Here is a 57671-nt window from a genome sequence, read left to right as displayed (position 1 = left end):
GGTAATGGTTTTCATTTTGATGCGTATACACTTTAGGGTCATCCCATCTGGCCAGGTTCGGATCTTTGGTTCTGAAATCAACCGGCCAGAAGCGGATCGGATCTCCTTTCTGCATGTTTTGCGGAAGCTGGATGGCAGTGATGTTTTCCTTTTTCCCGATGGTATGGTTTACCGTTACGAGGCAACCCGGCTGAAGTTTCCTGATGTGTGCATATACCTCCGGTAATTTCCAGTCGGCATCCTTTTTTGCCCATGCCCCATCAAACCAAAGTTCACAGATGTTGCCATAATTGCTGAGCAATTCTGTGAGTTGATTTTTCATAAAGCTGAGGTAGGCATCCGGATCAGGATCATTGTGCGAAGGCTCATGCCTGTCCCACAAGGAATAATACAAGCCCAGTTCCAGGCCATATTTCTTACAAGCCTTTGCAACTTCCCCCACCACATCGGTTTTTACCGGCGAAGAGGCCACATCATAGTCTGTATACTTGCTATTCCACAAGGCGAAGCCATCATGGTGTTTGGTGACCAGGATCACATAGCGGAATCCGGCTTCTTTTGCTGTTTTCACCCATTGATCGCAATCCAGCTGATCCGGCGTATAAGAGGAAACCGGTAGTTTTCCATCCGACCATTCGGTCTCATTAAAGGTATTCAATCCGAAATGGATGAACATTCCATAGCCTCTTTTAATCTGTGAAAGCTGAAGTGCTGAAGGTTTCTGGGCTTTGGTTTCTGAAATTAAAAGAAATTGTAAAGCAAGGAATAACAGGGAAAACGCCCTTATTATTCCAGATCTGTTGTGTGGTACAAACATAAATTCTGGTTTCTTTGGTTAAAGGTTTCAAATGTGTTGAATGTGTGGTCAAACGAAAATAAAGAATTCTTTTCTATTTCTACTATTCCCCTCTTAATACTATAGAATCCCTATTTTTTGATTAAATTTGCACCCTTATTTAACTCCCGGCCCATCATGAAAAATAATAGACTGCTCAATATCCCACCATTACCCGCAGTTTTATTGGCCATCATCAGTGTACAGGCCGGGGCAGCCATTGCCAAAGGACTCTTTCCGGCGATAGGTCCGGCAAGTACGGCCTCCCTCCGGATTGGTTTATCTGCAATCATTCTCTTTGTTGCCAACAGGCCGAATCTCAAAACACTGACCAAAGTACAGTGGAAAGCCGTGATGTTATATGGCTTCGTATTGGGCGCAATGAACCTGATCTTTTACATGGCCATTAAAAGGATCCCTCTTGCTTTAGGGGTAACCCTTGAATTTATAGGGCCTTTGTTACTGGCCGTCCTGAACTCCAAAAAAGCCATGGATTACCTTTGGGTATTGCTTGCGGCAGTGGGAATTGCCCTGATCGCACCCTGGTCGGAAAAAGGACTGGACCTGATCGGGGTACTGCTGGCCTTGCTGGCAGGTGGATTATGGGCCACCTATATTGTCCTTGGTGGTAAAATCTCTAAAGTGATGAAAGGAGGTGACGCCGTTTCTGTAGGCATGATTTTCGCCACGCTACTGGTAGTTCCTTTTGGGATTGGAAGTGGTGGATTTGGCAATTTAACCCCTTCTTTGCTCTTGATGGGTGCAGCACTTGCTTTACTTTCGAGTGCCATCCCTTTTACACTGGAAATGAGTGCCCTGAGTCAGATGCCTGCGAGGACATTCAGTATCCTGATGAGCCTTGAACCGGCAGTTGCGGCCTTGTGTGGAATAGTGTTCTTACATGAGCACCTTTCTTTGGTCGAATACAGCTCAGTGGCCCTTGTGATAATCGCCAGTGCAGGTGCAACAATTACTTCAAAAAAAGAGACATTATAATTCAATTTTGAACGTTATCTTGTAGAACTATTTTCATATGCAAGAGACAAACAACGTAGAATATCAAAGAGCAGCTCCTGATCATTTACTGTCCGACTTCATAAAATGCTATTGGTCGGTACACAACCCCGATCAGGAGGAAAAAACATTCAGCATCCTTCCTGATGGCCATTTCGACCTTCTTTTTCGTTCGGTTAACGGCCATATCGGCATCTCATTGAGTGGCTTATGGAACCAGGAAACCACCTCAGTTGTTCCCGGCAAGTCCACCACGTTTGGCATCAGCTTTAAACTACCCGCTTCTGAATATATCTTAAAAGAAAGTATTGCCGGACTATTGAATGCAGAAAAAGAGGTGCCTCAGGATTTCTGGGGTCTGGAGCCTGCAGACCTATCGGATTTCAATGGCCTGACAGAGATGCTCAACCGAAAAATACAGCAGCGTTTGTGCAAAAACATTGACAACAGAAAGCTGCATTTGTTTAGCACCTTATATGCTACTGATGGCGCCATTACTGCAGAGGAAGTTTCCAATACCATTCTCTGGAGCAACAGACAGATCAGCCAGTATTTCAAAGACCAGTTCGGAATTTCCCTGAAGTCTTATTGTACCATCCTGCGCTACCGGGCTTCATTTGATCATTTAAATGACAAAGAGCTGTACCCTCAACAAAATTACAGTGATCAGGCACATTTCATCAGAGAAGTAAAGAAATATTCAGGAGTTACACCTGGTGTACTTGCTGAAAATGAAAACAACCGATTTATACAATTATCGACACTTAAGAAGGAATAATTTTGTGGTTTAAATAACAACGAAATTATTATGGAAAGATTAAGTGAGAAAACCAATGTCATCAACTGGTTCGAAATCGCAGTAACAGATACTGCAAGGGCAAAAAAATTCTATGAAACCATTCTCGATATAGAGATGACTACTCAAGAGATCGGAGACGAAGAACTGACCTTTTTCCCTGCTGTTCCGGGCGTAATTCAGGCTACCTCAGGCAGGGTAACCGGAATCCTGTTAAAAAATGAATTTTCAAAACCATCTACCGATGGAACTGTTGTTTACCTGAATGCAAGTCCGGATATCCAGCAGGTGCTCGATAAAATTGAGCGTTGCGGAGGCAAGGTGGTCGTGCCAAGAACGCAGATCATCGCCGGTTTTATTGCCCAGTTTATAGATACTGAAGGCAATAGAGTAGCCTTGCACTCGGAACATTAAAAAAAAACCTATGAAAGCGATCAGACTACACGATTATGGCAACCCGGAATCCCTGGTAATGGAAGAGGTTCCTGTCCCCGAAATAAAGGAAAATGAAGTCCTGATAAAGGTCCATGCGGCTTCTGTAAATCCCATCGACTGGAAGAAAGGTTCGGGAGCAATGAAGGAAATATTTCCCGTTCATTTCCCCTGGATTCCCGGTGAAGATTTTGCAGGAACGATCGCTGCAGTAGGAAAAGAAGTTATTGATTTTAAGATTGGCGATGAAGTGTATGGTGATACCGGACATGGTGGTGCCTATGCAGAATATGTAGCCGTAAAGCCCGGGATCATCGCCAGGAAACCTGCCCATTTGTCTTTTGTAGAAGCAGCTTCAGTACCCGTTGTAGCGGAAACGGCATGGCAGGGCTTATTCAAATATGCGCAACTGGAAAAGGGACAAACAGTGCTCATTCATGGCGGTGCAGGTGCAGTAGGTGCTTATGCGGTTCAGTTTGCTCATCATATCGGGGCAAAGGTAATCGTTACCGCTTCCACAACAGATGCAGAATTTCTGAAATCTATCGGTGCAGATCAGGTACTGGATTACAAAACCACCCGTTTTGAAGAAGAACTGAGCAATGTAGATGTAGTCTTTGATCTGGTTGGCGGAGACAATCAGCTGAGGTCATTCCAGGTCATGAAACCTGGTGGGATATTGGTAGCGAGCACTCAGCCGATCGATGAAGCAGCAGCATCCGGATATGGGGTAAAAGGAGTCTTCATGGACATGAAACCCTCCACAGCAGGTTTAAACAAGATTACTGAGCTACTGGACACTTCCGAAGTGCGGACTTCCATTGCCAACATCTATCCATTGGAACAAGCTACATCGGGCTGGAACGACATCGCCAGCCGGCACCCAAAAAGCAGCAGCACTGATTCCCCTGCGAGGGAAAAAAGTAAAAATGGCAAAACAGTACTTCAGGTGATTTAAATCTGTCAAAAAGCGCATCCTGTTTTTGGATGCGCTTTTGTTTCATTCCAGCCAGTTCACCCTTAATGGTGTGACAGATGCTCCTTTCTGTATTGTGATGGGGATCGCCTGGTAACATCTTTAAATTGTTTACTAAAATTCGGCCAGCTATTGTAACCACTATCGTAACAGATATCCAAAATCGGACGATTGGTTTCGCGCAGTAATTTACAGGCCCTGCCAATTCTGATTTCTCTGATAAAATCAAAATAACTCTTCTTAATGTTCCTTTTAAAGAACCGGCAGAAAGAAGGAATAGACATCCGTGCAATTTCAGCAACCTCTTTCAAAGAAAGAGGTCCGAGGTAGTGTTTAAATGAATAATCAATGATCGTTTCTATCAGGGCATCTTCTTCTCCCCCTGTCAGGGTATCAAACGCTTTAGTAATCGTGCGCTGCGCCGTTGAGCTGCCCATTCTTTGCAAACAATTTAACAGCAGCTGAATGCGCGTCAACCCTTCTGCCTGCTCAATTTCTTTAATCAGCACTGCGACATCGCAGGACAATCTTTCCTGCAACAGGATTCCGGTGTCTTTACTTTCCAGTTGACGGGCAACGCTTTTCAGCTCTGGTAAGGACAGAAAAACCTCACCTACAAAATCCCTCAGAAAATGAATCACAATCGCACTCCCTACCATCGTATGCTCTGATTTCCGAAACCAGTGCGGGAGGTCCGGGCTCAGAAAAAAGACATCGCCCTCTTTATATTCTCCAATATAATCTCCGATTAATGCCGTTCCGTTTCCTTCGGTGATCAGAATTAATTCACATTCAGGATGCTTATGCCATGCCGTTTCAAAATTGGGCGTTTTATACGTACGGCAGGCAAAAGAACGGTGTTCTTCCACATGAATTTTCTGAATGAGTGTCTTCATATCAAAAGCTATTTAACTGCTATATTAACCATAAATACCATATTTAAAGATAATAATTGATCAGATAACGTATTTTTTTCAATAAATACCAGTTGAAGCGGCCTTAGATTAAGCTGTACATTTAAAATAACCAAATAAATCTCAGGGAAATGGAAGACAATGTATACGACGCAATTGTAGTGGGTTCCGGCATCAGTGGCGGCTGGGCAGCAAAAGAACTTTGCGAAAAAGGCTTAAAAGTTTTAATGCTGGAACGTGGTGGACCACATGAACATATTAAAGACTATAAAACTGCTCATAAGAACCCATGGGAATTCGAACACCGGGGAGGAACAACAGCAGAGCAAAGAAAGAAATACCCGGTTATTCATCGCGGTTGGGCAGCTTCAGAAGCGGTAATGGATGCCTGGGCGAATGAAGAAGATTGCCCTTATACAGAAATCAAACCTTTTACCTGGTGGCGGAGCTACCGGATGGGAGGACGCTCTTTGTTATGGGGAAGGCAATCTTACCGCTGGAGTCCAATGGATTTTGAAGCCAATGAAAAAGAAGGCATTGCGATCCCCTGGCCTATCGGCTATGATGACCTTGCGCCCTGGTATGACCACGTAGAAAAATTTGCAGGAATCAGCGGATCAAAAGAAAATCTTGAACAATTGCCCGACGGGCATTTCCTGCCACCTATGGAATTGAATTGTGTAGAAAAAGACATGGCGGAGCGACTGAAAAAACATTACCATGAAAAACGGCATCTGATTATTGGCAGGACCGCAAACCTGACCGCTGCCATTCCCGGAAGAACAAAATGCGAGTTTAGAAACCGTTGCTGGGAAGGTTGTCCTTTTGGCGGCTATTTCAGTACTCAATCTTCCACTCTGCCGGCAGCCATGAAAACCGGCAATCTAACGGTAAGACCCTATTCTTTAGTTACACAAGTATTGTACGACCAGGACAAAAAGAAAGCAAAGGGTGTGGAGGTATTGGATACTGAAACCAATAAAACCTATGAGTATCACAGTAAGATCGTCTTTTTATGCGCTTCTACCTTAAATACCGCCTGGATTCTGTTCAATTCTGCCACGAACATCTGGCCGGGAGGATTGGGCAGCAGCAGTGGCGAACTCGGACATAATGTAATGGACCATCACTATAATATCGGTGCCCAGGGAACTGTGGAAGGATATGAGGACCAATATGTTTTTGGCAGACGAGCCAACGGCTTTTACATCCCCCGCTTTGCCAATTTATCCGGCGACAAAAGAGATTACCTCCGGGGATTTGGGTATCAGGGAGGTGCCAGCAGACAAGGATGGAGCAGAGAGATTGCAGAACTGAATATGGGTGGGAATTTTAAAGATGCATTGACAGAACCCGGTCAGTGGACGATTGGAGCTACTGCCTTTGGCGAGATCCTTCCCTATCATGAGAATAAGATCTCATTAGATAAAAATAAGAAAGACAAATGGGGCCTGCCTGTTCTTGCAATGGACGCAGAATTAAAAGAAAATGAGCTTAAAATGCGGAAAGACATGCAGGAAGAGATGAAACGGATGTTTGATGCACTGGGGGTGAAAAACATCAGCTCCTGGGATGGCGGTCATGCGATGGGCCATGGTATCCATGAAATGGGCACTGCCAGAATGGGAAGGGATCCGAAAACATCAGTATTGAACAAATGGAATCAGGTATGGGACTGTCTCAATGTTTTTGTGACAGATGGGGCCTGTATGACCTCTTCTGCCTGCCAGAATCCATCATTGACCTATATGGCCTTAACCGCCAGAGCTGCAGATTATGCCGTAACTGAATTAAAGAAAAATAACCTGTAAGGATATGGAACGAAGAGAACTTTTAAAAATGATCGCTGTACTTACCGGTGGGGCGATGATTGGTGGCCATGCCATCCTTACAGGTTGTAATGTAAAGTCCGGAAAAAATCAGGACCATCTTTTCACTGACCAGGAAATTGAGTTTCTGAATGAAGTTTCGGAAACCATATTGCCGGAAACCAATACGCCTGGGGCAAAAGCAGCGAACGTAGGTGGATTTATGGCCGTAATGGTGAATGATTGCTATGAGTTCAGAGATCAAAAAGCTTTTAAGGAGGGGATCAAAGCGCTGGATACCGCATGTGAAAAGATGCACAAGACCAGTTTTATGAAAGCAAGCACAGCACAAAGGCTTGCCTTATTGATGAGTCTGGATAAAGAAGCAAAACTGTATCAGTCGAAAAAAGGGGACATGGAAGAAGCTGAACGAAAAAAGGATAAAGATTTTCCGGGACTCCCCAATCATTATTTCCTGATGATGAAACAATTGACCATGCTGGGTTACTTTACTTCCGAAGTGGGTTGTACTCAGGCTTTACGTTACCTGGCGGTGCCTGGCAAATATGAGGGCAGTGTTCCATATAAAAAAGGAGATAAAGCCTGGGCCTAAAAAAAGGGTGCTTTCATAGTGCACCCTTTTCTTAAATATATCAATGCGTTTTATACCGCTAAGAAATTCATCAGTTCTTCTCTTTCCTCGGTTTCCATTTCCACAATTCCTTCCATTACCTGGAACAGTTGCCCCCTGTCGGCAGAATTGAGGAGCACATGGATCAATCTGACAAAAGCTTTCTTTTGATCAATACTCAAACCACTGAACAGTTTAGGCTGGATCTCATAGATCACCTTCAGGGTTTCTACCAGATCTTGTCTTTTGGCTTGTTCTGTTGCCTCGAACTTTGGCAATACCCCTTCCAGTTCATACTTTTCTATCAGTTTGTTAGAAAACTCTTTTAGAAAAGGTTTTCTTTTTGTTCTCAGCAGTTCATTGATCTTTTTGATCAGGTATTTGTATTCGGAAGAAGATTTGGTCCGGCTATATAATTTTACCTGCGCATCATGATCGGAGCTGTTGAAATCAAATTCATTAAAGAATTCACTTTCAATGAACACACTATGGTAATACTCATCGGCTTTTTTATTCAGGGTGGTATAGTCTTTATAGACCTCCTGTCCCTTGTGATTGATGAAATAGTTTTTAGACAATTCTTTATGTAAAGACTCTTTCCATTGAATAAACTTGACTTTAAATACCGTATTACTGTCCGGATACCTGATCAGCAGACCTTCTTCAACATCAATGATGTTGTCCTGGTAAGTTAAAGGTTGTCCGTTGATGATGATCGAAAATCCCTTGTTTTTATTCAGCTCCAGAAACCAGCAGAATTCTGCCTGCAGATAAGGAATGATGCTCAATTCCAGTGCTTCTTTGGAAAGCTGAATATTGGAGAAAGAAACAGTCGTCCCGGTAGTTGTGGTATTTACATTTTCATCCAGTAAGGTGGATTCATAATTATTCAGTCCGCCAACGGCAACCTGGATACTCCCGTTTTTATAGACGCCCTGTTCTTCATAAGTGGTATTCCATTCTGCCAGATGTGCGAAGGTAAAAAAGGTCAGTCGCCCTACCCCATTCTTTCCATGCATCGTAGACTTATGCAGGTGAATCCGTTGTTCCATCGCTTTCTCTGATTCATAGAAGGGATTGAACTTATCCTTTAGATAAGCGAAATTGATTCCATAACCATTATCAGCAACTTTCAGGCTTTCCAATGTTCCCAGCTCATTATAGGTATAATCTATCCGGATGGTATCTGCTTTCGCGTCAAAGCCATTCCAGATGTATTCTGCAAGGGCCTGTTTCTCATTATAAAGACGCAAGACCTTTTTTATACCTGTAGAAGTGATGTTTACATGATTTGCCATATTCGGAATATTAAGATGAGGACCACAAAGTTAAGTTTATTTGGTTATCCTTTATCCACAATCGGTCTGGCCGGCACTGCTTCATAATGTTCTACCCTGGGAAAAGGATCATAATATTTATGCAACAGGCTCTTCCATTCCTGATATTCAGGAGATTGCCGGAATCCTATGGTATGGTCTTCTACTGTGTCCCAATGGACCAGCAAAAGATACCTGCTGGAAACTTCCAGGCAGCGTTTTAACTCATGTCCCTGATAGCCTTTCATCCTGGTGATGATCAGGGATGCGGTAGCAAAGTCACGTTCAAAAGAGTTTGTTTCGGAAGGAATCACGTCCAGTACAGCCACTTCTAAAATCATTTCTTTTGTCTTACATAAGTAATATACATCAGGTCTGGTGCAGCAGAAAGGTAAGGTTTGATCAGACTGACGATTTGCCCCTGGTGGTATCCGGAATGGATAAAAACATGAGTTAACATATCAGTAATGCTGGTCTCATAACTGACTCCTTTGGTGGTGTAATAATGGACTATTCTGCTCAGGTCTTCTTCCTCAGTGTCATGAAGAAAATCAGTGAGCAGTTTCCGGTTATAATCCAGTTCCTGTTGCCAGTTTTCCCTGTCAAAATGAGCCCAGACTTCTACGTCCTGCATTGCTCCAACCATCCGGTTTCCCCAGATCCGGCTGGCGGCGATCAAATGGTTAAAAAGATCCTGCGCCCGCTGAGGAACCTCAGTTGCGCTTTGCATGGCCGAGAGCAGTCTGGTATTGGTCCAGTAATCAAACTCCAGCAGATTCAAAAAATAATCCTTCATAAAATCGAATTTATGAAGGACAAGTTATTAAAAATCGTGAAAAGTTAACAGTCTTATTTACAAGATTAAAAGACTATGAACCTCATAGGCTAAATCCTGCTGATCTCCCGTTTTGTAGAGCCTGCCAGACATCACCACTTCTTTTGAAGTCAGGTCTGCAGAGGTACCTAAGCCTGGTTTGTAGTGTACATTTAAGGCTTTACCATCACTCAGGCTCATTTCCATCTGACCATTGCCCAGTACTTTAGAGATCTGTCCTTTTATTTTCAATTCTGCTTCCTGTTTGTTTTTCATAAAAGGACCAACATTACTCAGGTCCAGTACGTCTACATTCTTTAAAGGATCGCCAAAAACCTGGGTTCCTTTAAATGAAGCTACAGGCTGAAGCTTTATCGCGCCCTCAGTTCTTTGCAGAAACTGATTTCCAATGATAAAAGCGACTAAAAGCAAGGCAAGCACCTTCATGATGCGGATGCCTTTATCTGTATATACAAAATATGTTTTTTCGTTGTTAACTCCTTTTAAAATCTCATTAACTCCTAATGATTTTTTCTTAATCAGATGTCCCATGATGTTTGGTTATTTATTGATAATACAAATCTGAGGTTATTTTTCTTCTCTAATCTTGATCTATGGTAAAAAAATGAAAAGATTAAGAAACTATGACCGTTCTCTAACGATTATGCAAGCAGCTGACTTACAAAAGCTAAGAGATATCTGAAATTATACATATAGGTTTAAGAGAAAGTTAACCAAACATCATTAAATGTGGTTATTCTATTTTTCTAATCATTTTGTAGATGTATTGCCTTTCGTCATTAATGACAAATTGCTGTTTTCTTTTTTTGCCGGAGAACACCACATCGACCGGCTCGTTTTCCTTGATAAAAAACCGACCTTCCTGATAGGGTTTGATTTCCACCTGATGGTTCCTCATCGTTCCGATCAATACCCCCGAACCAGCCTCCACCTTAATGGTGTCATTCCTCAGGCTGTTTACATAATAGCCCTGGTAACGTTCCAGATCAGCCTTGGCTACCGTACTCTGGGTATATTTAAATCTTTTCTGACTGAGCATCCAGGTGTATAAACTATCTGTATTATAGGCAGCAGTCCAGCTGTCATGGCCGGCATCCGGATAAATGGTAAACTTTACAGATGGGTTGTGAATGCGAAGTGCATCTACCATCTCCTGACTGGCCTTTAAGGGAACCGCATCATCTTTAGCACCATGGAAAACCCAGGTGGGTGTATTCCGCATCAACCAGACCTTAGCAGAATCTCCACCTCCGCAAACAGGAACTACCGCAGCAAACAATCCCGGATATTTTATCGCCATGTCCCAGCTGCCATATCCTCCCATGCTTAAACCGGTCAGGTACAGACGGTCCTCATCTATGCGGTATTTCTTCTGTAAAGACTGCATCAGGCGCATCAGGTCCCTGCTTTCCCAGCCTTCATTCTCGTGCGCCTGAGGCGAAACCAAAATAAAGGGGAATTTCTTCCCTGCTTCCACCAATTTAGGAAGTCCGTTTACTTTGACCTTTTCCAGGTCATTCCCACGTTCGCCACTTCCATGTAAAAACAAGACCAGTGGAAATTTCTTCTGGGGGTCCTGCTGATAGCCTTCCGGAAGGGAGAGTAAATAGTCTTGTTCTACAATCAGCTTCTCATTGCGTTGCTGGGCAAGAACAAGGTCGCTGCAGCAACAGATCAAAAGAAAAAGGGATAAGTAAGTCTTCATCATGTGGGGGGTTAAGATTAAGTATCACTAAGATAAGGGAATCGACGAAAATATTTTCGTCGATTGGTCGAATACTATTGGCAGTTGGTCGACTGCTATTTCCGCATGGTCTAAAGCCTCAAAAACAGCTGAAACGTTTCTCACCGATTGATGTCTTATCTACAAAACAACAACAAAATAATTAAAAACTTAAAAACTAAAAGATATGAAAACCTCCATCAAAACCCTAATCGCTTCAGCTTTAACAGCCATCGTTTTAACTTCTTCGGCCTTCACAACTTTCGCTAAAGAGAAAGAACCGGTAGGTACATCAGCCAATGTAAAATTCAACAGAGTAGTGGTTACAGGAAATGCAAAAGTAGTCCTGATACAAGACCATACTGAAAGCATCATGAGTGATGAACAACTGAATGAAAACACTACCGTAATGCAAAAAGGATATACTTTGTACATCAACTCTACAGAGAAAAACCCTTCTACCATTTATGTACATGTGAAAGATTTGCAAAGAATTGATGCTTCCAATACTGCCAATGTAAATACCCGTGGAAATTTTGACCTCAATGTGTTGCAGATCTTCTTAAAAGATGACGCTAAAGCAAAAGTAAATGCAACAGTGGGCAGCCTTTACACTGACATGAAAGACCAGTCTGACCTTAAATTGAGCGGATCATCAGCAGAACATCACCTCGTTAGAAACGATGTATCGAAATTAAACCTGACTGATTTTGTAATCGCAAAACTTTAACATTCATCAGCCCTGGCCAAAGAAAATCATATATTTTCTACAAGAAACCGTTCAGAACCATGAGCGGTTTTTTTTGTTACAACAAGTCGTTCGCCAGATTTGCCAGTTCACTCCGCTCTCCCTTATCCAGTGTAATGTGTGCATATAGCGGGTGGTTCTTTGCACTTTCAATCAGGTAGGACAAACCATTACTTTCTGCATCCAGATAAGGGGTATCAATCTGGTAGATATCTCCGGTAAACACAATCTTGGTCTCCTCTCCTGCTCTGGAGATGATGGTCTTAATCTCGTGAGGTGTTAAATTTTGTGCTTCATCCACAATGAAGAATATTTTAGTCAGCGTACGGCCTCTGATATAGGCCAAAGGGGCAATCACAATCTTTTCCGTGCTGACAAACTCATCAATCCGGGCCTGGGCCTTCGGATCGTCAGTATATTGTTCCTTAATGAAACGCAGGTTGTCCCAGATCGGGGCCATATAAGGATCAATTTTGGACTTTGCATCACCCGGTAAAAAACCAATATCCTTATTGCTCAGGGCTACAATCGGCCTTGTCACATAAATCTGACGGAAGTCTTTGCGCTGTTCCAGGGCGCTGGCAATGGCCAGCAGGGTTTTCCCGGTGCCTGCTTTTCCCTGGATGGTCACGAGCTTTACCGCGGGGTTCAGCAAGGCATGAACCGCCATGCTTTGCTCTTCATTTCTTGGCGCAATATTAAACACTTTCTGCGCTTTCACCGTAACCAACAGCTCCCCTTTAACATCATGGTAAGCGGTAATGGGTTTACGTTTACTCTTCAGGATATAAAAGTGGTTCCCTGTTTCAGGGGCAAGTTCCAGATTTGCGGCGCTTGTGCTTCCTTTGGATTTCAACTCGTCCAGCAGCTCAGTACTCACATTTGCCAGTGTCGTTTTTCCGGTGTAAAGCTCATCCACATTTTTAACCTTTCCCGTCTCATAATCTTCAGCATGCAGTTCCAGTGATTTGGCCTTCAGCCGAAGGCAGATGTCTTTAGAGACCAATACGATCTTTTTCTCCGGAAATTCCTCTTTGAGGCTCAATGCGGCATTTAAGATCCGATGGTCGAATTTACCTCCTCCAAAAATAGCTTCCGCATCCAGGAGAGCAGGTTTATGGTCCATCACTACTTTGAAGTGGCCCCGCTTACTTCCTTTCAAAGGGATCCATTTGTTCATGATTTGCTCCCCGGAAGCCTTATCCATTAAACGGATAAAACTTCTTGCCTCCGCATTACGGGTTTCGTTTCCATTTTTCATGTTGTCCAGTTCTTCCAAAACCTGGATCGGAATGGCTACATCATGTTCCTGAAAATTATTAAAAGCATTGTGATCGTATAGGATAACCGAGGTATCAAGTACAAAGATCTTCTTTTTTAGGGTCTCGCGCTGTGGGATAGGTTTACTCATGACAACTAAAAATAATGAAAATCACAGATAAATTTTCATCAAATCGTTATTTATAGCAAGAGAAGAATCCGGAGACGGCTTGAAGTAATCGGGATTTCAGGAATTAAGCCCGGTTGTTTTTGAAGATCAAACAACCGGGCAGAACCACCTGAACAGGTTATTTTTTAGCTTTATTTTTCAATCCGATCACTTTAATGATCTTGTGAAAAAGCTCATTATTCTGATAAGTACCACGGAATTCTGCTGAACCGGGACCATAAGCAAAAACAGGCACCATAATGTTCGTATGGTCGTTCGTACTGAAACTACCACTGATCATCCCCTTTTCAGCGGATGCATCCAACAGGGTTAATCCTCCTGTTTCATGGTCTGCAGTGATGACCACCAATGTTTCACCGTTCTGATCAGCGAATTGCAAAGCCGCAGCTACGGTTTTATCGAAATCATGCAGTTCTGTGACCACATAAGGTAAATCGTTGGCATGACCACCATAATCGATCTGCGCCCCTTCGGCCATCACAAAGAAACCAGGTTTATTTGCAGAAAGGATGTTCAGGCTATGCATCAATGATTCCTTCAGCAAAGCTCCACGTCCATCTTTTACCGGACGGGTGGCGCTATCAGGCAACAAAACCAATTGACGTCCTGTTTTTTCTTTATAAAAATCTGCTGCATTGCTGCTTAACTTAAAGCCCTTAGCGGCCAGTTTGCTCATCAAAGCAGTATCCTTATTTTTCAGGAAACTCTTTTGATTAGAACCTACCAGGATTTCCACCTTACTATCTAAAAGATCTGCTGCAATCTCCCCACTCATAGACCTGTCAGTCTGATGGGCATAAAATACGGCAGGGGTTGCATCGGTAATATCTCCGACACTGATTACAGCACTTTTGATCCCATAACCTGCCAGCGTATCGACAAGATTGGTCCTTTTCTTTTGATCCGGGCCTACGCCTATGTATCGGTTATTTGTCTTCTCTCCAATGGCCATTGCCGAACCACCAGCTGCAGAATCTGTATTTCCTGCATCTGCCGCAGCGGTTTGGGAAAAGCCAATATTGCGGATATTGCTCAAATTCAGCTGACCATGATTGGCGATATAACCGGCATGGATCTGTGCCAGTCCCATTCCATCACCAATGAGCAGAATTACATTTTTTACTGGTTTTTGTAAGCCATCGGATTTGTAAGAAGGGGTGTACACCGGGTAAGCCACCGGATTGGTATAAGTCAGTTTATCTTTATGAAAGTAAAACTCCTTTAATTTTCCCGGCTGATCGGTATTGATCCAGTCGGCCCCAAGTCTTTCCAGTACAATCCAGGTATTGGGACTGTCCTGGGTAGCCCAAAAACGAAAAGGTTTATGTTGTTGATGGGCCTTTTCGATTACTGTGGTTAACTTTTTCAGGTCTCGCGTGGTAGGGTTTCCTTTTCCATTCCAAGGTGTATAGTTTTTGATGTCATCGCTGATCATCGCAACCCGTTTCAGTTGTTCGTCCGTATAATTGATATATGGCCTGCCATCAAAAGAAATGTAATCCGGATAATTTTTAAAATCCGCAGGTAAGGGAACATCTCCACTGATCACAATCTTGATTGCTTTAGCATTTTTACTGCTGTTAAAAACTCCCGGAAAAGCTTCCAGGTCTTTAATCAGTTGTGCAAGCACTTTTGCATAATCTTTTTTAATGTCCACCACCAGTTGAAGTGTCATGGCAGAATCCGCATAAGCACGGTTTCCATTCTGACGATAAAAACCAGCCAAGGGCTCCAGGTACAACTTTTTCAAGGTGATGCCAGGTTTGATCTCTGTGGTATCATGTGCCACATATAATGCTCCGTTTTTCAGGAAGACATCTGCTTCAATGGAGCCCATGCCCGACTGATAAGCGGTAAGCAAAGGGATATTCTGGTGATAGTCGTTATGACTATGACCAGAATTAAAGGACAAAGCACGTTGTGCTTTTGCGTCGGTTGCAAACAATGCAGCACCAAACAAAGCACAACGTAAGATATTTTTCATTTCGTTTCTCATTACCATCCTGGATTTTGGGTAATCACACCCGCACTGTTGTCAATTTCTCTTTGAGGAACGGCCCATACATCATGAATCTGAGGATCGAAAGCTCTGGAAGCCCAGATTTCTTTTCCCTCTGAGTCATGTAATGGCAAGGCATAGGTTGCTTTTGCATCACCCCATCTCACCAGGTCACGATGGCGATCAGCCCATTCCCCGGCAAGCTCATTCCTGCGTTCACGTTTCAAATCTGCCATCGTCATTCCACTTTTCACAGTTAATCCTGCACGAAGCCTGATTTTGTTTAACTCTGTGTCTCCCGCGCCCGAACCATTCAACTGGATCGCCGCCTCTGCTTTGATGAGCAGCACTTCTGCAAAACGCATCAGGGGAACATTCAGGTCGGTAGTCATATTGTCACCACTCGGATTTACATGTGTAGGAATAGGGTTGGAATAAGAGAACGGTTCCATATATTTCTTAAACTGATAATCTGAAGTAGCACCTCCGTCTTTGGTAAAACTACGCTCCTGACCAAAAAACATAAACTTATCTCCTGGTTTCAGAATCGTTGCTTCGCGACGTTTATCACCAGTTTCATAAGAATCATATAGTTCCTTGGTTGGCAGGTAATAGCCCCAGCCATTGTATAAGGTCCAGCCCTTATTGGTCAGCATTACTCCTGGCAACTTGCTTCCCCAGCCGGTACCGCCTCCGTTAGGGCTACATACGACCGACCAGATGTATTCCTTAGACCAGTTGTTTGAGGCTTTAAACACATCTTCAAAGCTCGTTAAAACCAGTTCATGTTTGCCGGAATTGATCACCATATCTGCATATTTAACGGCATTGGCATAATCTTTTTTATAAAGATAAACTTTTGACAGATAAGCCCATGCAGCAGTTTTATGTGCTTTTCCATAGTCTTCCGGTTTCATTTCTGAAAAGAAAGGCAATTGATCTGCCGCCTTCAAAAATAATTGAATGATGAAATCATAATTTTCGTTTACATTTTTTGCTCTGGGAACAGCGATGGCAGGATCAGAATCCGGCATCACGATAGGAATTCCTGCCTTATCATTTCCGTAATTTGCGGCCAGTTGAAAATACACCAGTCCGGCATTAAAATAGGCATCTCCGATCATTGATTTTTTCAGTTGCTCATCCATTGGGATCGCCGGAATGTTTTTGATCATATCGTTGGCACGCTTGATGATAGCGTAACGCATCGACCATTGTGTTTCTGTATATCCCCCACCCAGATAAGTTTTATTGAAGTTTTTGATGTTGTCTGCCTCAGGTTTATTTCTTCCGGTCACCATGTCATCACTGGCATTGATAAACCAGAACATTCCCCTGCCGTAGAAATTCTCATCATTGTACTTTTCATACAATCCGTTCTGTGCTTTTACTGCATCTTCCTTGGTTTTCCAGAAGTTTTTTGCCGATGGCGCTCCTTCAGGAATGATATCTAATTGTTTGGTACATGAACTTAAAAAAGCCAGGGCTGCTATTGCGATATACTTTATATTCTGTTTCATTTTTGTTGCTTTAAAAAAATTATAGATTCACACTAAGACCTAAGAGAAAACTTCTGGCTTGGGGGTAACGACCCACATCCAGCCCATTGTTGTCCATTCCGATCTCAGGATCAAAACCAGAATAATTGGTGATGGTGAACAGGTTATTTGAAGTGGCATAAACGCGGATCGCTCCAGTCTTCATTTTACTGGTCAGTGTTTTAGGCAGGGTATATCCTAAGGTCAGGTTTCTCAGGCGCAGGTAAGAACCATTTTCTATATAGAAATCAGAAGCATTAAAGTTTCCGTTGGCATCTGAGGTAGAAATGATCGGAACTTTTCCACCTGGGTTTTCTACAGACCAGGCATCCAGAATTCCTGTCAGCTTATTATAAGAAGGCCCGCTTGCACTATAAGTCGTTCTTTTTACCGCATTAAACAACTTGTTGCCATATACCCCCTGTGCAAAAATATTAAGGTCGAAGTTTTTATAATTTGCATTAAAGCTTAGTCCATAACTAAAATCAGGATAGGCACTGCCTGCAAAATAACGGTCTTTGGAATCGATGGTTCCATTGTTATCTAAATCGGCGAACCTGAAATCCCCTGGTTTAGCCTTAGGTTGTATTTTCTCTCCTTTGCTGTTCACATACTGATCTACCTCTGCCTGGTTTTGAAAAATCCCCTGTGTTTTCAGGACGTAATAACTGTATAAAGGCTGTCCGGTTTTGATCATTAAAGGAGCCAGCTCATTTCTAAAGTTTGTAGGTACCGTCATGAGGTCCATACCATCGGCCAACCTCATCACCTTGTTGTTTACTTTGGTCAGTGTGGCACAGATAGAATAGCTGAATTCGTGGTCTTTACTGCTGTTATAAGTTAAGCCAAGTTCAAATCCCTGATCCTTCACCAAACCGCCATTGATCATTTGCGTATTTAAACCAGAAGTGCCCGGCAATGACTTCTGAAACAACATTTTATCAATATTTTTAATAAAATAATCCGCATTAAGGGTCAGCGTGTTTTTCAGAATACCCAGGTCCAGACCAAAGTTGATCTGTTCTGATTCCGCCCATTTCAGGTTGTCGTTTTCCAGAATGCTGGAAACATAGCCCGTGCCTAAAGCCGGGGTTTGTCCGAAGTAAGAAGTAGTCCGGTCTAATAAAGGGCTAACCTCTGCCTGAGATATCGTGGCAAGGTTTCCGAGCAGGCCATAACTTGCCCTCAGTTTTAATTCATTTAACCAGGTACTTTCTGCCAGGAAATTCTCTTTTGTCAATACCCATCCTGCAGAAGCAGAATAGTAGTTGCGGAACCTGTTGTCCCGGTTCGGAATCAGCGAAGATCCGTCACGACGACCAATCACAGATAATAAATACTTATCTGCATAACTGTAATTTGCTCTTAAAAATAAAGAAGACAGCGCAGTTGCATAAAATGTGGTGCTTGCAGGTTCAAATACCGAAGCATTCACCAGGTATCTTTTTGAAGGCGCTTCATCATCAAAACCTTTACCTCTTACAAAGGAAGTGTTGTAGCTTGTTTTCTGGTAAGAAAATCCACCTGTAAAATCAAAGTGATGCTGATCCAAATCTGTTTTGTAAGTCAGCACTTGTTCGGCAAGGATATCACTTTTTCTATTCTGCCCTACTTCCAGAGAGTTGCTGAGTTCAGGTTTTCCTACTTCCGGGCGTTTAGGGGTAAAAACAGTGGTGTTAAAGAAGTCCTTTGTGAGGCTAAAGCTGGATTTAAAAGACAATCCTTTAGCAAGGTCAACAATCAGGTATGGATTAACCACAAATATATTTTGCGGCATATCAACATCCAGACGTTTCAATTCGGCAACCGGATTGATAATATCGCCATAATCGCCAGCAAATTTCCCACCAGGCAAACCGGCAAATGAGCCATCAGGATTATATGGAGTACCGTTTGTAGGGTAATAAATTGCCGACAACAAGGCTCCTGTATAATCGCTTCTTGTATTTGCACCCTGTCCGTTTGAGCTGCTAAAAGAGAGGTTCTCTCCTATTTTCAACCAGGAGTTCAGTTTGTAATCAGAATTGATCCTGAAATTATAGCGCTCGGCCTTTGTATTCAGGACAATTCCATCTACTTTCCTATAATTGAAACTCATATAGATGTTTGATTTTTCTGTTCCTCCTGAAAGGCCGATGTTGTAATCCTGAGTTTTTCCTGTCCTGAATACTTCGTCCATCCAATTGGTAAGGGTGGTTCTTCCTTCAGGATATTCTTTGGGATTAAAAGCAGGCAGTAAAGTACTGTTTCCATTTTTGGCAGCAGTTTCTGCGACAAGTGCCCTTTGTTCCGCATTTAAAGGCGTTAATTTTCTCCAGGCATCCTGGGTACCGATCTTAGCATCGAATGTAACCTGCATCGTTCCGTTTTTTCCTTTTTTGGTGGTGATCAGCACTACGCCTCCGGAAGCTCTCGCTCCGTAGATCGCGGCAGCACCATCTTTTAACACGGAGATGGATTCAATATCATTTGGGTTCAGAACGGGAGCTCCCAAATTAGTTCCATCAGAGGTCAATGATCCCGGGAAAATCGTTCCATCTACGACATACAGGACGCGCTCGCTGTTGATCCCTCCCGAACCGCGGATATTGATGCGCGGTGCTGAAGTTGGGTCCCCACCTTCATTGCTGACGATTACGCCAGGTGCTTTCCCGGCAAGCACCTCAGCAACACTGTTTAAAGATCTTGAGGAGACCTTGTCCAGGGCAACCACACTTACCGCACCCGAAAGGGTTGCTTTCTTTTGTGTTCCATAACCAACCACAACGATTTCAGATAAAAGCGCATGATCTTCCAGAAGCACTACATTCAGCTCTTGCTGATCCTGGATTTTAACCTGTTTTGTTTTAAAACCCACCATACTGAAAGACAATACGCCATTTTCAGGAACAGGAATGCTGTAGGTACCATCACCGGCAGTGGTGGTTGCTTTTCCTCCGGTTACATTTACAGACACACCTGGCATGGCCATACCTGTTGAGTCGGTTACCTTTCCTTTGATGATCCGGTCTGGTCTGGGGGCCGGAGCAGGGATTTTTCTAAGGATCACATGGCCTGCTTTTTCCTGAAAGTCGAAACCCAGAACTTTAAGCAACAAGGTTACCCTTTCGTTTTTAAAAGAAGCCGGGGCAAGATTTTGATTTCCGCCAAGGGATTCGGGATTGTATACAAAATGAAGACCGGTTCCGGCTTCAATTTCTTTGAGTATAGAACTCGTGCTGCGATTCGCCCCAATTTTAATGCTGACCCTGCTTTTCTCTAATGTTTGTGCCATCGAGAGCGAGGCAAAGAGTGTTCCGCAGAAGGTGCATAGAATGGAAAAAGTTAACAATGAATATTTCATGGCTTTATAAAGAGCTGGTAACCTCTTGTATGAGGATTTTTTCATATTTTTATTTGTTTTATACCCTGTAATGGTGTGTTAAAATGGGCCTGGCTGTGTAATTGTCGTTAGGCAGCTGGCTTTAAATTTTCCGGTGCTGATCTGATCAGTACCGGTTTTGTTTATCGTAGCTATATTTTCATCTTCTATATACATTAAAGGTTTTATGGTCATCGGATATCCTGAATCTGAGGTGATGAAGACTACAGATAATGTCCAGGACCTCTTCAGGGTTTTGTTTGGTGTTAAAGGTGGCGCTGCATTTCAGCGTTTTAAGGGTAGGATTATTTATGGAAATCCGGATGCCGTAAGCCTGTTCCAGCTGTCGGGCAACTTCTTGTAAGGATGTATTCTCAAAGCGGAGGTTCACAAAGGTTTTTACAGGAGTATAGCTGATCTCGGCCCGTTCATCAATTTTATCATAAGCGATTTGTTGTCCTTTGCCCAGGGTTCCGAATACCTGATGGGCATTCCCGACCGCCACCTTACCTGTACTCACGGCAACAGAAATCAGGCGGCTTTTCCCATAAGCTTTAATCCGGAAAGAAGTTCCAAGTACTTTGGTATAAAGATCATGGCTTGTTTTCACCATAAAAGGACGGTTCACATCCGGACTGATCTCAAAAAAGGCTTCTCCTTCTGTCAGGGATATGGTTCTATCTCTGGATTTGAATTTTTCAGGATAAAGCAAACGGGCTGAAGGGCCCAATACCACTACAGATCCGTCTGCAAAGACGATTTTTTTCTTTTCCCGCGAAGAGGTGGTCAGGCTCAGCAGCTTTTCCTGATCTACCGGTCTGTTGTTTAGCCACCAGCCAGCGATACCGGCACCAGAAACGAGGAGCAAAACAGCCGCAACTTTCCCCAACTGATAAAAACCCGGAAGTCTAAACCTTTTTACTTCAGGTTCGCTTTCCATCTTCTGACGGAGTTTCTGCAGCACAACTGCTCTGATCTCTTCTTTCCTCTCCTTTTCTATTGGAGGTATTTCTATCCCGGAGGAAGCATACCAGCGTTCTACCTGTGCGATTTCAGCTGGACTGGCTTTTTTATCGATATATTTTTTCAGCAGCTCTTGTGCCTGTTCTTCCTTTGTCATCAACCTAATGTCAAAGCAAAAGAAGAATGGTACTAACCAAAGGTGTTAAGCTTAGGTTAAGTTTATATGAATACGATGATAATCATTAAAAAGAATAAATAGGAAAGCCTTTTACGCATCACTTTTAAGGCTGCAGTCAATTGATTTTTAACCGTTTGTGCAGATAAGCCCAGCTCATCTGAAATTTCAACAATACTTTTTTCCTGTTTGCGGCTCATAGAAAAAATCAGTCTCATTTTTTCAGGCAGGTCCAGCATGGCTTCCTCTACCTCCTGATGCAGGTCCTTGAGCATGAGTTTATTTTCTGCGGAGTGCTCCAGGTTGTCGCGGATGAGGAAGGAAAGGTCTTCCTTATGTTTTTCTTTAATGACAGAAGACCGGAAATAATTGATGACGCGGTATTTTACCGCACCTTCAAAGTAAGCACGTAAACTGCCGGCAAGCTGGATTTTCTCCCGGTTCTCCCATAAAGAGATGAAAATTTCCTGCGTAATGTCTTGTGCAATCTCTTCGTCGCGCAGCCTTCTAAAGGCACTGTCGAGCACTTCTTCCCAATAAAGACGGTAAATTTTCTCCATCGCTTTGTGGTTTCCCTTTTTTAGGAAAGAAATCAATTGGCTGTCGGAAATCATATGATTTGTCTCGATGGTATTTTTTTGACAAATCTACTCCTGCTATATTCCCTTAATGTTAAGAAATCCTTTATTTAGCAATAATGTAGTCTTACAGAAACACGCATATGATATTTTACCTACTTTTATACAGCAAGGCATGTACTGCTTCGCTCTGTTTATATACCTGTTACCTGTGGAAGAAAATAATACCCCGTTGTTCTCTATAACAACTATGCCGCCAACCCGGCCGGCCGACTACTATTTATGCTACCTCGATGGTTGTGTCTTTATTGATTTTAATAAAAATCAGGCAAAGCAAATACAACTAATAAGGATTTCGTTTGATGGGTTTGGTTGCTGCAATGTAGAAAACGCTGCACCAATGGAGCCAGATGACGCAAAAGCTTTTAAAGCCATGATGAAAGCACAGATACTGGATCAATCATTACTGTTAACCATCGTAAAGAAAACCATAGCAGCTAATAAAGACTTGCTTTGGGAAGATGCTTTAACCAGGTACGGCCTCTTATAAACAGCCCCGGTTCTTAACAAAGAATGTTCTGACGAATGGCAAAAATAATTTCTATAAAGAATTGGGTACCAGCTCCCACAAAAGCACAAGGAAAAAAACTGCACAAAAAGAAAACGGAGTCCCTCTTCTAGCGATTTGGTTCTCCGTTTTCACCTTTTCATTGCCGTAGCACCGAAAAAGCATCAAATCTTCCGTATTTTAACCTTCATTGGTCCTCTTAGTATATTTCAACTTTGATCCCTCCGAACTTCTCCTTTTCTCATTCTTCCGTAGAATCATGGATAGGTTTTAATGTCTGTCCCGAATTTAGTGAGTATACCCTTACTTAACAGTTCTGGTATTTTAAGCATCTTCTTCTCTGTCTCCTTTGAATCCGATCTTTTACTAATCCTTTGAAATCTCCAGAACTTTTTGCCCTGAGGCCATTGTTCTTTTTGGAGTGTTTCTTTCAGACGGTCAAAGTACTTCCCTTTTGATAGATCTAATTTACGAACTATAACTATCTAATGCAAAGATAAATGTATTTTATTTTTAACATGTTACCAACAGGTTTTCAACAGCTTTTACACAGGGTTATCCACATTACCGGTTGTAATGGGAAGCACTGTCGATGTAATTGGCATCTTTATCAACGCCATCCGCTATTTTTTTAAGAAACTCCTCACCGAAGTATTTAAAGACATTTTCCAGATATTCCTTTTTATTCAATTTCTCTTTTTTGTAGTACAAATCGCTGGCTAAGGGTTCCCGGGCAATGATCTTATGTTTCAGCAATACCTGCTCAGACTTTTTTCCCCGAAGCCAAACTACCACATTCCCTTTATTTGCAATACCAACCACAAAAGCAAGTGTCCGTTCATCTTCTGCCAGCTCATCAACAGACGCTTCATTTTCCTGCTTCCTGCTGTTCTTAAAGATCGAATCAATAAGGGCTACAGGAAGATCCAGGGTATCTCTGTAAAAAGCCTGATCCCGGTAAGAAGCATAGTTTAGCAAAAGTTTCACTGGTAAGTGTTCATATTCATCCCTTGCATTAATATCTCCCCAACCCCAATCCTGCCGGCGTTCATTTACCGAATAAGTGGCCAGGGATACTGTACTTTTATCTGAAAGGATAAAATCAGCATCCATCACCTGTATCGGGTGCATTGCTGGTGCAGTCACGGAAGCAGTATAATGATACCGGTTCCAGCTTCCGTAATTCCAAAATTTTATTCCGGTCGCGATGATCAGCAAAGCAAGAACGGCCAGGTATATTTTATTTAAGGTATTCAGTTTCTTCATGTTAATTCTTAAAAGCACTTCCCAATGCGATCAAATACGCAAAACCAGCTAAAAGAATCAGGCTCAGGATAATTAAAATGATAAAAATTACCCGGACAGTTCCGTTAGTCCCTTTACCACTGTAGGCAAAAAGGTATCCGCCCAATAGGATGGTTATTATTGGTCCGACAAGCACCATATGCAGTATGCCCGTATCTTCATCGCTGGGTGTACAACGCATATATACAATAAACATGAAAACAATTGCAAAAATGAGGACCATACTCCACTCCTTCTGACCAGACTCATTTTTAGTCAACTCTTTCCTGTCTACCATTGTGCTTCTATTGCAGAGATCTTTGCCAATCTTTTCAGGTGTCGTTCTTCATTGGTAAATTCGGCTTTTAAAAAGGCAAACACAATGTCTTTAGCCAGTTCGATCCCAATTACACGCTCACCAATACATAAAATATTGACATCATCATGCTCCACAGATTGATGCGCCGAATAGGTATCATGGCAAACCCCTGCACGTATTCCTTTGAACTTATTTGCTGCAATACTTACCCCTACAGAACTTCCGCAAATCAGGATTCCACGGTCTCCCTGCTTATTTATAAGTGCTTTTGCAACATCAGCGGCATGGTCAGGATAATCGCTGGGCAATTCCGTCTGGGTGCCAAGATCAAGCACCTCATAGCCTTGTTCCTTTAAAGCGGAAACTAAAATGGTTTTATACCGGAACCCCGCATGATCTGAACCTACAATAACTTTCATGATATCCTCTGTTTTTTGAATTAAGTGATTTATTAGAATTTGTCCCTAATGTACAACATTAGCAACCGATATTCCGGGCTCGCAAATTTCATTCCTTTTTCGGCTTTCAGCTGTAGCGTTTCCCGGATAGCTTCCGTTTTAACATCGGTTACAATCAAAAAACAAAATATCAATATGGAATTTTTTACAAGACACAAGCGCAACAGTTTTTACCGGTTAATGGCGGTATCTTTATTCAGCATCGGTACAATATTGATCCAATCCTGTTCTACAAAAGAGACTCCTGTTCCGGAGGCCGCCTCATTAATGGGGGTGAACACTTCTCCCAGTCCGGCTTCTTACGATATGTATATCAACGGGCAAAAAGCAACAACTTCAGGAGCACTCGCCTTTGGCGGACCCACAGCCTATTTAAGGCTCAATACCGGGGAGAATACCATCAAATTTACGGTTGGCGGAAGCACTGAAAGTGTGGTCAGCAAAAAGATCAACACGGAGAACAACAAGGTCTATTCCTTATACCTGATCGATAAAGGTGCAAATATGGACATTCTGGTAGCCAATGACGGGGTAAGCAGCCTGCCTACCACTAAAGCCCTGATCCGTTTCATTAACCTTTCTCCTGATGCACCTGCATTGAACCTTTCCGTAAAAGACGCGGAAACCATCCTGACTGGTAAAACCTACAAGGCTGTTACTGATTTCGTAGAGATAGAACCTAAGAAATATACCTTCCAGATCAAAGATAAAGCAACCAATCCTGCAATGGCAGAATTAGTAGATGCAGACATCAAAGCAGGAGGCATTTACACCTTGCTAAGCATCGGTTTGGTTAATCCTACAGGTTTAGATCCTAAAATCACCACCAAACTCATTACCAACAAATAAGAAATTTAACCACAAAAAAACCGGGCCTTCCATTTACATGGGGTCCCGGTTTGGTCTATTGTGTGTATTGATTTCTTAATCTTTTCCTTTACCACGACCTTTGCCGTGTCCTTTATCATATCCTTTGTCGTAGCCTTTGTCTTTTACTTTGTAAAGTTTTTTAGCTTGTCCCGGTGGCATTCCATGAGGATGTCCTTTTACCACGTAATACCTGGAATCATTACTGTATTTGATCACCTTTTGAGTACGTACCTTTTTGTACTTGGCGTACCTTACCCGATCCATATCAAAATCATTGTAGGAATTCACCACTACTTTATAACCATTGTATAGATTGTAACTGCTGTATCTAGAAGGCAATGACCTTGAAAAGATCCATCTGCCATTATCCCGGTATACAAACTCCCGTTTAGGGACAGAATAATAACTTTCAATATCAGGCAGGTAATAATAGTCTACATGATCATAGCCAACCGGACCCCATAATGGTTGTGAACCGATGTTGACGTTCACGCTGATTTGTGCTGCTGCACGGTAGGGAATCATCCCGATTACCCCAAGCAGACCGATTATTATTAATTTTTTCATGATAGGTGTTTTTATATTAAATATACTCAATTCTCCTGGTTAATCTCTTCCCCTTCCGTGGCCTTTGCCATGTCCGCGGCCGTTACCTCTTCCATGTCCTCTGTCATCATCATCTCTGTCACGTCCTCTCCAGTTGCCATGTCCTCTGTCGTCATCCCTGTCGCGCCCTCTCCAGTTTCCATGATCTCTATCGTCCCTGTCTGTTCCTCTTCCATAAGATCCTCCGTACGGATGCCCTTTCACTACATAATACCTGGAATCACGACTATATCTGATCACCTGCTGACTTCTCACATTTCTATATCTGGAATAGCTGATCCGGTCGCGGTCAAAATTGCGGTAAGGATCCCTGGAATTTACGACTACTTTGTATCCGTTGTAAAGATCATACCCTCTGTATCTTGAAGGAAGAGAAGAGGAATGAATCCAGCGGGGACCATCCATATAAATGAACTGCCTTCTGGGTACATTATAATAGCATTCGATATCAGGTAAATAATAATTATCTACGTAATCGTAACCTACCGGTCCCCATAAAGGCTGCGAGCCAATATTTAAGCTGATGCTGACTTGTGCTTCGGCACGGTATGGCATCCATCCTATTACACCGAGCAGTCCTAATACTATTAACTTTTTCATAACCCTGTTGTTTAATGTTTCATTTGTGTGTTGTTGAATCAAATCTCAATACTGAAGATGAAATGAACATGAAATTTTGGAATTATTTAATTTATTTTTCTTTTTCATCTTAATTTCATGTTCAGCCCTCACCTTCGTATCATTCAATTAGAGTGGCGCAGATAATAAAACACACAAATGTTTTAAGTGAGGGAGTGTTAGTTTGCCTCGGAAGAGGCAAACTTTCCATATATTTACATGATGAGCACTAATAATTTCTTCCGTTCATTTACCGCAGCCATCCTTCTCATTTGGCTTCCCTTCGGCATTTTCGCCAGAGACATTACCCCTACAACCCTGATTTCCAATGCTGATTTTTACCAGGACAGAAGAGGTAAAAAGCAGGAACGTGGCAAGGAAGAGAGAAAACCCGATGTCAAAGAAGTCCCTCAATCCAGAAGACAAGAGAAACCGGGTGAGGTAAAACCTGAAAAAAGAGAAAGACCTTCAAAAGAAAATAAAAGAAGAAACGACTAAGCTAAGGGTATGAAAGTTCTGATAGTTGAAGATGAAAAGACCCTGGCCTATGAAATGGAAGATTTCCTTAAAAAGGCTTTTTATATCTGTGATCTTGCCCATACCATTAAAGATGGATTGGAAAAGATGGAAATCAATAGTTATGATTTTATCCTTTTAGACCTCGGACTTCCTGATGGAGATGGCTTAACACTCCTTCCTAAAGCGAAAAAATACAATCCCGATGCGGCATATATCATTCTTACTGCCCGTGGAAACCTGGAAGACCGTATTGCCGGACTCGACCTGGGCGCAGATGATTACCTGCCCAAGCCTTTTTCCCTATTGGAACTTCAATCCAGGATGCAAGCCATTGCCCGCCGTAAATTCAATGTTAAAGAAGAGTTATTGCCACTGGGCGACTTCCAGCTGGACCTCCAGAAAAGGCTCCTGCTTTTTCAGGAAAACCAGATCGAGTTGTCAAGAAAAGAGTTCGATCTGCTCAGTTACCTCTTCCTGCACAACAACAGAGTGCTCACAAGAATGCAGCTCAGCGAACATATCTGGGGAACTTTTGCCGATGATGACTACGATTCCAACTATATTGATGCACACATTAAGAACATCAGAAAGAAACTCAATGCATGGGCACCGACAGATTTCCTGGAAACGGTACGGGGCGTAGGCTACAGAATAAAGAAGTAAATGAAATTATCATCGAAATTAATCCTGTTCATCACCAGTTCCAAACTGGCTGTGGTGTTGCTCTTTATCATCTCCCTCCCCTTTCTCGTAGACCGCATTGTTTCAGAATACACCAATTATTCATTGCGCCGGCAACAAGCCAAGGTGATCAATGTGGTGCATAAAAACGGAATTGATCATTATTTGCAGGGCGATGACAATTATGGTAGTTATACCATGCTTAAAGAAGAATACATTGCATTAGAGCCAGCATCCGCAAAAACACGGATTGACACCATTAAAACTGCACAACGGGTAGTAGAAAGGGATACCCTCACTTACCGGATCCTCATGCATACCTTCAGTTTTGAATCTAAAAATTACCTGCTGGAGATTGGTAAAACTACCGCCAGTATCAACCAATACAATAAACCACTGCAAAGAATTGCCTTGTATGTGCTCATGGGCCTCATTGCCTTAACCCTGCTTTTTGACCTCATCTTTACCCGCGTACTCATCAGGCCACTGGGCAAAATCATTAAAAGCAAACTGATCAACAGAAAATTTCCTTTCAAAGATTATTCTCCTCCGGTAGCGACCTCCACTCAGGATTTCAAATACCTGGATGAATCGCTGATCCAGCTGATGGACCAGATCAACGAGGCTTTTGAAAAAGAAAGGGAGTTTACAGCCAATGCTTCTCATGAGCTCATGACCCCCATCAGCATTCTTCAAAATAAAATGGAAAACCTCCTTGGAGACGAACAGCTTCCCGAAGCAGTAGTGCTTCGTATTGTGGAGATGATGAAAACCCTCAGCAGGCTTAAAAAGATTTCCAACTCCCTGCTCCTCATTTCCAGGATTGAAAACCAGCAATTTGTTAAATCCGCAAACATAAAGCCTTCCAAAATCATCAATGAGGTGATGGAAGAGATCAGTCACAGGGCTGAGGAAAAAGAACTTCAGATCCATATCAATTTAAAAGAAGATCAGTTACTCAAAAATGTAAACCAGGACCTGCTGTTTCAACTTTTCTATAACCTGATCAATAATGCCATCAAGTATAATGTAGCTCACGGCAGCATCAGGATTACGGACGAACATAAAAAAGGAGGAAATTATACCATCACCATTCAGGATACCGGAATTGGAATTGCAGAAGAAGATCTGGATTTCATCTTTGACCGGTTCCGGAAAGCCAACCTCACAGAAAATGTAGGCTACGGACTTGGATTGTCGATCGTAAAAAGCATCACTTTGTTTCATGGAATTGAAATCCTTGTGAAATCAAAAGTCAATGAAGGCAGCACATTCAGCTTGATTTTCCCGGCTACGGATCGTTAATTATCATAGCACACCTTTTCTCCATCTGCCTGCCCTTCTGTTTCAGGACCGGGAATAGATTACCATGATGTTTTTTCGCAACTGAAGGAGTATTTCTGCTGCAATGCTAAATACAAGCCAGACAAATACCAATCAATACGCTCAACCAGCAACAGCAATCCATCACTCAACAAACATCACTTAAATACAAGCGACACAAATGCCTCTGCATACTGTCAATCAATAAATACACATCAAGACCAGGGGCCAAAAAACACCGCTCAAACACTATTAATCAGTCAATTACAATTAAACTACAAAAATAGTTTGCAAACTATAAAAATAGTAGTAACTTTAATTAACGTTAACAGGAAGATAAAAAAATGAGAGAACTAACAAAAGCAGAAGAGCAGGTGATGTTGATTTTATGGGAGATCAAAGAGGGTTTAACCAAAGATGTGATTGAAAAGATGTCGCCACCCAAACCAGCCTATAATACAGTATCCACTGTCATCCGTGTATTAGAGGGAAAGGGATTTATTGACCATAAGGCAATTGGCAATACGCACATTTATTTCCCTTTGATCTCTGAAGCTCAATATAAACACTTTGCCTTCGACAAAGTGATGAACAATTACTTTGAAAACTCTTATCAGAGTCTGGTTTCTTTTTTGGTGAAAGAGAAAAACATGGACATCGAGGAACTTGATGAATTGATTCAACTGGCTGAAAAACTTAAAAACAAGAAATGATGAACTGGTTATACTATCTGCTGGAAGCGAATTTATACCTGGCCCTGTTTTATGGCTGCTATCGTTTGCTGTTCCACAAGGAAACATTCTATACCCTGAACAGGTATTTTCTGATCAGCTCGACCCTATTGTCCTTTGTGTTACCTTTATTGCAAATCGGCTATCTGAACCGCTTTTTTCAGGATTCAGGAGCAGCACAGATCCCCGCAACTGCATTGGTAAAACCTATTGCCGAACAGGAGAACCTGTTTTATCCCGTCCTTACGATCCTTTACTGGCTTGTTGTGATCTTCTTCTCTTTAAAACTTGGAAGAGGTCTTTACCAGATTATTGCACTTTCCAGAAAGACAGAAAGGCATCATGACGGTGAGGTGGTTCATATCTCAATTGAGCAAGGTACCGCAGCTTTTTCTTTCTTTAACCTGCTCTTTATCCAGCCGGACGCTGCCGGAAAAGAAACGATTCTAAAACACGAAATGGTTCATATCCGTCAGAAACACAGCCTCGACATTTTATTCTTCGAAATTGTTCAAACGCTGAACTGGTTTAACCCCATCAGTTACCTGATCAAAAAAGACATCAAACTCTTACATGAATATATTGCCGATGAGCTGACCACCAAAGAAGAGATCCGGAAACATGATTATGCCCTTTTTCTGATCAGGAATTCTTTTGGTGCAGAGATGAAACAACTGAGCAATCAAATTTTCAATCCATCCATACTAAAACAAAGAATCAACATGTTAAACAAAGAAAAATCAACAGGACGGGCAAGGCTCAAACTTCTGTTCGCATTGCCACTCGTTGGGGGAATGCTGCTCACATCCACGGTGGCCTTCACTAAAGATTATGGTCTGCTGGATTTTTATCCGGACAAGATGAGCAGCATTAATTCCAGGGACAATGTTCAGGATACCATCAAAAAAAAGGAGGCAAAGAAGAACCACCGTGTGCCCGGCGCAAAAGTGCTGAAAGCGAATTCAGGGTATCCGGCACCACCAATGCCAAAAAGCCCTCCACCTCCGCCACCACGTGAACCAGGAACACCACCTACTCCACCACGTGAACCGGGAACACCACCTGCTCCACCACTAAAACGGCTAAATAAAATTAAATTTCCTCCGCCGATAGTTACACCTGACCGTCCGGTTCCGAAAGAGAAACGCAAAAGTAAAGTTAAATTTCCTCCACCGATAGTTACATTTGATCAGCCAAAAACATCGTCAAAACCTGTAGAAGTTCCAAGTCCTCCTAAGAAAGAACCAACAGTGATCATCGATGGCCCGGCACCAGAGTCCAAGCTCAATTCGGTCAGTATCAAGGGAAATGACACAAAGGAGAAACCCGAAGAAATTAAAAAAGTAAAAGTTTCCGGATTAACGACTGTCAAAGCAATAAGTAAAACAAGCACAATTACAAGCGTAAAGCTAAACAACCTGGCTCCATTAAAAACGACCTCTTTCAGGGCTAATCCATAAACACCAATACGTCATCCTGATTCGCTTCAAGATGACGTATTGGTGTAATTGGAATTTTGCGTTCTTCTATTTATCGATTCTTAAAAAATCACCTGCTTTACTAAATTTCAATTCCATTCCGCTGCTCAGCTGAACTTCCTGATCATTCAGGTCCAATTCCCATTCCGTAATGAATTCTGCCGGGTATTGCGCTTTTACATAATCTAAAATCTTTACCGGAATTACGCTATCAGGCAATTGCTTCAGACTTTTGATGCTTTCTACTGCTCCTTTTGCATCGAATTCCAGTTTCACACCGTTTGCAAGAATCACTTCATATTCATGGCTTAATCCTTCATTGTCTTTTATGATCTGACTGATGGCAACACCATTGAAATGTGTACTCACATAGCTTTTCGCTTCTGCAGAAAGTTCTGTTTCAGGAATAACTTTATCATCATCTTTATCACAGCTGGCTAAAGTTACGGAAAGGGCCAGTGCCAGACTAAGGGTGGTCAATATGCTTTTAAATGTTTTCATATTCTTTTGGGGGTTATACTATTTTTTTGGGTTTATAATATTCTGTTACTAATTCTTCCCTGTGCATCAAAAACTACTTTTTTCTCTTCCTGCAGGGTTTTCAATTCTACTTTATAAAAGAATTGTTTTTCCTCTTCGAACTTATCCACGTCATCGATCCTGAATCCTTTAAAATTCTTTTTGATGCTGTTGGCCACTACGGCTGGCAATTCCCTCGCTCTGAGTTCTTTTTTATGCTTTACGATTGCTCCTTTATTGTTCAGCCACACTTCATGGTCTCTTCTGCCGATATCGAAATCTGCATTGAACAAATCGCCTTTCATCTCCCACTCTACCTTAACTGCCTGTGGAAAGGTTTTGTTAAAAGAGTTCAGGACTACCGATGGTACATCCTTTACAGGAATGTCCTGTGCATAAGTAAGGCCAGAAAAAAGCAGGCCTGCAGCTAATATGATGTGCTGTTTCATGGTATTTGTTTTTTAATTGTTGTGATTAATACCACAAAGAAAAAGGTCAAATCTGAAAAGAAACTGGAAAGAAAGCCCGGAATGGGTTAAAACTTCAATTATTTGAAATTTATTTGAATGTGATGCTGATCAGTGTAGGAATATTTAACCCTGAAACCATAGAGATCTGTGATGGCCTTTACAATAGCAAGCCCCAGGCCGGTACTGCTCTGCTCCCTGCTGTTTTTCTGAAAACGTTTAAAGATTTTTTCCTGATCCAGGGAAGCCGCTGCACCGGTATTGCTGATCATCAAAACATTTTCAGTAATCAGAATCCTGACTGTACCACCATTCACATTATGAGTAATGGCATTTTTTAGCAGGTTGGAAATTAATATGGCTGCCAGATCCTTGTTCATTGCCAGTGATGTTTGTCCCTCTTCCTCCAGCTGAATCCGGATAGATTTCATTTCTGCGAAATCCTCATATTCGGAAATCAACGACCTCACTAAGGTATTGATGGAAAGCAAGGCCAGCTCCCCATATTGTTTATTTTCAATTTTGGAAAGTAACAACAATGATTTGTTCAACCTGGTTAGCCTTTGTAAGGTCCCGATCACCAGTCCGATGGATTCCAGATGCTGGTCTGTCAGCCCTTCGTTTTCTGCCAACAGTTCCAGGCGGTTCAGACTAATGGCAAGTGGGGTCTGTAACTCATGCGCTGCATTCTCAATGAACTGTTTCTGACTCCCATAAGTATTCACCGATTGTTCCACTAATCCGTTTACAGCCTCGTTCAGCTCCTTAAACTCCGTAACATCGGTCTTTGTGGTCTCAATTCCCTGATCTTTATCCAGACGGAACGATTTCAACCTCCTGAGCAATTGATAAAATGGAGTCCATATCTTTCTAAGCAATAAGTGATTGATCACAAAAAAACTAATAATGATGGCTGCATAGAGCCAGATCAGGCTGTACAATAAACTCCTCACCAGGTCATCTTCCTCCACTGTTGAAGCCACTACCTTCATTTCATAATAGCGGTTGTCCTGATTAAAAACGGTCGTCAGCATCCGGAAAGGCTCCAGATCTTTCTCATTCAGGGTATACATCATCGTGTCCCGGTACCGGTCTTTAAATTTCAGGCCATGTCTTTCTCCGATTTCCTTAATCTCATAATTGTGTTCGGAGAAACCTGAACGGGTAATGATCCCACTATCCTTTTCTACCCGTTGTATCACCAGCATTTTACTGTTTTCCAGTCCATCGTCCAGGCTATCCTGAACCTCATCAATCATATTCAGATAAAACAGAACAGCCCAGATGCTGATCACCAGCAACAGGGCTATGGAAAGGTATTTCAGGGTATAGTTCAGCAGGTTCATAAGACGACCAGTTTATAACCGATTCCATATACCGCCTGCACCTCTATACCTGCCCCGTTTTCCTTAAGTTTTTTGCGAAGGTTTTTAATCTGTGAATAGATAAATTCATAATCATCAGCCCCATCCATATAGTCGCCCCAGACCTGTTCTGCCAATGCCGTTTTGTTGACCAAACGGTTTTTATTCACGGCCAGATAACTCAGGATGTCAAACTCCTTCCGGTTCAGCAGGAGCTCATTTCCATCAATCCACACCTGACGTTCGTCCAGGTCCATCTTCAAATTGGCATGTTCGATCGTATTTTTGCCGTTGAGGGATTTTCTTCTCAATACAGATTTGATTCTGGCATTGAGTTCAGCAATGTGAAAAGGTTTGACCAGGTAGTCATCAGCGCCCATGTCCAGCCCCTTTATTTTATCATCCAACGCGTCTTTAGCAGAAATGATGATCACATTATCCGATTTATTCATTTGCTTCAGTTCTGCAAGCAGGTCTAAACCACTCCCGTCGGGCAACATGATGTCCAGCAGGATACAATCGTATTCATAAGCACTGATCTTGTCCAATGCAAGCGCATAAGTACCAGCGGTTTCCACCAGATAGCTTTCCTTTTCTAGAGATTGCCTGATGACCTCCAGCAAATCGATTTCATCTTCTACGACCAATAGTTTCATGACCGCAAAATTGAAAAATAAAACTGGAAAGATTTGGGATCAGGCATAAGTGCTGTATTTCCTTTTAGAGAATGAGTTGATTATAATCAGCAGCATCCCCAGCATGATAGACAGGTCAGCAGCATTGAAGACGCCCGTTTGAAAAATCACAAAGTCGATATGAAGAAAATCTGTAACTGAGCCATAGATGATGCGGTCGTACAGGTTTCCCGCCCCGCCTCCAATCACACAACTGATTCCAAATACCAATAAAGGATCCAGGTCTTTTCTGCTCATCACGTAATAAACACCCATCAGCAGCACCAGGACGGGCAACAACATCAGCAAGACAAATTTAACTCCCGAATGAAGGGTATCTCCCAGACTTAAAAAAGCACCTGAGTTCTCTACTTTTGTGAGGGTGATGTTATCGCTGATGATTTTTATATTCGCATGGTATTGCACATTGTCCCTAACGATTGATTTGGTGATCTGGTCGCAACCAATATTGAACATCACAATCACCAGAATCAGCACCTTTCCCGCCAAACCACTCCATTTCTTTTTTTTCATCAGAATATAATTGTCTTATAACGGTTATGAAGGTATGTTTGTTATTTTTTTCGTGTTTTATTAGTTATGAATCAATCATTTTCCGTTATTACCACTCAATTGATAAATATAGGTATAGTATTTTTGAATTCAAATGACGCAAGTTATCCCGGAGAATCAGATATTAGTAAATATTTATCCCTAAAAACAGCTAAAATGAAAAAACTTTTCTTTTCCTTACTCATTACCGCATTTTCAATAAATGCATTTGCTCAGGCCCCTACTCCGGGAACAGCCCTGCCCAAAGCCATTTTTTATAAAGAAGATGGTAAAACCTTTTCTACCGAACAAATTCCTAAGGGAAAGAAATCTTTGATCATGTTTTTTGATGCCAGTTGTGACCATTGTCAGAAGGTAGCAGGAAACCTGTCGAAAGACACGAAACAATTATCAGGTGTTAACTTCTATCTCGTTTCCCAGGATGTATTCCGTTCCATCAATATTTTTATGGATACTTATGCCAAGCCATTAAAAGCAATGAAAAACGTCAAAACGCTACAGGATAAAGACTATGTTTTCATTCCTTTATTCCAGCCAAAACACTATCCTTCCCTATATCTTTATGGGGCAGATAAGAAACTGATCATATTCACCGGAAATGAAAAAGATGTGCCTAAAGTCCTTAAGTTAGCTAAATAAGGAGCTTCGGCACATCTTTTAATAGCTGATGCTATTCTATATTGCTATTGAGGGTGTTACTTTTTATAGGTAACACCCATATTGTAAAACAGAAATGCCCAACGGTCGGCAATCTCTTCTATCGCTTTATCTGTTGGTTTGCCAGCACCATGTCCTGCATTGGTTTGAATACTGATCAATACCGGAGCATCACCTGCCTGATCTTTCTGCAGGTTTGCCGCAAACTTGAAGGAGTGTGCCGGAACCACCCGGTCATCATGATCTGCAGTGGTCACCAGTGTTGCCGGATATTTTGTCCCTGCTTTTAGTGCATGAACAGGGGAGTATTTATACAGGTACTCAAACATTTCTTTTGAATCGTCTGCAGTACCATAATCATAGTTCCAGCCTGCACCGGCAGTAAATTTATGGTAACGTAACATGTCCATCACCCCTACTGCAGGGAAAGCAACTTTAAAAAGATCCGGACGTTGTGCCAATGTTGCGCCCACCAATAATCCTCCATTAGAGCCACCCATACTCGCCAGGTAATCTTTTGAAGTATATTTATTTGCAATCAGGTATTCTCCCGCTGCAATGAAATCATCAAACACATTTTGCTTTTGCAGTTTTGTTCCTGCAAGGTGCCATTTCTCACCATATTCGCCTCCACCACGAAGGTTAACCACGGCATAAATTCCTCCCTGCTCCATCAACACAATATTGGCAGTACTGAATGCAGGAGTCAGGCTGACGTTAAACCCTCCATAACCGTACAATACTGTCGGATTCTTTCCATTCAGTTCGATCCCCTTTTTATAAGTAATGATCATGGGAACTTTTGTTCCATCTTTTGAATTATAAAAGATCTGTTTTGACTCGTAGTTTGTTGGATCAAAATCTACGCCTGATTTTTTATATACTTCAGACTTCCCTGTGGCAACGTTGTACTTGAAAATGGTGGAAGGATAAACATAAGAAGTAAAAGTATAATACAATTCTTTATCTTTTTCTTTGCTGCCAAATCCAGCTGCAGTTCCAATTCCCGGCAGCTTTATCTCATGCTCCAGTTTTCCGTTTCTATCGTATTGCAATACCATAGATATGGCATCTTTAATGTAGTTGGCGAACAACTTGCCCCCTCCTGAAGAAGGCTCCAATACATTTTCTGTCTCTTTGATCAGCTCTTTCCAGTTCTCCGCAGCTGGTTTGGCTGCATCAACAGTTACAAGACGACCATTAGGTGCATTGAGGGTAGTATAAATGATCAGCTTACTGCCCACATTGTCAATAATGTTATGGCTCTTTTCGAAATTATTTACCAATGGAACAATTGCACCGTTTTTTACTTTCAGGTCTTTGATATAAAGCTCATTTCCGGAAGTAGAATTTGCGGCAGAAATGATCAGGTAACGCTCATCTTCCGTCAGCCCGGCACCAATGTAACGTCTTGGTGTTTTTTCTCCGCCAAAGATCAGCTGATCGTCTTTCTGCGGTGTTCCCAGCTTATGATAATATAACTTATGGTATTGTGTTAAACCGGAAAGTGCACTTCCCTCCGCTGGTTTATCATAGCTACTGTAATAAAAACCATCATTTCCCTGCCAGGCAACTCCTGAAAATTTAACGTCAGTTAAGGTTTCACCTACTACTGTTTTGTCGGCAGATTTCAACACAATTACTTTTCTCCAGTCAGAGCCTCCTTCGGAAATCTGGTAAGCCACCATGCTCCCATCTTTAGAGAAATTTATCCCGGCAAGAGAAGTTGTCGCATCTTTGGAAAAGCTGTTTGGATCAAGAAAGATTTCCGGCTCCCCGGCATCCTTCTGACGGTAAAGGACACTTTGGTTTTGCAGTCCTGTATTTTTATAAAAGTAAGTATATGCTCCTTCTTTGAATGGCTGTGAGTATTTCTCATAATTCATCAAATGTTTCAGACGTTCCTTAATTTCATTCCTGTACGGAATCTGAGACATATATTTCTGAGTTACTACATTTTGTGCTTCCACCCATTTCCTGGTATCTGCAGAACGATCGTCCTCCAGCCATCGGTAAGGATCGTCTACACTTGTTCCAAAATAGGTGTCTTTTACATTTTCTTTTTTTGTTTCCGGATAAATCATAGTTTTTTGTCCTGTATTACTGAGCTGCGCCTCCACGAAAAGGGGAAGCATCGATGCCAGAAATATCAACGCATTTTTTGAGTTTTTCATGTCTATAGTTTTAACGCCACAATGTAGCAATTACTTTCCCAATCTTTAATTTCTGATTCTAAAATTACATAGAATAACACTAATTATCGGTTTCCTTGCACTATTATTGTACAGAAAGCATTAACTATTGTACAGCGCAAACAGCGTTTTATTTGAGAAAGAACACTATACCACATTTTTAATGGCCCATAGAATATATTTATACAATTTTAGCCACAGTTTACTTCCTGAGCAAATTGCGGCTACAGCAGAAAGTACCGGTTTTTTAGATCAGTTTCTGGCCGGAATTGGAGGCAATACTGAGCAGAACCTCATGATGGTAGAATGGAACTATGAATTCCCCCTCTTCCTTCACCCTTTATTTGTCCGCCAACCCTTCATTTCGACACCTATGTACAATGGAACTGAAGGCGGTATTTATGCTCCCGCTAGTCCGGGAATTCAGAGGATTAAAGAGTTTTATGAATTTATAGATAAACATAAGGAGCAGCTCATCGACAATAAAGCCGCATTTGACAAGGCTAAACAACGTATTTTTAACTTTCTTGACCAAAAGGTGGTTCATGACTTTTTTCATCTTGATGCCTGGGATGTCTTCAACATGGACGATGTTCCCCATAAAGTGCAAGCCATAAAGCTCCTGAATGACATCAATACCAGCAATGCCATTATTGCCGAAGCCATTGCTCAGGATAATCCCGCTTTACTGAATAACTGTCCGGAATTTAATCAGGGACCACTGGAATATCAAAGTTTCCGTCCTTATCTTAACCACTCAGGTTATGATTATGGCTGGGAAGTCATCACCTCCGGGATTTACGACAACGAAGAAGAGGAAGAAGACAATGAGCATCCTGACCAGATTTTCTACAAGGAAAATGAGTACAAAGGAATGAAGGATGATACCGGAAAAGTTCTGATCCCTGCACATTATGATGAAGTCTATTATTTCCCTGAGGGAGAAGAACTGGCATTGGTTCAAAAGAACAACAAATATGGCTATGTCAACCGTCAGGGAGAAGAAATGGTGTCATTACAGTTTGACGATGCTTACGACCTATGCAAAGGAATTGCCATTGTTAAACTAAATGATAAATACGGACTGCTCCAGGCCCTCAAAACTCCGGACGTTGACTTCCTTTATGATGACATTACTGACCTCAGCCTGGAACCACATTATTTCAATGTATGTAAAGAGGATACCTGGGCAGTTGTCAATGCCAATAATGATCTTTTACTGCCTTTCGAATACCTGAATGAAATCGATTGTCATCAATATGATGGATATAACCTGTATACCGGAATCCTGAAATCAAGCAAGCAAAAACGGTTCTTTCTACAGGACTTTCAAAAAATAGGCACGCATAAAGTCACTGAGGTACACTGGGCGGGTTATGAAAAAGAACAGCATTTTTTCGTGACTACAGAAATCATAGCTACTGGAGATAAAAACAAACTAAAACTGCAGTCCCTGATCAGACAGGATGGCGAAACAATCCTCCCCCTTGAATACGAACAGATCAACTATTGCAGCGGAAGCCTTGTTTATATCCTGAAACAAAAAGGAAAATCTGGTTTATTCCGGATGGCTGATGGACTGTTGCTTCCTTGTATCTATAACCGGATAGATGAACTTCATGAAGGTTGTTTTCGTGTATTTCAATCGGGTAAAGTTGGGCTCTTTGATGCCTGGGAAGGAAGAAAGACCTTTATCAGTCCGCAGTTTGACTCCATGCGCGACTATATCCGCAGAAATAAAGATGGCAGCTGGGAGATTCTGGGATTTCTGGGAAATGAAGTGTCGCTGGTTTACAGCAATCAGACCGTCAAAGCTGTAGACCATGAAATCGCCGCCAGACAATTATCCGCAGCCTACTATCCGGAAAGCATGGCAGATGAACAGCGAAAAATCCTGTCCGATATTGCGGGGACCAATGCTCCGGCATTAGACCTTTATCATAAAGGTGCAGATGCTTTTAATGAGGGCGATATAGACAATGCCATAAAATACCACCTCCTGGCAGCAGAAAAGGGCGATGCCGATTCTATGAATGACCTTGGTTTTATCTATAGCCGTAATGGCATTCATTACGATGCCAATAAGGCCTACTTCTGGTACCGTAAAGGAACAAAAGCAGGTTCAGTAGATGCGATGAACGGGTTTGGAATTTGCCATCTTAACGGCATAGGGGTCAGCCAGAATATAGACCAGGCCATCCGTTGGTATGAAAGAGCAGCAGAATATGGCAGCGGAAGGGCACATGCAAATCTTGCCGATCTTTATCTGGATGGAATATGGGTTCAGCAAAACCTGAACAAAGCTTTAAAACATTACCAGCAAGCTGAACAGCACGATTACCCTAGTTACGGAAGACAGGCCTATGTATTGTCTCTGAAAGAAGATTATTCAACTGCAATCACCTACTACAAAATCAGTGTAAAAGAAGGTGATGCACAATCTGCCCATAACCTGGCCCTCATGTATGAACTTGGACAAGGATGCAGAGCAGATAGCCGCAAGGCATTAACGCTTTACCATAAAGCAGTGGAATTGGGCGATGCTGAAAGTTATCTGGAGCTGATCCGCTTGTACCGCAATGACGAAGAAGTAAAAGATGAAGGAAAGGCATTGGAAATGCAGGCTTTAGCCAGGGCTGCCGGTATTGATATCCCAGATGAAAATCAGCTATAGTCCTGACTGAAGAGCTAAAAAACAGATTTGCTATTGTCGGGAAATAGATGGAAATTAATAAAAGATTTATTCGCAGACACCTTTACATATTAAAAAAACATACTGATGAAAAAAGTAACCGGCCTTGGTGGCGTATTTTTTAAATGCGACAATCCAAAAGGGATGAACGAATGGTATGCCAAAAACCTTGGATTGGCAACCACTGAATACGGAGTAACGTTTGAATGGCGACAGGCCGACAATCCATCGGTAAAAGGATCCACGGCCTGGTGTACCTTTCCGAAGGACACCAAATATTTCAATCCCTCAGACAAGCCATTTATGATCAATTACCGGGTAGAAAATATCGTCGAACTGGTCGAGGAACTAAAAAAGGAGAACGTCACCATTATTGATGAGATTTCCGAATATGACTATGGCAAATTCGTTCATATACTGGATCCGGAAGGGAATGCTATTGAACTCTGGGAACCCAGGGATGAAGTGGAAGATCATCCGGCAGGATAAGCGGCTTTAACTAAATTTTAAAGAATCCAGGTAATCGTTTACCACAGGGATATCGGCAGCTGCCCAATCACAATCCGGCAATGCCGATGTCTCTGTCCAGATATAGGCAGCATGTTCTTTCAGGCTAATGTTTCCTGCGGAAATCCGGCAGACAAAAGGGATCAGACGGATGGAAAAACCAGGATATACATACTCATGGGATTTCGCCGCGGACAGCACCTCAATATCAACATCCAGCTCTTCCTTTATTTCTCTGATGAGACATTCCTCAGGGCTTTCCCCTTCTTCTATCTTCCCTCCGGGAAATTCCATCTTTAATGGCAATGCCATGCCGGAACTCCGCTGGGTTACCAAAACTTTACCTTCCTCATCTACAATAATGGCACAACAAACATCAATCATGCCCGAAGATAATTTTTTAGGAAATCATTTCAAAAAGTCCGGGATAAGAACGTACCAGTCCAGATTCGTCAAACCTGATCAGTGCCTTAAAGTCATTGTCTGTATTTTCATATTTATATTGATCTTCCGTTACCCTGGTATAAATCTGTTCACGCCGCAATACTTCAAATTTCAGAATATCAAAATACATCACGCTGATCCGCCGGCTTTCCCCGATTTTCAGTTTCAACCGGTTTACAGGGATTGAATTCGTAAAGGGACTAACCATGATGTCTATCTCGATACAACCCTTAAAAAGGTCTGCTTCCAGCCCATTTCCAAACCAGTTTCCATCACCATCACTCTTATAAGCCAATTGTTTCAGCTCTCCTTCTACCCTGTTCAGTACCGAAACAGATAAAGTTTTCCAGTTGCGGTCCATATGAATCAGGTAAGAAATATGAACTTCCCGGCCATCAACCAGACCTTTCACGATGGAAGACACCATAATCCGGTCTTTTTCAAGCAACAACTCGCAATGTTCGGTCGTTTGCAGCGTGTTCAGGCCTTTCCAAATGATATTTTTCTTCATCGATATCCTTTTAATAAATTCAGATTCCGGATTTAACTGATCACAATTTCCCCCCGGCAATGGGTGCTGTCTCCAACGGTATGCTGAATCATTTCATACCTTGTCATGTTAAAATCTCCGCTTCCGGGAATGTCAAAGCTTACTTTTTCTTTTAATGTATCTTCTGATAAGCCGGAAACATATTGAAGCAGGTGCTCAGACTGAACAACAAGATCTTTAAGTAAGGCATCAATTGCTCCTTCAAATATTTTCTCCTCTGGGGAACGCTGCTCTTTACCTGTTATCTTCTCCATCCACTCTTCTTCCACAGCCAGCAAACGGGATAATTTCTGGTTGATATGAGGAAGTTCTGTAGAAACAGCTGCAGTTCCTTCTTTATTTTCAGTCAGCCGGTTTACCAGCTCATTATTTGCCCATAAGTTATAGGCGCATAAGTCTTTAGTCAGGGTTTGCAAGTTCATTTTCATTTCTTTAAATGTTTATGAATCAAATTTCAGTGCCGGCACTGACAACCCTATGGCAGCCCGGAAAAAACAATTTAAAATTATAACTTGCGCTTTTATTTCAATAATTCCTTACCATGCCAATTACATTCAGAACCATCCAGCTTAAAGATAACGAACAACTCGCTAAAATTATCCGCAGTTCCCTGGAAGAATTTAATGTTCCTAAAATTGGCACAGCCCATTCTGATCCGACAACAGATAATTTATATGCCTTGTTTCAGACAGCAGGAAGCATTTATTTTGTAGCGGAAGAAGAGGATAAACTACTTGGTGGAAGCGGCATTTATCCTACCGAAGGCCTTCCTGAAGGTTGTGCTGAATTGGTCAAATTGTACCTTTCAGGAAATACAAGGGGTAAAGGCATCGGCAAACAACTCATGGAAAAATGTGTTGAATCAGCCAAAGCGATGGGCTACAGCCAACTCTATCTGGAGACTTTACCTCAGCTTGCGCAGGCAGTAACGATGTATGAAAAGGCCGGGTTCAAAGCGCTGGATGCTGCTCTGGGAAACTCCGGCCATCATGCCTGTAATATCTGGATGCTTAAATCACTGGATTAATCCAAAGAAACGAACAGCTCCGACTGTGTCAGCCATACACCGTTAATTTTTCGCCACATGGCCGAGTAATTTCCTCTGAATGGCTCGGTTTTATAGCTCCAGCTGCCACTTTCCCAGGCCAGGATACCGCTGTCGCCAATCACGATAGCAGCAGGTAAACGCTCAAATGAAGGGGATTTTTTTGAAAACATATCTTTCCATACTTTAAGCAGCTTGGACTTCCCTGAATACTGACCTCCTTCACCGGAGATCACAACGATATCGTCCATCCAGTATTTCGCTACGCCAGCTACATCCTGATTGGAAATTGCCATATTTGAATCCATCCTCGACAGGCGGATTGCTTCTTCTTCTTGTCTTTTAAAAAATGTAGTATTGTTCTGTGAACTCATATAAAATCGGGTACCTGTTATTGATCAGCTATCGGTTGCTAATATGAGAAAAAAACTTTACTTAGTTATTCACCCTGTTCTTTTCAGCCTCTGCTCCCGTCTGATTGTGCTTCCGGAGATCAGAGAAAGTCTTCCCAAAACGATAGCTTAAACTCAGCAACACTGTTCTGGAATCAGAACGGTTTTTCCAGCCTGCGGTAGTGAGTGCCAGGTTATTGATCTGACCGTTAATGATTCTGGTATAAAAAATATCACTGGCATTCAGTTTCACAGTTGTGCTTGGAGACAACTTCTTTTGTATACCTGCATTGAATGCATACAATTTACCAATTGTAAACTGGGCATCATTGATCTTTGTCCGGTACATGCCCCCAAGCTCCGCGGTCCAGCTTTGATTCAGCTTAAACTGGAAGGTATTGGTGGTAAAGAAAAAGGTTCCTTTGCTGTTCAGCACCCCATTGTAGAAGTCTGTGCTTTTTGAATTTAAATTGGTGAGCTCTCCATAAAACTGCCAGCTCAGCCATGAAGAAAGGTCAAGTCCTGCATTCACACTCAGGCTTTTTACAATCTTACTGCCGATATTGCCAGGCCTGCTATAGTAAAGCCCGTTCTTAATTTCAATGGTTTCATTCACTTCGTCTTTGGTATCACTATAGCTCAGCGTGGTAGTTACCTTATTTTTAAAGGTATGTGAAAGCTCAATGCTATGGGTAAATGAAGGGTTCAGAAAGGGATTTCCGAGGTAATAGGTAAACTTGTCCAGAGGGGAAACAAAAGGGTTTAACTGCTGGAAATAAGGCCGGTCTACCCTTCTTCCATAATTTAAACCGATCTGGTTATTTCCTGCCGTATCCAGTTTATAGGAAAGATAGGCCGTAGGGAATAGATTGGTATAATTTCTTTTAAAAGCAGAATCTGGTTTTACCGGATTTCCCATCTGATGTCCATCAGAACTGGTATGCTCCAGGCGGAGTCCCAATTGAAAGGACCATTTACCGGCTTCTTTATTCATATTCAGATAGCCTGCGTTGATCTTCTCTTTGTAAATGAAATGATTGCTCTTTTCATAATCAGGTTTTGTCACCTGATTAATGGTATAACTATATTCACCCACGTTATCTGTTTTGGTATAGCTCGTTTTAATCCCTGCTTCCATTTTCCAGTTGTTTTCAAAAGGCTTGCTATAATCAGCTTTCAGGGTATAGATCTTAATGTTGGAAGGGAGTTTTCCGCTCAGGATATCTTCCGACTTTAAGCTCTGATCCGGCAGATAGGAAGAGTTATTGATCACCTGATCATTTTTGGAATTGTACACAAGATAATCCGCATCAGCGGTCAGCTGTTGTCCTTTTTTATCAAACTGATGGCGGTAATTCACATTGACTCCCAGATTCTTAAATATTTCGTTCTCCTTCGTTAATGCCTTCACCACAGAATCCAGTCCTCTTTGGGCATTTAAAAGATTACTGACATTGTTATTCGTTTCCGGTGAGGTACGGCGCATCCCTGTCAGCACCAATCCCCAGGTCGTTTTATCTGACTGGTAATAATCCATTCCCACTTTACCATTTAACCCTGTTCCTTTCCTGGTGATATAGCTGTTTTGCTCAAAATAAGATTTCGTACTTCCATCTTCATTCAGGTACTTTCTGAAAAGATCCAGATCCGTAAAATTATTCTGATAATTATAGCTCAGGACACTAAAGAAATTCAGTTTATTATGTCGGTAATTCAGGTTAAAACTATTGTTGGTTCTGGCGAGCTCTCCCTGGGTATAAGCAAGATTCAATCCTCCGTTAAAGCCTCTGGTATTACTTTTCTTTGTTTTGATATTGATTACTCCCCCCTTCCCTGCAGCATCGTATCTCGCTGGCGGGTTGGTCATGATTTCAATCTGATCCAGCGAAGCTGAAGGCAGGGAACGCAGGTAATTATCCAGGTCTGCACCCGATAAATAGGTGGGCTTATCGTCAATAAAAATCGTTACTCCCTGTTTTCCCTTCAGACTGATGACCCCGTTCTGATCTACTGATACGCCAGGAGATTTTTCCAGTACATCCATTGCCGTAGTTCCCGCATTGGCGATCAGGGCATCCACATTCACCACGGTCCGGTCTATCTTCCGTTCCACAAAAGCCTTTTGCCCTACAATGGCCACCTCTTTCAGGTTTTTCGTGGCAGAAACCATACTGATATCGGGAAGCACCAATCCCTGGTTCAGGGCATTGATGTGCAGCACTGCACTTTGGTAATTCTGATAGCCCATTGCCGAAATTTTGATCCGGTAATCCCCTTCTTTCAATTGTTCAAATGAGAACTTGCCATCCTGCTCTGTAAAGCTGCTCTTTAGCAAGGTGCTGTCCTGAACCCTGAATAAGGCTACAGTAGCCAGGTCAAAAGCTTGTTTTGTTTCATTCAGGACTTTACCGGAGATCTGTCCCTTTCCGGGATTTCCAGGCATCACCGAGGATTGAGCTGAAGCAATATTTGAGGCAATATTTGCCCATGCGACTAACATAGCCGCTATAAATAGTTTCATTAATTTAGGTTTAGGGGCGTTAAGAGATCCGGTTAAATTACTTCAGATTATTTAATTTCATAGTTGTAAGCCAGGATCCAGTCGGGACGTTTCAGGTACTTCTTTGCGTACTTTTTACGGGTACTCTCCGGTAAAGTTTTTCCATTCACCACAAATTCGTTTTTATCGATTCTAAAAGAAAGCTTCTCATTTTTCCAGATCAGGCCTTCTTTCGTTAAATCATTGGCGATATAGGTAGAAGTATTGTCGTCAAATTCCCCTTTATCCAGATAATCCGCCGTAATTCCGGTCACTAAGGTTACTTTCTTTTTTTCAGGATTGTCATCACTCTCTCTGACCACCGTTCTCACCGTTTTACGGGAAGAGGTTTTAACGTTCACGCTGACTTCTGTTCCTTTCCTGCCTTCCGATTTAGCATCTTGTTCCGCTTGTAACCGGTCCCTTTCTTCAGCCAACCGGTCTCGTTTCTCAGCAAGCTGATCTCTTTCTGCAGCAGCCCTGTCTCTTTCTGAAGCAGCTTTATCTCTTTCCAAAGCCTGGGCATCCCGATTTTTTGCTGAACGGTTTTTCTTTTCTGCCTCCAGGTTAAGTAAAGCAGCCTGTCTATCCATCAAGGCAACTTGTTTATCACGTAAAATGGCCTGCTTGTCGCGCAGCGCAGCTTCCACATCACGCAAAGCAGCTTGCTGATCACGTTGCGCAGCTTGCTTATCCTTAAGCATTTCCTGCTCATTGCCAGAATAGCTTTCCACCACAACAGCGCCATCCCCGGTTTTAGACACACGTTGTTCTGATCTGGTCTCCGAGCGCTTCTGAACACTAGATTTAGGTTGTTTTTTCTTCGTCCGCAAGGTATCTTGCAAGACCACATTATTTTCTGTCTTTTTCTCAGGGTGGGCTGCTCCGGAAAAGGCAGCCGTTAAAGTTACTGCGGCAACAAGTCCTACGGCCAGAATCCCTTTTTCAATTTTATTCAAACTGGGACTATCATTAGAAACCATTCTTTTCACACGTTGTACCAAATGATCGTTCTTCCCTGAAATCGCCATGGCATATTGCGGATTTCCGATATGAAACTCCTGACAGGAAATCAATGCACTGATGTAATTAACCTTATCATTAGTGCTCGAAATCGTCATGTCATCACAGCAGCTTTCTCTTTCTTCACGGATCAGTTTACTAATCCATAATACTGCAGGATTAAAGAAGAAAACAATCTCCATCAGGCTCTGTAAAATATTGACCAGGTAATCCCTTCTTTTGATATGTGCCAGCTCATGGCAAATGATCGCTTCTACTTCTTTTTCTGATAAACCATTGATCAGCCCTACCGGGATAAGAATTAATGGTTTGAGGTGCCCCACTACCATGGGTACCTTTACAATCCCCGACTGGACAATCTGTACCACCTGGGTAATTCTAAACTGAAACGCCAGTGCTTTCAATCTGTTTTCCCAATATAATCCCGCAGGGCTCACCTGTGTATTTCTGATTCTTTTGATGCTGTATAATCCTGCAAAAAGCTGAATACTTCTGGCACAAATCACCAGAAACCAGATCAGTACAATGGTAGAGGCGTAATTGCTGAAGTACCGGATTCCCTTCTGAAACAGGTCTACCGGTTCTGCGCCGGTAAGCGCAGCATTCGTCACCACCTGCTGGTGCTGAATAAAAGGAGCAACAGCACTTAAAGTTTCAAACTCCGTATGCGCCGATTTCCGCCATTCGTAAACGAAAGAAAAACAAATGCTGCCAGCAAATAACATCAAACATGAAATCAGCAGGTTATAACGCAGTTTAGCACTGGATCTGGTGGTAAACACCAGAATCAATGCTGTAAGTAAAGCAAGTACAAGTCCTTGCCAAAGCGAGTGTAATAAGGTTTTAAAAATGATCGTTTCCATTCCTGTGGTTCTTTAAGGATGAATTATTTTTGTTCCAGTTTATTCAAAAGTTCTTTCATGGTGGCCAGGTCTTCTTTTGAAGTTTTCTTATTGCCCATCAGTTGCATCATCAATCTGCTGGCAGAACCATTATACATGGTATCTATAAACTTCTCTAATAGAAAATCTTTAGTGGTCTGCTCTTTCTCTGCGACATGGTAAATGTGCTTCATCTGACGCTCATCCCTGGTCAGGATCCCCTTTTCGGTCATGATCTGCATCAGCTTCAATGTAGAAGTATAATTTACCTCCCGGTTTTCATTCAATTGATCATTCACCTGACGAACAGTCAAAGGCCCCTGTTCCCACAACACCTGTAAGATCTCCAGCTCTGCCTTTGTTGGCTCTATCTGTCTGTTATTTTCAGTTGTATTCCCTTTCATAATCTAAAGGTAGGAAACTTTTCGTACGAAACAACACTTAGCTGTATTATTTTTTATTTTACTTGCAAAATGTTACTTAACAAATCCATTAAACGCGATTAAAAAAGATTAACATCAGCGATATTTCTACCCTCAGGAACCATATTACCCTGATTATATCAAAATTATTACTAAAATGGTAATGATTTTTATGTTTATCTTTCCTAATAATTATTTGCTTTTTTTATGAAGGATAATGGCTTCATGATAGATTCCGATGGAATCTGCCTTTTCATTACGCTTACGCTCAGACCTTCTTTACCCGGAAGGCTCATCCTTATTTTTCTAAACGCCGTTCTTGCCGGAATCATTACAGTAGCCGCAATACATGAAATCCCTGCCCTGCTGATCGTTTCTGCTTTGATCTTTTTATTACTGATCAGGTATTCCTTATGGAATTTTTATGGGAAAGAGCACCTCACGATCAATACGAAATCGATCCGTTATCAGCATGAATACGGTTTTTTTAAAACTACAGCTCAAACGAATAAAATTGGAAGAAGCCTGATGGTAGAGGCGCAGAACATTTACCAATCGGGTAAATCAAAGCAAGTCCGCCTTGTTTTTGTTTCACATGATGAGAATGACTTCCCCGAAGAGGTGTATCATGTAGCCATTCCCATCACGCAAAAAAATGCGAATGCGGTCATCAGAGGAATTAACCTCCTGTATATGGATAAAGTTACCGACGACTACTCTTTGCCGCCGATACATATGAATTAATGCTTACGCTGAAGTATGGCACGATAAGCGCCATCCCAAAGACCAATCCGCTTTCTTAAAGATTCCATACTCATCTCTTCTGCGGCTTTCCAGTACGCTTCATTGTCGCCGCAAAGGTCGGAAGTCATCTCCAGTGCCAGATGACTATGGTGATCGCCATCTACTTCGATATGCCTGTCCAGATAGTATTTAAATAAAGAAATCTGTTCAGGGAACTTTTTGTTCAGGTCGTTTACAATAGACAAAAACATATTCGGAATCAGGTCTTCCCTTCCAAAAGTAAAAGTACTTGCCTGTACATGAGGCTGCCCGGCATTGATCACACTGAACGTAAAATCAACAAAATCTATGGCTTCCTGAGGGCTTCCGGCAGCCTGATAAGCTGCATTTAAATCCGCTCCGTTTTTCAGGGAGCTGATAAAGCGTCCAATCTCAGTGGTATCTGCACCGCATTGTTCCATGGCATCCAGGTACATTTCAAAGTGGCTTTTCTTATTGCCTGAAGCATCAACATCAGATTCTTCTCCTGCTACAATCTCATTGATCAGCGAACGGATATTACCTGATCCCACCGGAAACCATGGAATGCTGGTACAGGTCAGGTTGATCTGTAATGCTTTCAGTAAAGACATAAAATCCCATACTGCATAAATATGATATTCCATAAAGATCCGGAGGTCTTCCAGTTCATTGATCACTGAATAAACTTTATGGTTGATGATTTCCTGCCTTAAAGGCTCAATATTGTTTTGAATTTTTTCAAGCGTATTGCTGATGCTGTTGTCCATTGTCATAAAAAATGCAAATGTAAACATTCAGTATGATTGAATATTCTTATCTTCCTCCAACTTATCTAAATATGACAATACTTACGATTATAGGGTTGCTATTGCTGCTCCTGCTCATTTGCGCAGTGATGATTTACAACCAGCTGGTTAAAAAGAAAAACCTGATGAAAGAAGGCTGGAGCGGAATTGATGTGTATCTCAAAAAAAGATACGACCTCATTCCCAACCTGATTGAGACGGTGAAGGGCTATGCGACACATGAGCAACAGCTAATGGAAAATATTACCCGGCTACGCAGCACTGCGATACAATCCAGTACCAATCAGGAAAAGATCGTTGCCGAAAACGGGCTTAGCCAATCCATCGGGCAACTGATGATCCTGGCAGAAAACTATCCGGATTTAAAGGCAAACACCAATTTCCAGCAACTACAATCTCAACTGGAAACCATAGAATCAGAGATAGAAATGTCCAGAAGGTATTATAATGGGACCGTCAGGGAAAACAATATCCTGATCGAATCTTTTCCCAGCAACCTTCTCGCAAATGCCTTCAATTTTCAGCAAGGTGCTTTCTTCGAAATCCAGCATCAGGAAGAACGGGAAAATAAAAACATCTCCTTCTAAAAAACGCAATCATGACCAAAAAGCTTTTCAGACCCTTCAGTTATCTCCTGCTCTTTATCCTCTTTCAGTTCCCTCAGCAGTTGTTTGCCCAGACCGAAAGAATTCTTTCCTTTCATTCCAATATTAAAATTGACAGTTCAGGACTCGTCCGGATCACTGAGCTGATCAAGGTAAATGCTACCGGAGATCAAATCAAAAGAGGTCTGGTAAGGACACTTCCATTATACCGTACAGATGTTTACAGCACGAGGAAAAAGATGGACTTTCTGGTGGAAAGTGTCTTGAAAAATGGCGTTGAAGAACCTTTTTCCACCAAGGAATCCAATGGCAGCAGGTCCATTTATATCGGACAGGAAAGTGTATTGCTTGAACCCGGCATTTACGAATACCAGATCAGTTACAGTACCAGAGGACAGGTCGGATTTTTTAAAGATTATGATGAACTGTACTGGAATGTAACCGGAAATGAATGGGCCTTCCCTATTGATACTGCTTCGGCCAGCATACAGTTTCCAGCAGGCGCGAAAGGTGGAAATACGGTTTGTTATACCGGTCCGGCAGGATCTAAAGACCATAATTGCAATTCTTTTAACAATGCTGATGGCAGCATTACCTTCAAAACCAGTCAGGGTCTGGCACAGGGTGAGGGCTTCACCATCGCTGCAGCTTTCAGCACAGGTTTCATCAAAAAGCCATCATTTACAGAAAAGTTATATACAGAATACAAAGAGCTGGCCATTACTGCCTTGCTTTTAATCGCATTGGGGGGTTATCTTTTCTTCACCTGGAACCGTTATGGCGTAGATCCGGCAACACCAACAGTAATTCCCAGCTTTAATGTCCCGGGTGGCTTCTCCCCGGCAATGCTGCGTTACTTCAATAAAAGAAAATCAGATCAAAAAGGTTTTGCTACTGCCATTGTCAATATGGCCGTTAAGAAAGTCATCAGGATCAAAAAAGAAGCAGAGGATTATGTATTGGAGCGCGCTTCCGAAGACACCAGTGTGCTTAGTCCTGAAGAGCAACAGATCTATAAACACCTGCTGGCTTCGAGGTCAAAGATTGCTGTTGATTCCAGCAATAACAACACGATCTCATCGGCAAGAACGGCTTATGAGAACACGGTAAAAGTAAAGCTCGATTTTGAGAATTACTTTGTAAAACATAGCAAACACCTGACTAAAGGGGTCCTGGCTACTGTGATTGCATTTGCCTTGTTTATGTATTTCGTAGGTGGAGGTTATCCTTTTGTTCTTCTTTTCTTTGCTCCCTTTATTGGTGTAGGATTATTTTGCATTTATAACGGGATCAGAAGCCTGAAGTCCACTTACGGGCTTTCTCTTTTCTTAGTTTTATTCGGGCTTGGCTTTACCGGAGGACCAGGCTATATGTTATATCAATTTATAGGAAAAATGGAACCTACCAGTGCGGTTTTTATCATCCTTGCCACCCTGATGTTCATTGCTTTTATTTACCTGATCAAAGCCCCGACCGTTTATGGAGCGGCAATGCTTAGTGAAATAGCGGGTTTTAAAATGTATCTGGAAACCGCAGAACAGCATCGGTTAAACCTGCTGAACCCACCCGAACTCAGTCCTCAGCTCTTTGAGAAATTCCTGCCCTATGCAATGGCACTGGATGTAGAAAATGCCTGGGGTGCTAAATTTGAACAACTCTTTGAGGGAACCGATTACCAGCCTGATTGGTATTCCGGGGATCGTTTTTCTTACCGCGCCTTCGGGTCAGGAATGGCACAACCCCTCAGCAGGGCATTCGACAATGCCACCCCATCCATTAGTTCTTCCTCTGGTTCAGGTTCTTCTTCCGGATCATCCGGAAGCTCCAGCTGGAGCTCTGGTAGCAGCAGCAGTAGCAGTGGATCTTCCGGAGGTGGCGGAGGCGGTGGTGGCGGAGGCGGCTGGTAAAGCTCCTGTTCTATTTCCCTGCAGAAACGATCACAATGTCACGCTGAACAGGGATGCCTAAATTACTTTGAGTATGGTCTTTTTCCTGGATAATTTGCAGGATATGGAAGCCCGTTTCTTCCAGTAGCCGTCTCAGCTGCTGGACAGTATAGAGTTGAAATTCCCATTTTGTAAATGGCAATTGCTCCATAAATCCTTTATCCGCAATGGCGATGCAGCAACGGCCACCCGGTTTTAACACCTTATAAATCTCTGCAGCATACGCTTTGGGATCTTTCCAGAAATAGAGTGTATTTACGGTAAAGATCTTTTGAAAAGTATCTGCCGGAAAATCAAGATGTTCTCCATCAGACAGCTCAAAAGAAACAGCGCCTGAACTGATCAGCGGAGCGTTAATTCTGCCTGCTTCTTCGACCATGGTAACGGAAATATCCGTTCCGGTATAACGGAGTCCTATAGCCTTTTCCATGAGCTGGCCAACATGACTGCCATTCCCTGGTCCAATCTCCAACACCTTATCCCCGGTGCTCAACTGCAAAGATTCAATCGTTCTGTTAATCATATTTTCATTGGAAAGTGCCATGCGTTCGCCTGTCTTTATCCCGGCTTCACCTTTAGGCAAGCTCAGCTGACTGGCAACTTCCTTCAATTCTTCTTCAGTCCATTCTTTGTTCATTGGAATATATTTTTTAAAGTGGTTATGAAGCTATCGTGCCTCTGTTATGCTACGAATTAATTCGACAAATGTAAATCTCCACAAAATATGATGAGGATATATATATTTATTGAACACAAAGATTAACTTTGACACTCCAAAAACAGATCTACAAGAACAATGATATTTGCACTAGTCGCCATTAACACTTTAATTTTTCTATTCCTTTCATTTTTACACATCTATTGGGTCTTTGGCGGAACATGGGCCTTAAAAAACGCCTTGCCGGTACGGGTAAACGGAGAGCAGGCGCTAAGCCCGGGCAAATTCGGCACTTTTATCGTGGCTTTAGGACTGGCCCTATTCGCTTTCATTACCCTGGCAAATCTTGGGCTTGCAGACCAGCTGGTTGAGCGGAGGTACGTTCACATCGCAACTTATGTGATTGCAGGAATATTCTGCCTTCGTGCGATTGGGGATTTCAAATACATCGGACTGATGAAAAGCATTAAAGGAACCAACTTCGCAAAGGAAGACACCCGGACTTATGTTCCGCTTTGCCTGGTGCTTTCTTTGTTTAGCTTATCTATTCCATTGATGACCTGCGGACAATAGTCTTTTTACCACCAGCACTGGTTCTCTGTTTTACCACCAGAATCCCTGTACTTTTATTGCGCCGTCAAAATCGGGCAGGCTTCTGATTTTTTGTTTGAGGCCTACCACCATGGCTACGTTTCCGGCAATAAATACGGCATTGCTGCCCCATTGCTGCTCTTTTAGCCAATTGTGGAGGTTGTCGATGTTACTGCTCAGCTGTGGAGGGATGGCTTCCAGTAAAGTATCAAAGTAATGAGCAAATTCTTTCCGGTGATTTTCTTCATTGATCACCAGTGCCCCGCTCAGGTTACCTTTTCCTACGAGTTGTTCCAGGGCGAGGAAATGCCCCACGCAGGAACTGTCTCCAAGACATAAAATCCTGCTGCCATTTATTGGCTTTGCATTGGTTCCTCCTATTCCAAGGTAACAGATTTTATCCCCCCTTTTTAATTGAGAGACCCATTTACTTCCATCTCCATCATGTGAAGCGTCAATATAAAGCGTGCAGGTCTGGGTTTCCGCATCCCAGCTTGCAGGTGTATAATCGCGGTAAACATATTCAGCAACCTTTGTTTTCATATGTTGTACAGCATTCCATTTGTTCATGTCTACTCCCGGAAGATGCAGGTCCACTTCATAAAAAGTAGAAGGTGTCCAGCTTCTGACCTCCAGAACAGTCCCTGTTTTAGCCAGCTGTCGTTCAATTAATTGCAGTGCTTTCTTTTTCAGCATATTCATAGCTATATCATTTTATAATCAATTACAAAACAACAGCAAAAAGAAAGAAAGCACAATGCAGGATCAAGGGTAAGTATTGGACGATTAGCGGTAGCCCTTTCTGAACTTTCCTGCTGAGACACCAGCAACCTTGGTAAATAAACGGGAAAAGTAGGTATGGTCTGTAAAGCCCAGTTCAAAAGCAATCTCCTTCAGGCTAAGGTCAGTATAATACAAAAGCCGTTTTGCTTCCAGTATAATTTCATGATGAATCCAATAGCTCACCGGGAATCCGGTATTGGACTTAACAACTTCATTGAGGTAAGTCAGGGAGATGTTCAGTTTAGCCGCGTACTCGGCCGGCCCCTTTAGGGTTTTAAAGTTCTGGAGCAACAAGCTTCTGAACTGCCTGGTCAGTTGCGATGGCCTGCTGTTCAGCAATTCTCCTTTAGGGCTATTCAATAAATAGGATTCAGTCAGCATTCCGATGAAGGAAGAAAGCAGGGAATGCACCACCTGTTTACCCAATGGTCCGTCCATATTTAACAGTCTTTCATGAGTAAGTTCGAGGCACTGTTTAAACCTTTTATTTTCAGCCGCTTCCAATAACAACGGTTCCGGGTTCAGGATAACCTGTTCCAAAATCTGCCGGTATTCTTCTGCAACCAACAGGGTTTCCACAGCGATAAACCATCCGGAGGAAGCTTCTGTATTTAATACATGGTGCACCTGTCCGGGAATAATGTATAACAATGCACAACCTCCAATACTAATGGTTTTAAAATCGAGCATCACCTCCGTTTCCCCCTTTTCCTGGAAAATGAAAATATAATGGTCATCTCTATGTGCCTCCATTCGTGTTATATGTTGTTTATCAGCTTTCTCGAAATAAAGCATTTCCAGACCCCGGCTACTACGCTCATTCAATTTATGTATAGGAATGTGTGCTCTCATTTTTGTTCTGCTAATGATAATTCTAAATTATATAAGGGTCATGGAAAAAATACGGTTAAGGGATTAAAGAAGCAATGATCTGAATTCCCCGTTCCAGTTCTTCTTCATCCAGGGCTGCATAGCCCAGTCGCAAAGCGTTTACCGGTTTTCCATTAAAAGAAAATCTTTCCGTAGAAATCACCTGTACCCCATGTCTCAGTAACGACTCAGAAAAGGCAATCGTATCTATAGGTTGTTTAAATTTCAACCAGAAAGCAAGCCCTCCTTCAGGCAACTGATAATCTGCTTTTCCCTTTAAATACTGGTCCAGATATTTGCTCATGACCGCCCTTCTTTCCCGGTAAATCCCCAATGCCCGTTTGGCATGCTTATTTACGATGCCCTCTTCCATTAATTCTGCCACTGCATTTTCCATTACCGGATCTCCCTGACGGTCGATGGTCATCCTTAATGCAGCCAGGGAATCGATAAACTGCTCCGGACCAGCCACATAACCTACCCTCACTGCCGGAGCAATGAGTTTACTCAGTGAACTGATATAGATCACATTATCAGCATGATCATAGCTGGCCAAAGGCAATAAACTCCTGAGTCCGAAATGATAGTCATGGTCATAATCATCTTCGATAATTGCAAATCCATATTGGTTGGACAGCTGTAACAGTTGTAACCTCCGGTCGGCTTTCATGCTTACCGTAGTAGGAAACTGATGATGAGGGGTGACATAAACTGCCTTCAGCTGATGACGCTTACAAAGTTGTTCCAACTCCGTAATACAAATACCCTGTTCGTCTACTTCCACTGCAGTGATCTTAGCACCAGCATGCTTAAAAGCCTCAAACGCAGGCCTGTATCCAGGTGTTTCAATGGCCACCATATCCCCCGGTCGGATCAGAATCTGGGCCGTCAGGTACAGAGCCATCTGGCTCCCCCGGGTAATGCAAATCTGGTTGATCCCGAAACTTAAACCGCGGTCCATGGTCAGCATCGTAGAAATTGCCGTCCGCAGCCGCTCTTCACCCCTTTCATTGGCATACCCCAACATTCTCCACCTTGCTTTTTGCTGAAAAATCCGTTTATAGGCACGCGCCAGCTCATCCAGAGGGGCCAGCTTTACATCAGGCAATCCGTCGTTAAAAACGATCAGAGGCGTATCTGAATTTACAGTTGCCGGCATTCCGGAACCAAAAGCCGTAAAGGAAAAATTCTTTACCGAAGAAATGCTGTCCTCATTTCTCTGCCTGCGCCGTTCTTTTTGCTTTGGCAGCTTTTCTGAAACAAAGGTTCCTTTTTTATAAGCGGTTTCCAGCCAGCCTTCTGCCATCAGTTCTTCATAAGCCAGAACTACTGTTTTACGGTTTACACCGATGTCTGTAGCCAGAATCCGGCTTCCCGGCAAGGACATGCCCGGTTTTAAACGGCCTTTTTTGATCTCTCCGATAATCCCATCAGCAATCTGCTGGAATACAGACTTATGGCTTCCTAGTTCGATGTTCAATATGGTCTTCCAAGGTCTAAGCATCTGGCCCATGAGTTTTAGTAAAAACTGGATGATTTCACCCATCCAAAAATACGCAAAATTTGTAGTGTCAAAAGGAATTGACATTTAATAATTTCTATCACCATTAAAATTCAATATCATGAAAACAACAGCAGCAACAAAAGAACAATTATCATCAAAAGATTTCCACCAAACCTTTGCCCGTCCAAATTATGTAAGACCTGAGAAGTTCATACACAAGAATGTAGAACAGGCTGGCGTTCATAATCAGTTCTCTACAGAAAGAAAACACCCTGTGTTTTTTGTAGACCTTCCTACCAGAAATGTAAGCATGACCATCGGCGGACTTTTACCCGGACAGCTGACCAATAAACACCGTCATACCTATGAAACTGTTTTATTCGTCATTGAAGGAAAAGGCTATACCGAGATCGAAGGAGAAAAAGTAGAATGGCAGGCAGGAGATGCCGTGTATATCCCGGTATGGGCCTGGCACCGTCACCAGAACCTGAGTGATACAGAACCGGCAAAATACATCGCCTGCGAAAATGCCCCTCAGCTACAACACCTGGGCGTGGCTTTAAGAGAAGAAGAAGGCAGGGATCTTTAACAGGGTGAACGCTCTCTTTTTTAAATGCGCTCTTTAAAACGCGCTCTTTCATTGATTTTTTAAGTT

The 57671-nt window shown here is 42.3% G+C and carries 59 protein-coding genes (1 of these 59 running past the window's edge); 23 read left to right on the top strand and 36 right to left on the bottom strand.

Annotated elements, in window-relative coordinates; translation table 11 throughout:
- A protein-coding gene (locus BUC20_RS25900; protein ID WP_073235012.1) for an alpha-L-fucosidase crosses the window boundary here: on the bottom strand, nt 1-817 show its 5' portion. It extends 698 nt beyond the left edge of the window; only the first 817 of its 1515 coding nucleotides appear in the window; it begins with the start codon at nt 815-817; the stop codon falls past the left edge of the window.
- 156 nt (nt 818-973) lie between these two features.
- On the opposite strand from BUC20_RS25900, the gene BUC20_RS25895 reads away from it, so the two are divergent.
- The 4 genes from BUC20_RS25895 to BUC20_RS25880 are packed head-to-tail and all read left to right on the top strand — an operon-like array spanning nt 974 to nt 4035.
- Complete coding sequence (locus BUC20_RS25895) at nt 974-1831, top strand: EamA family transporter (protein WP_073235009.1); 858 nt, start codon at nt 974-976, stop codon at nt 1829-1831.
- Nucleotides 1832-1868: 37 nt separating this feature from the next.
- Nucleotides 1869-2627, top strand: coding sequence for a helix-turn-helix domain-containing protein (locus tag BUC20_RS25890; RefSeq protein ID WP_073235008.1), 759 nt, complete (start codon nt 1869-1871; stop codon nt 2625-2627).
- 30 nt (nt 2628-2657) lie between these two features.
- Nucleotides 2658-3059 carry a VOC family protein gene (locus BUC20_RS25885; RefSeq protein WP_073235005.1) on the top strand — a complete coding sequence of 134 codons (402 nt, stop codon included), beginning with the start codon at nt 2658-2660 and terminating at the stop codon, nt 3057-3059.
- Between the two features lie 10 nt (nt 3060-3069).
- Nucleotides 3070-4035, top strand: coding sequence for an NADP-dependent oxidoreductase (locus BUC20_RS25880; RefSeq protein WP_073235002.1), 966 nt, complete (start codon nt 3070-3072; stop codon nt 4033-4035).
- A gap of 62 nt (nt 4036-4097) precedes the next feature.
- On the opposite strand, the gene BUC20_RS25875 is transcribed toward BUC20_RS25880, so the two are convergent.
- The gene (locus tag BUC20_RS25875; RefSeq protein ID WP_073234999.1) at nt 4098-4949 is read right to left on the bottom strand and encodes a helix-turn-helix domain-containing protein; all 852 of its coding nucleotides are present in this window, start codon (nt 4947-4949) and stop codon (nt 4098-4100) included.
- Nucleotides 4950-5098: 149 nt separating this feature from the next.
- On the opposite strand from BUC20_RS25875, the gene BUC20_RS25870 reads away from it, so the two are divergent.
- Together BUC20_RS25870 and BUC20_RS25865 are read left to right on the top strand one after the other, a co-directional pair.
- On the top strand, nt 5099-6778 hold the full coding sequence (locus BUC20_RS25870; protein ID WP_073234996.1) for a GMC oxidoreductase: 1680 nt from the start codon (nt 5099-5101) through the stop codon (nt 6776-6778).
- Between the two features lie 4 nt (nt 6779-6782).
- On the top strand, nt 6783-7388 hold the full coding sequence (locus tag BUC20_RS25865) for a gluconate 2-dehydrogenase subunit 3 family protein (RefSeq protein ID WP_073234993.1): 606 nt from the start codon (nt 6783-6785) through the stop codon (nt 7386-7388).
- A 50-nt stretch (nt 7389-7438) separates the two neighbouring features.
- Here the strand turns inward: BUC20_RS25865 and BUC20_RS25860 are convergent, their stop codons facing one another.
- The 5 genes from BUC20_RS25860 to BUC20_RS25840 all read right to left on the bottom strand — a co-directional run bounded on the left by BUC20_RS25860 (nt 7439) and on the right by BUC20_RS25840 (nt 11265).
- Nucleotides 7439-8704: an ATP-binding protein gene (locus tag BUC20_RS25860; protein ID WP_073234990.1), complete on the bottom strand. Its 1266-nt coding sequence runs from the start codon at nt 8702-8704 to the stop codon at nt 7439-7441.
- Nucleotides 8705-8748: 44 nt separating this feature from the next.
- Complete coding sequence (locus BUC20_RS25855; protein WP_073234988.1) at nt 8749-9063, bottom strand: antibiotic biosynthesis monooxygenase family protein; 315 nt, start codon at nt 9061-9063, stop codon at nt 8749-8751.
- Nucleotides 9060-9518, bottom strand: coding sequence for a DinB family protein (locus BUC20_RS25850; protein ID WP_073234985.1), 459 nt, complete (start codon nt 9516-9518; stop codon nt 9060-9062). The genes BUC20_RS25855 and BUC20_RS25850 overlap by 4 nt, the downstream gene beginning before the upstream one ends.
- A gap of 57 nt (nt 9519-9575) precedes the next feature.
- Entirely contained in the window at nt 9576-10088 is a 513-nt protein-coding gene (locus tag BUC20_RS25845; RefSeq protein WP_073234982.1) for a hypothetical protein, read from the bottom strand.
- 202 nt (nt 10089-10290) lie between these two features.
- Complete coding sequence (locus tag BUC20_RS25840; RefSeq protein ID WP_200801036.1) at nt 10291-11265, bottom strand: carboxylesterase family protein; 975 nt, start codon at nt 11263-11265, stop codon at nt 10291-10293.
- 202 nt (nt 11266-11467) lie between these two features.
- On the opposite strand from BUC20_RS25840, the gene BUC20_RS25835 reads away from it, so the two are divergent.
- Nucleotides 11468-12010, top strand: a complete 543-nt coding sequence (locus BUC20_RS25835) for a GIN domain-containing protein (RefSeq protein ID WP_073234977.1) — start codon at nt 11468-11470, stop codon at nt 12008-12010.
- A 76-nt stretch (nt 12011-12086) separates the two neighbouring features.
- Here the strand turns inward: BUC20_RS25835 and BUC20_RS25830 are convergent, their stop codons facing one another.
- The 6 genes from BUC20_RS25830 to BUC20_RS25805 form a co-directional block, all read right to left on the bottom strand.
- The gene (locus tag BUC20_RS25830; protein ID WP_200801034.1) at nt 12087-13439 is read right to left on the bottom strand and encodes a PhoH family protein; all 1353 of its coding nucleotides are present in this window, start codon (nt 13437-13439) and stop codon (nt 12087-12089) included.
- Between the two features lie 157 nt (nt 13440-13596).
- A complete protein-coding gene (locus BUC20_RS25825) occupies nt 13597-15474 on the bottom strand; it encodes an alkaline phosphatase (protein WP_234994603.1) in 1878 nt (625 codons plus the stop codon).
- Nucleotides 15474-16997, bottom strand: coding sequence for a RagB/SusD family nutrient uptake outer membrane protein (locus BUC20_RS25820; RefSeq protein ID WP_073234975.1), 1524 nt, complete (start codon nt 16995-16997; stop codon nt 15474-15476). Before BUC20_RS25820 ends, BUC20_RS25825 begins: the two co-directional genes overlap by 1 nt.
- Nucleotides 16998-17016: 19 nt before the next feature.
- The gene (locus BUC20_RS25815) at nt 17017-20403 is read right to left on the bottom strand and encodes a SusC/RagA family TonB-linked outer membrane protein (RefSeq protein WP_234994602.1); all 3387 of its coding nucleotides are present in this window, start codon (nt 20401-20403) and stop codon (nt 17017-17019) included.
- Nucleotides 20404-20536: 133 nt separating this feature from the next.
- Complete coding sequence (locus tag BUC20_RS25810; RefSeq protein WP_073234972.1) at nt 20537-21496, bottom strand: FecR family protein; 960 nt, start codon at nt 21494-21496, stop codon at nt 20537-20539.
- A gap of 62 nt (nt 21497-21558) precedes the next feature.
- Nucleotides 21559-22074, bottom strand: coding sequence for an RNA polymerase sigma-70 factor (locus tag BUC20_RS25805; protein WP_159441163.1), 516 nt, complete (start codon nt 22072-22074; stop codon nt 21559-21561).
- A gap of 229 nt (nt 22075-22303) precedes the next feature.
- Here BUC20_RS25805 and BUC20_RS25800 point away from each other — a divergent pair, with 229 nt between their 5' ends.
- Nucleotides 22304-22642, top strand: a complete 339-nt coding sequence (locus tag BUC20_RS25800) for a hypothetical protein (protein ID WP_159441162.1) — start codon at nt 22304-22306, stop codon at nt 22640-22642.
- A gap of 582 nt (nt 22643-23224) precedes the next feature.
- Here BUC20_RS25800 and BUC20_RS25795 read toward each other — a convergent pair.
- Genes BUC20_RS25795 through rpiB form a run of 3 tightly spaced genes read right to left on the bottom strand, consistent with a single transcriptional unit; the run spans nt 23225 to nt 24682 of the window.
- Entirely contained in the window at nt 23225-23926 is a 702-nt protein-coding gene (locus tag BUC20_RS25795) for a DUF2931 family protein (RefSeq protein ID WP_073234964.1), read from the bottom strand.
- 1 nt (nt 23927) lies between these two features.
- On the bottom strand, nt 23928-24242 hold the full coding sequence (locus BUC20_RS25790; protein WP_073234961.1) for a hypothetical protein: 315 nt from the start codon (nt 24240-24242) through the stop codon (nt 23928-23930).
- Nucleotides 24236-24682, bottom strand: coding sequence for a ribose 5-phosphate isomerase B (gene rpiB / locus BUC20_RS25785; RefSeq protein ID WP_073234958.1), 447 nt, complete (start codon nt 24680-24682; stop codon nt 24236-24238). The genes BUC20_RS25790 and rpiB overlap by 7 nt, the downstream gene beginning before the upstream one ends.
- A gap of 174 nt (nt 24683-24856) precedes the next feature.
- Here rpiB and BUC20_RS25780 point away from each other — a divergent pair, with 174 nt between their 5' ends.
- On the top strand, nt 24857-25570 hold the full coding sequence (locus BUC20_RS25780; RefSeq protein WP_159441161.1) for a DUF4397 domain-containing protein: 714 nt from the start codon (nt 24857-24859) through the stop codon (nt 25568-25570).
- Between the two features lie 75 nt (nt 25571-25645).
- Here the strand turns inward: BUC20_RS25780 and BUC20_RS25775 are convergent, their stop codons facing one another.
- Entirely contained in the window at nt 25646-26158 is a 513-nt protein-coding gene (locus BUC20_RS25775) for a hypothetical protein (protein ID WP_073234953.1), read from the bottom strand.
- Between the two features lie 39 nt (nt 26159-26197).
- Nucleotides 26198-26797: a hypothetical protein gene (locus BUC20_RS25770; RefSeq protein ID WP_200801032.1), complete on the bottom strand. Its 600-nt coding sequence runs from the start codon at nt 26795-26797 to the stop codon at nt 26198-26200.
- 237 nt (nt 26798-27034) lie between these two features.
- Between BUC20_RS25770 and BUC20_RS25765 the strand changes: the two genes are divergently transcribed.
- The 5 genes from BUC20_RS25765 to BUC20_RS25745 all read left to right on the top strand — a co-directional run bounded on the left by BUC20_RS25765 (nt 27035) and on the right by BUC20_RS25745 (nt 31529).
- Entirely contained in the window at nt 27035-27313 is a 279-nt protein-coding gene (locus BUC20_RS25765; protein ID WP_073234950.1) for a hypothetical protein, read from the top strand.
- Nucleotides 27314-27322: 9 nt separating this feature from the next.
- On the top strand, nt 27323-27997 hold the full coding sequence (locus BUC20_RS25760) for a response regulator transcription factor (RefSeq protein WP_073234947.1): 675 nt from the start codon (nt 27323-27325) through the stop codon (nt 27995-27997).
- A complete protein-coding gene (locus tag BUC20_RS25755; RefSeq protein WP_073234944.1) occupies nt 27998-29320 on the top strand; it encodes a sensor histidine kinase in 1323 nt (440 codons plus the stop codon).
- A 362-nt stretch (nt 29321-29682) separates the two neighbouring features.
- Nucleotides 29683-30051: a BlaI/MecI/CopY family transcriptional regulator gene (locus BUC20_RS25750; RefSeq protein WP_073234943.1), complete on the top strand. Its 369-nt coding sequence runs from the start codon at nt 29683-29685 to the stop codon at nt 30049-30051.
- Nucleotides 30048-31529 (top strand): M56 family metallopeptidase, encoded by a 1482-nt coding sequence (locus BUC20_RS25745; RefSeq protein ID WP_073234941.1) that lies wholly within the window; start codon nt 30048-30050, stop codon nt 31527-31529. The genes BUC20_RS25750 and BUC20_RS25745 overlap by 4 nt, the downstream gene beginning before the upstream one ends.
- Nucleotides 31530-31595: 66 nt before the next feature.
- Here the strand turns inward: BUC20_RS25745 and BUC20_RS25740 are convergent, their stop codons facing one another.
- From BUC20_RS25740 to lspA, 5 genes are all read right to left on the bottom strand, one after another.
- Nucleotides 31596-32048, bottom strand: a complete 453-nt coding sequence (locus tag BUC20_RS25740) for a PepSY-like domain-containing protein (protein ID WP_073234938.1) — start codon at nt 32046-32048, stop codon at nt 31596-31598.
- Nucleotides 32049-32080: 32 nt separating this feature from the next.
- On the bottom strand, nt 32081-32515 hold the full coding sequence (locus BUC20_RS25735) for a PepSY-like domain-containing protein (RefSeq protein WP_073234935.1): 435 nt from the start codon (nt 32513-32515) through the stop codon (nt 32081-32083).
- A gap of 98 nt (nt 32516-32613) precedes the next feature.
- On the bottom strand, nt 32614-33879 hold the full coding sequence (locus BUC20_RS25730) for a sensor histidine kinase (protein WP_073234932.1): 1266 nt from the start codon (nt 33877-33879) through the stop codon (nt 32614-32616).
- Nucleotides 33876-34553 (bottom strand): response regulator transcription factor, encoded by a 678-nt coding sequence (locus tag BUC20_RS25725; protein ID WP_073234929.1) that lies wholly within the window; start codon nt 34551-34553, stop codon nt 33876-33878. Before BUC20_RS25725 ends, BUC20_RS25730 begins: the two co-directional genes overlap by 4 nt.
- 39 nt (nt 34554-34592) lie before the next feature.
- Nucleotides 34593-35105 carry a signal peptidase II gene (lspA, locus tag BUC20_RS25720; protein WP_073234927.1) on the bottom strand — a complete coding sequence of 171 codons (513 nt, stop codon included), beginning with the start codon at nt 35103-35105 and terminating at the stop codon, nt 34593-34595.
- A gap of 195 nt (nt 35106-35300) precedes the next feature.
- Here lspA and BUC20_RS25715 point away from each other — a divergent pair, with 195 nt between their 5' ends.
- A complete protein-coding gene (locus BUC20_RS25715; RefSeq protein WP_073235688.1) occupies nt 35301-35783 on the top strand; it encodes a TlpA family protein disulfide reductase in 483 nt (160 codons plus the stop codon).
- Nucleotides 35784-35839: 56 nt separating this feature from the next.
- Here the strand turns inward: BUC20_RS25715 and BUC20_RS25710 are convergent, their stop codons facing one another.
- On the bottom strand, nt 35840-37975 hold the full coding sequence (locus BUC20_RS25710; RefSeq protein WP_073234924.1) for a prolyl oligopeptidase family serine peptidase: 2136 nt from the start codon (nt 37973-37975) through the stop codon (nt 35840-35842).
- Nucleotides 37976-38156: 181 nt separating this feature from the next.
- Here BUC20_RS25710 and BUC20_RS25705 point away from each other — a divergent pair, with 181 nt between their 5' ends.
- Together BUC20_RS25705 and BUC20_RS25700 are read left to right on the top strand one after the other, a co-directional pair.
- On the top strand, nt 38157-40667 hold the full coding sequence (locus tag BUC20_RS25705) for an SEL1-like repeat protein (protein WP_073234921.1): 2511 nt from the start codon (nt 38157-38159) through the stop codon (nt 40665-40667).
- 105 nt (nt 40668-40772) lie between these two features.
- Entirely contained in the window at nt 40773-41174 is a 402-nt protein-coding gene (locus BUC20_RS25700) for a VOC family protein (protein ID WP_073234918.1), read from the top strand.
- 6 nt (nt 41175-41180) lie between these two features.
- Here the strand turns inward: BUC20_RS25700 and BUC20_RS25695 are convergent, their stop codons facing one another.
- Genes BUC20_RS25695 through BUC20_RS25685 form a run of 3 tightly spaced genes read right to left on the bottom strand, consistent with a single transcriptional unit; the run spans nt 41181 to nt 42614 of the window.
- Entirely contained in the window at nt 41181-41576 is a 396-nt protein-coding gene (locus tag BUC20_RS25695) for a (deoxy)nucleoside triphosphate pyrophosphohydrolase (RefSeq protein WP_073234915.1), read from the bottom strand.
- A gap of 16 nt (nt 41577-41592) precedes the next feature.
- Complete coding sequence (locus tag BUC20_RS25690) at nt 41593-42147, bottom strand: putative glycolipid-binding domain-containing protein (protein ID WP_073234912.1); 555 nt, start codon at nt 42145-42147, stop codon at nt 41593-41595.
- A gap of 32 nt (nt 42148-42179) precedes the next feature.
- Nucleotides 42180-42614, bottom strand: a complete 435-nt coding sequence (locus BUC20_RS25685; protein WP_073234909.1) for a DinB family protein — start codon at nt 42612-42614, stop codon at nt 42180-42182.
- A gap of 113 nt (nt 42615-42727) precedes the next feature.
- On the opposite strand from BUC20_RS25685, the gene BUC20_RS25680 reads away from it, so the two are divergent.
- Nucleotides 42728-43213 (top strand): GNAT family N-acetyltransferase, encoded by a 486-nt coding sequence (locus BUC20_RS25680; RefSeq protein ID WP_073234907.1) that lies wholly within the window; start codon nt 42728-42730, stop codon nt 43211-43213.
- Here BUC20_RS25680 and BUC20_RS25675 read toward each other — a convergent pair.
- From BUC20_RS25675 to BUC20_RS25660, 4 genes are all read right to left on the bottom strand, one after another.
- Entirely contained in the window at nt 43210-43605 is a 396-nt protein-coding gene (locus BUC20_RS25675; RefSeq protein WP_073234904.1) for a YybH family protein, read from the bottom strand. The genes BUC20_RS25680 and BUC20_RS25675 overlap by 4 nt on opposite strands.
- 61 nt (nt 43606-43666) lie before the next feature.
- Entirely contained in the window at nt 43667-46144 is a 2478-nt protein-coding gene (locus tag BUC20_RS25670; RefSeq protein WP_084529284.1) for an outer membrane beta-barrel protein, read from the bottom strand.
- 47 nt (nt 46145-46191) lie between these two features.
- Entirely contained in the window at nt 46192-48048 is a 1857-nt protein-coding gene (locus BUC20_RS25665; RefSeq protein WP_073234899.1) for a M56 family metallopeptidase, read from the bottom strand.
- 23 nt (nt 48049-48071) lie between these two features.
- Nucleotides 48072-48470 carry a BlaI/MecI/CopY family transcriptional regulator gene (locus BUC20_RS25660; protein WP_073234896.1) on the bottom strand — a complete coding sequence of 133 codons (399 nt, stop codon included), beginning with the start codon at nt 48468-48470 and terminating at the stop codon, nt 48072-48074.
- Nucleotides 48471-48695: 225 nt separating this feature from the next.
- On the opposite strand from BUC20_RS25660, the gene BUC20_RS25655 reads away from it, so the two are divergent.
- Nucleotides 48696-49232 carry a hypothetical protein gene (locus BUC20_RS25655; RefSeq protein WP_073234893.1) on the top strand — a complete coding sequence of 179 codons (537 nt, stop codon included), beginning with the start codon at nt 48696-48698 and terminating at the stop codon, nt 49230-49232.
- Here the strand turns inward: BUC20_RS25655 and BUC20_RS25650 are convergent.
- Nucleotides 49229-50047, bottom strand: coding sequence for a DUF3050 domain-containing protein (locus BUC20_RS25650; protein ID WP_234994601.1), 819 nt, complete (start codon nt 50045-50047; stop codon nt 49229-49231). The two genes, BUC20_RS25655 and BUC20_RS25650, sit on opposite strands and share 4 nt — an antisense overlap.
- A 44-nt stretch (nt 50048-50091) precedes the next feature.
- Between BUC20_RS25650 and BUC20_RS25645 the strand changes: the two genes are divergently transcribed.
- Both BUC20_RS25645 and BUC20_RS25640 read left to right on the top strand, forming a co-directional pair.
- The gene (locus tag BUC20_RS25645; RefSeq protein WP_073235682.1) at nt 50092-50646 is read left to right on the top strand and encodes a LemA family protein; all 555 of its coding nucleotides are present in this window, start codon (nt 50092-50094) and stop codon (nt 50644-50646) included.
- Between the two features lie 11 nt (nt 50647-50657).
- Nucleotides 50658-52571 (top strand): DUF2207 domain-containing protein, encoded by a 1914-nt coding sequence (locus tag BUC20_RS25640; protein WP_073234890.1) that lies wholly within the window; start codon nt 50658-50660, stop codon nt 52569-52571.
- 10 nt (nt 52572-52581) lie between these two features.
- On the opposite strand, the gene BUC20_RS25635 is transcribed toward BUC20_RS25640, so the two are convergent.
- Complete coding sequence (locus BUC20_RS25635) at nt 52582-53247, bottom strand: class I SAM-dependent methyltransferase (protein WP_073234887.1); 666 nt, start codon at nt 53245-53247, stop codon at nt 52582-52584.
- Nucleotides 53248-53406: 159 nt separating this feature from the next.
- On the opposite strand from BUC20_RS25635, the gene BUC20_RS25630 reads away from it, so the two are divergent.
- Entirely contained in the window at nt 53407-53841 is a 435-nt protein-coding gene (locus tag BUC20_RS25630) for a DUF3995 domain-containing protein (protein ID WP_073234884.1), read from the top strand.
- 30 nt (nt 53842-53871) lie between these two features.
- Here BUC20_RS25630 and BUC20_RS25625 read toward each other — a convergent pair whose 3' ends face one another.
- The 3 genes from BUC20_RS25625 to pdxR form a co-directional block, all read right to left on the bottom strand.
- On the bottom strand, nt 53872-54561 hold the full coding sequence (locus BUC20_RS25625) for an SIP domain-containing protein (protein ID WP_143166920.1): 690 nt from the start codon (nt 54559-54561) through the stop codon (nt 53872-53874).
- A gap of 84 nt (nt 54562-54645) precedes the next feature.
- Nucleotides 54646-55494 carry an AraC family transcriptional regulator gene (locus tag BUC20_RS25620; protein ID WP_073234878.1) on the bottom strand — a complete coding sequence of 283 codons (849 nt, stop codon included), beginning with the start codon at nt 55492-55494 and terminating at the stop codon, nt 54646-54648.
- Between the two features lie 55 nt (nt 55495-55549).
- Entirely contained in the window at nt 55550-57016 is a 1467-nt protein-coding gene (pdxR, locus tag BUC20_RS25615) for a MocR-like pyridoxine biosynthesis transcription factor PdxR (protein WP_073235681.1), read from the bottom strand.
- A gap of 118 nt (nt 57017-57134) precedes the next feature.
- Here pdxR and BUC20_RS25610 point away from each other — a divergent pair, with 118 nt between their 5' ends.
- Nucleotides 57135-57605, top strand: a complete 471-nt coding sequence (locus BUC20_RS25610; RefSeq protein WP_073234875.1) for a cupin domain-containing protein — start codon at nt 57135-57137, stop codon at nt 57603-57605.
- The last annotated feature ends 66 nt before the right edge of the window (nt 57606-57671 follow it).

Origin of the sequence: Pedobacter caeni (genome assembly GCF_900129215.1) — a bacterium.
GTDB classification, from domain to species: domain Bacteria; phylum Bacteroidota; class Bacteroidia; order Sphingobacteriales; family Sphingobacteriaceae; genus Pedobacter; species Pedobacter caeni.
Note: the sequence above shows the minus strand (reverse complement) of the source record. Positions and strands in the feature narration are given on the sequence as shown.

Coding starts and splice junctions, on each gene's coding strand:
- BUC20_RS25895 (WP_073235009.1), top strand. CDS start 974: ATGAAAAATAATAGACTGCTCAATATCCCACCATTACCCGCAGTTTTA.
- BUC20_RS25890 (WP_073235008.1), top strand. CDS start 1,869: ATGCAAGAGACAAACAACGTAGAATATCAAAGAGCAGCTCCTGATCAT.
- BUC20_RS25885 (WP_073235005.1), top strand. CDS start 2,658: ATGGAAAGATTAAGTGAGAAAACCAATGTCATCAACTGGTTCGAAATC.
- BUC20_RS25880 (WP_073235002.1), top strand. CDS start 3,070: ATGAAAGCGATCAGACTACACGATTATGGCAACCCGGAATCCCTGGTA.
- BUC20_RS25875 (WP_073234999.1), bottom strand. CDS start 4,949: ATGAAGACACTCATTCAGAAAATTCATGTGGAAGAACACCGTTCTTTT.
- BUC20_RS25870 (WP_073234996.1), top strand. CDS start 5,099: ATGGAAGACAATGTATACGACGCAATTGTAGTGGGTTCCGGCATCAGT.
- BUC20_RS25865 (WP_073234993.1), top strand. CDS start 6,783: ATGGAACGAAGAGAACTTTTAAAAATGATCGCTGTACTTACCGGTGGG.
- BUC20_RS25860 (WP_073234990.1), bottom strand. CDS start 8,704: ATGGCAAATCATGTAAACATCACTTCTACAGGTATAAAAAAGGTCTTG.
- BUC20_RS25855 (WP_073234988.1), bottom strand. CDS start 9,063: ATGATTTTAGAAGTGGCTGTACTGGACGTGATTCCTTCCGAAACAAAC.
- BUC20_RS25850 (WP_073234985.1), bottom strand. CDS start 9,518: ATGAAGGATTATTTTTTGAATCTGCTGGAGTTTGATTACTGGACCAAT.
- BUC20_RS25845 (WP_073234982.1), bottom strand. CDS start 10,088: ATGGGACATCTGATTAAGAAAAAATCATTAGGAGTTAATGAGATTTTA.
- BUC20_RS25840 (WP_200801036.1), bottom strand. CDS start 11,265: ATGATGAAGACTTACTTATCCCTTTTTCTTTTGATCTGTTGCTGCAGC.
- BUC20_RS25835 (WP_073234977.1), top strand. CDS start 11,468: ATGAAAACCTCCATCAAAACCCTAATCGCTTCAGCTTTAACAGCCATC.
- BUC20_RS25830 (WP_200801034.1), bottom strand. CDS start 13,439: ATGAGTAAACCTATCCCACAGCGCGAGACCCTAAAAAAGAAGATCTTT.
- BUC20_RS25825 (WP_234994603.1), bottom strand. CDS start 15,474: ATGAGAAACGAAATGAAAAATATCTTACGTTGTGCTTTGTTTGGTGCT.
- BUC20_RS25820 (WP_073234975.1), bottom strand. CDS start 16,997: ATGAAACAGAATATAAAGTATATCGCAATAGCAGCCCTGGCTTTTTTA.
- BUC20_RS25815 (WP_234994602.1), bottom strand. CDS start 20,403: ATGAAAAAATCCTCATACAAGAGGTTACCAGCTCTTTATAAAGCCATG.
- BUC20_RS25810 (WP_073234972.1), bottom strand. CDS start 21,496: ATGACAAAGGAAGAACAGGCACAAGAGCTGCTGAAAAAATATATCGAT.
- BUC20_RS25805 (WP_159441163.1), bottom strand. CDS start 22,074: ATGGAGAAAATTTACCGTCTTTATTGGGAAGAAGTGCTCGACAGTGCC.
- BUC20_RS25795 (WP_073234964.1), bottom strand. CDS start 23,926: ATGAAGAAACTGAATACCTTAAATAAAATATACCTGGCCGTTCTTGCT.
- BUC20_RS25790 (WP_073234961.1), bottom strand. CDS start 24,242: ATGGTAGACAGGAAAGAGTTGACTAAAAATGAGTCTGGTCAGAAGGAG.
- rpiB (WP_073234958.1), bottom strand. CDS start 24,682: ATGAAAGTTATTGTAGGTTCAGATCATGCGGGGTTCCGGTATAAAACC.
- BUC20_RS25780 (WP_159441161.1), top strand. CDS start 24,857: ATGGAATTTTTTACAAGACACAAGCGCAACAGTTTTTACCGGTTAATG.
- BUC20_RS25775 (WP_073234953.1), bottom strand. CDS start 26,158: ATGAAAAAATTAATAATAATCGGTCTGCTTGGGGTAATCGGGATGATT.
- BUC20_RS25770 (WP_200801032.1), bottom strand. CDS start 26,797: ATGAAAAAGTTAATAGTATTAGGACTGCTCGGTGTAATAGGATGGATG.
- BUC20_RS25765 (WP_073234950.1), top strand. CDS start 27,035: ATGATGAGCACTAATAATTTCTTCCGTTCATTTACCGCAGCCATCCTT.
- BUC20_RS25760 (WP_073234947.1), top strand. CDS start 27,323: ATGAAAGTTCTGATAGTTGAAGATGAAAAGACCCTGGCCTATGAAATG.
- BUC20_RS25755 (WP_073234944.1), top strand. CDS start 27,998: ATGAAATTATCATCGAAATTAATCCTGTTCATCACCAGTTCCAAACTG.
- BUC20_RS25750 (WP_073234943.1), top strand. CDS start 29,683: ATGAGAGAACTAACAAAAGCAGAAGAGCAGGTGATGTTGATTTTATGG.
- BUC20_RS25745 (WP_073234941.1), top strand. CDS start 30,048: ATGATGAACTGGTTATACTATCTGCTGGAAGCGAATTTATACCTGGCC.
- BUC20_RS25740 (WP_073234938.1), bottom strand. CDS start 32,048: ATGAAAACATTTAAAAGCATATTGACCACCCTTAGTCTGGCACTGGCC.
- BUC20_RS25735 (WP_073234935.1), bottom strand. CDS start 32,515: ATGAAACAGCACATCATATTAGCTGCAGGCCTGCTTTTTTCTGGCCTT.
- BUC20_RS25730 (WP_073234932.1), bottom strand. CDS start 33,879: ATGAACCTGCTGAACTATACCCTGAAATACCTTTCCATAGCCCTGTTG.
- BUC20_RS25725 (WP_073234929.1), bottom strand. CDS start 34,553: ATGAAACTATTGGTCGTAGAAGATGAAATCGATTTGCTGGAGGTCATC.
- lspA (WP_073234927.1), bottom strand. CDS start 35,105: ATGAAAAAAAAGAAATGGAGTGGTTTGGCGGGAAAGGTGCTGATTCTG.
- BUC20_RS25715 (WP_073235688.1), top strand. CDS start 35,301: ATGAAAAAACTTTTCTTTTCCTTACTCATTACCGCATTTTCAATAAAT.
- BUC20_RS25710 (WP_073234924.1), bottom strand. CDS start 37,975: ATGAAAAACTCAAAAAATGCGTTGATATTTCTGGCATCGATGCTTCCC.
- BUC20_RS25705 (WP_073234921.1), top strand. CDS start 38,157: ATGGCCCATAGAATATATTTATACAATTTTAGCCACAGTTTACTTCCT.
- BUC20_RS25700 (WP_073234918.1), top strand. CDS start 40,773: ATGAAAAAAGTAACCGGCCTTGGTGGCGTATTTTTTAAATGCGACAAT.
- BUC20_RS25695 (WP_073234915.1), bottom strand. CDS start 41,576: ATGATTGATGTTTGTTGTGCCATTATTGTAGATGAGGAAGGTAAAGTT.
- BUC20_RS25690 (WP_073234912.1), bottom strand. CDS start 42,147: ATGAAGAAAAATATCATTTGGAAAGGCCTGAACACGCTGCAAACGACC.
- BUC20_RS25685 (WP_073234909.1), bottom strand. CDS start 42,614: ATGAAAATGAACTTGCAAACCCTGACTAAAGACTTATGCGCCTATAAC.
- BUC20_RS25680 (WP_073234907.1), top strand. CDS start 42,728: ATGCCAATTACATTCAGAACCATCCAGCTTAAAGATAACGAACAACTC.
- BUC20_RS25675 (WP_073234904.1), bottom strand. CDS start 43,605: ATGAGTTCACAGAACAATACTACATTTTTTAAAAGACAAGAAGAAGAA.
- BUC20_RS25670 (WP_084529284.1), bottom strand. CDS start 46,144: ATGAAACTATTTATAGCGGCTATGTTAGTCGCATGGGCAAATATTGCC.
- BUC20_RS25665 (WP_073234899.1), bottom strand. CDS start 48,048: ATGGAAACGATCATTTTTAAAACCTTATTACACTCGCTTTGGCAAGGA.
- BUC20_RS25660 (WP_073234896.1), bottom strand. CDS start 48,470: ATGAAAGGGAATACAACTGAAAATAACAGACAGATAGAGCCAACAAAG.
- BUC20_RS25655 (WP_073234893.1), top strand. CDS start 48,696: ATGAAGGATAATGGCTTCATGATAGATTCCGATGGAATCTGCCTTTTC.
- BUC20_RS25650 (WP_234994601.1), bottom strand. CDS start 50,047: ATGTTTACATTTGCATTTTTTATGACAATGGACAACAGCATCAGCAAT.
- BUC20_RS25645 (WP_073235682.1), top strand. CDS start 50,092: ATGACAATACTTACGATTATAGGGTTGCTATTGCTGCTCCTGCTCATT.
- BUC20_RS25640 (WP_073234890.1), top strand. CDS start 50,658: ATGACCAAAAAGCTTTTCAGACCCTTCAGTTATCTCCTGCTCTTTATC.
- BUC20_RS25635 (WP_073234887.1), bottom strand. CDS start 53,247: ATGAACAAAGAATGGACTGAAGAAGAATTGAAGGAAGTTGCCAGTCAG.
- BUC20_RS25630 (WP_073234884.1), top strand. CDS start 53,407: ATGATATTTGCACTAGTCGCCATTAACACTTTAATTTTTCTATTCCTT.
- BUC20_RS25625 (WP_143166920.1), bottom strand. CDS start 54,561: ATGAATATGCTGAAAAAGAAAGCACTGCAATTAATTGAACGACAGCTG.
- BUC20_RS25620 (WP_073234878.1), bottom strand. CDS start 55,494: ATGAGAGCACACATTCCTATACATAAATTGAATGAGCGTAGTAGCCGG.
- pdxR (WP_073235681.1), bottom strand. CDS start 57,016: ATGCTTAGACCTTGGAAGACCATATTGAACATCGAACTAGGAAGCCAT.
- BUC20_RS25610 (WP_073234875.1), top strand. CDS start 57,135: ATGAAAACAACAGCAGCAACAAAAGAACAATTATCATCAAAAGATTTC.